This window comes from Kitasatospora sp. NPDC043950, from assembly GCF_056435345.1.
In genome coordinates, this window is sequence record NZ_JBWKER010000060.1 from 1 (window position 1) to 41,997 (window position 41,997).

34 protein-coding genes and 2 tRNA genes are annotated in these 41,997 nt (G+C 72.8%); 9 read left to right on the forward strand and 27 right to left on the reverse strand.

Annotated features, from left to right (window positions below; genetic code table 11):
- Positions 1-102: 102 nt before the first annotated feature.
- The 3 genes from AC07BF_RS31385 to AC07BF_RS31395 form a co-directional block, all read right to left on the reverse strand.
- Positions 103-1,080, reverse strand: coding sequence for a ribose-phosphate diphosphokinase (locus AC07BF_RS31385; protein WP_350877737.1), 978 nt, complete (start codon positions 1,078-1,080; stop codon positions 103-105).
- 200 nt (positions 1,081-1,280) lie between these two features.
- Positions 1,281-2,735: a bifunctional UDP-N-acetylglucosamine diphosphorylase/glucosamine-1-phosphate N-acetyltransferase GlmU gene (gene glmU / locus AC07BF_RS31390; protein WP_363585320.1), complete on the reverse strand. Its 1,455-nt coding sequence runs from the start codon at positions 2,733-2,735 to the stop codon at positions 1,281-1,283.
- Positions 2,736-2,879: 144 nt separating this feature from the next.
- A tRNA-Gln gene (locus AC07BF_RS31395) sits at positions 2,880-2,950 on the reverse strand.
- Between the two features lie 249 nt (positions 2,951-3,199).
- Between AC07BF_RS31395 and AC07BF_RS31400 the strand changes: the two genes are divergently transcribed.
- On the forward strand, positions 3,200-4,189 hold the full coding sequence (locus tag AC07BF_RS31400; RefSeq protein WP_363585321.1) for an acyl-CoA desaturase: 990 nt from the start codon (positions 3,200-3,202) through the stop codon (positions 4,187-4,189).
- 26 nt (positions 4,190-4,215) lie between these two features.
- A complete protein-coding gene (locus AC07BF_RS31405) occupies positions 4,216-4,983 on the forward strand; it encodes a TetR family transcriptional regulator (protein WP_079135661.1) in 768 nt (255 codons plus the stop codon).
- 91 nt (positions 4,984-5,074) lie between these two features.
- On the opposite strand, the gene AC07BF_RS31410 is transcribed toward AC07BF_RS31405, so the two are convergent.
- The gene (locus tag AC07BF_RS31410; protein WP_363585322.1) at positions 5,075-5,866 is read right to left on the reverse strand and encodes a methyltransferase domain-containing protein; all 792 of its coding nucleotides are present in this window, start codon (positions 5,864-5,866) and stop codon (positions 5,075-5,077) included.
- A gap of 110 nt (positions 5,867-5,976) precedes the next feature.
- Between AC07BF_RS31410 and AC07BF_RS31415 the strand changes: the two genes are divergently transcribed.
- Positions 5,977-6,474, forward strand: coding sequence for a MarR family winged helix-turn-helix transcriptional regulator (locus AC07BF_RS31415; RefSeq protein WP_363585323.1), 498 nt, complete (start codon positions 5,977-5,979; stop codon positions 6,472-6,474).
- Between the two features lie 15 nt (positions 6,475-6,489).
- Here AC07BF_RS31415 and AC07BF_RS31420 read toward each other — a convergent pair whose 3' ends face one another.
- From AC07BF_RS31420 to AC07BF_RS31440, 5 genes are all read right to left on the reverse strand, one after another.
- Positions 6,490-7,437: a response regulator transcription factor gene (locus AC07BF_RS31420; protein WP_363585324.1), complete on the reverse strand. Its 948-nt coding sequence runs from the start codon at positions 7,435-7,437 to the stop codon at positions 6,490-6,492.
- A gap of 298 nt (positions 7,438-7,735) precedes the next feature.
- On the reverse strand, positions 7,736-8,698 hold the full coding sequence (gene galE, locus AC07BF_RS31425; RefSeq protein WP_350877731.1) for a UDP-glucose 4-epimerase GalE: 963 nt from the start codon (positions 8,696-8,698) through the stop codon (positions 7,736-7,738).
- Positions 8,699-8,848: 150 nt separating this feature from the next.
- Positions 8,849-9,517 (reverse strand): helix-turn-helix transcriptional regulator, encoded by a 669-nt coding sequence (locus AC07BF_RS31430; protein WP_363585325.1) that lies wholly within the window; start codon positions 9,515-9,517, stop codon positions 8,849-8,851.
- A 182-nt stretch (positions 9,518-9,699) separates the two neighbouring features.
- Positions 9,700-9,775, reverse strand: a tRNA-Thr gene (locus tag AC07BF_RS31435).
- A gap of 182 nt (positions 9,776-9,957) precedes the next feature.
- Positions 9,958-10,407: a winged helix-turn-helix transcriptional regulator gene (locus tag AC07BF_RS31440; RefSeq protein WP_363585326.1), complete on the reverse strand. Its 450-nt coding sequence runs from the start codon at positions 10,405-10,407 to the stop codon at positions 9,958-9,960.
- 186 nt (positions 10,408-10,593) lie between these two features.
- Between AC07BF_RS31440 and AC07BF_RS31445 the strand changes: the two genes are divergently transcribed.
- Positions 10,594-11,190 carry a flavodoxin family protein gene (locus tag AC07BF_RS31445; RefSeq protein ID WP_400988685.1) on the forward strand — a complete coding sequence of 199 codons (597 nt, stop codon included), beginning with the start codon at positions 10,594-10,596 and terminating at the stop codon, positions 11,188-11,190.
- A 20-nt stretch (positions 11,191-11,210) separates the two neighbouring features.
- Here AC07BF_RS31445 and AC07BF_RS31450 read toward each other — a convergent pair whose 3' ends face one another.
- The 4 genes from AC07BF_RS31450 to AC07BF_RS31465 form a co-directional block, all read right to left on the reverse strand.
- Complete coding sequence (locus AC07BF_RS31450) at positions 11,211-12,545, reverse strand: MFS transporter (RefSeq protein WP_478334235.1); 1,335 nt, start codon at positions 12,543-12,545, stop codon at positions 11,211-11,213.
- Between the two features lie 123 nt (positions 12,546-12,668).
- A complete protein-coding gene (locus AC07BF_RS31455; RefSeq protein WP_478334236.1) occupies positions 12,669-13,943 on the reverse strand; it encodes a S8 family serine peptidase in 1,275 nt (424 codons plus the stop codon).
- Between the two features lie 132 nt (positions 13,944-14,075).
- Positions 14,076-15,725, reverse strand: coding sequence for a WXG100 family type VII secretion target (locus AC07BF_RS31460; protein WP_478334237.1), 1,650 nt, complete (start codon positions 15,723-15,725; stop codon positions 14,076-14,078).
- A 43-nt stretch (positions 15,726-15,768) separates the two neighbouring features.
- Positions 15,769-16,215 (reverse strand): hypothetical protein, encoded by a 447-nt coding sequence (locus AC07BF_RS31465; protein WP_478334238.1) that lies wholly within the window; start codon positions 16,213-16,215, stop codon positions 15,769-15,771.
- 417 nt (positions 16,216-16,632) lie between these two features.
- On the opposite strand from AC07BF_RS31465, the gene AC07BF_RS31470 reads away from it, so the two are divergent.
- On the forward strand, positions 16,633-18,531 hold the full coding sequence (locus tag AC07BF_RS31470) for an FUSC family protein (protein ID WP_478334239.1): 1,899 nt from the start codon (positions 16,633-16,635) through the stop codon (positions 18,529-18,531).
- A 108-nt stretch (positions 18,532-18,639) separates the two neighbouring features.
- On the opposite strand, the gene AC07BF_RS31475 is transcribed toward AC07BF_RS31470, so the two are convergent.
- The 8 genes from AC07BF_RS31475 to rsmI form a co-directional block, all read right to left on the reverse strand.
- Positions 18,640-20,499 carry an ABC-F family ATP-binding cassette domain-containing protein gene (locus tag AC07BF_RS31475; RefSeq protein WP_363619218.1) on the reverse strand — a complete coding sequence of 620 codons (1,860 nt, stop codon included), beginning with the start codon at positions 20,497-20,499 and terminating at the stop codon, positions 18,640-18,642.
- A gap of 246 nt (positions 20,500-20,745) precedes the next feature.
- A complete protein-coding gene (locus tag AC07BF_RS31480; protein ID WP_478334240.1) occupies positions 20,746-21,663 on the reverse strand; it encodes a 4-(cytidine 5'-diphospho)-2-C-methyl-D-erythritol kinase in 918 nt (305 codons plus the stop codon).
- Positions 21,660-22,583, reverse strand: coding sequence for a 16S rRNA (adenine(1518)-N(6)/adenine(1519)-N(6))-dimethyltransferase RsmA (gene rsmA, locus AC07BF_RS31485; protein WP_478334241.1), 924 nt, complete (start codon positions 22,581-22,583; stop codon positions 21,660-21,662). Before rsmA ends, AC07BF_RS31480 begins: the two co-directional genes overlap by 4 nt.
- A 28-nt stretch (positions 22,584-22,611) precedes the next feature.
- Positions 22,612-23,211: a Uma2 family endonuclease gene (locus tag AC07BF_RS31490; protein WP_478334242.1), complete on the reverse strand. Its 600-nt coding sequence runs from the start codon at positions 23,209-23,211 to the stop codon at positions 22,612-22,614.
- 70 nt (positions 23,212-23,281) lie between these two features.
- The gene (locus AC07BF_RS31495) at positions 23,282-24,160 is read right to left on the reverse strand and encodes a TatD family hydrolase (protein WP_363619214.1); all 879 of its coding nucleotides are present in this window, start codon (positions 24,158-24,160) and stop codon (positions 23,282-23,284) included.
- Positions 24,160-25,779, reverse strand: a complete 1,620-nt coding sequence (gene metG, locus AC07BF_RS31500; RefSeq protein WP_363619213.1) for a methionine--tRNA ligase — start codon at positions 25,777-25,779, stop codon at positions 24,160-24,162. Before metG ends, AC07BF_RS31495 begins: the two co-directional genes overlap by 1 nt.
- A 175-nt stretch (positions 25,780-25,954) precedes the next feature.
- Positions 25,955-26,380 carry a hypothetical protein gene (locus AC07BF_RS31505; protein ID WP_363585339.1) on the reverse strand — a complete coding sequence of 142 codons (426 nt, stop codon included), beginning with the start codon at positions 26,378-26,380 and terminating at the stop codon, positions 25,955-25,957.
- Between the two features lie 247 nt (positions 26,381-26,627).
- Positions 26,628-27,509 carry a 16S rRNA (cytidine(1402)-2'-O)-methyltransferase gene (gene rsmI / locus AC07BF_RS31510; protein ID WP_400809503.1) on the reverse strand — a complete coding sequence of 294 codons (882 nt, stop codon included), beginning with the start codon at positions 27,507-27,509 and terminating at the stop codon, positions 26,628-26,630.
- Between the two features lie 106 nt (positions 27,510-27,615).
- Here rsmI and AC07BF_RS31515 point away from each other — a divergent pair, with 106 nt between their 5' ends.
- Together AC07BF_RS31515 and AC07BF_RS31520 are read left to right on the forward strand one after the other, a co-directional pair.
- Complete coding sequence (locus tag AC07BF_RS31515; RefSeq protein ID WP_478334243.1) at positions 27,616-29,511, forward strand: dolichyl-phosphate-mannose--protein mannosyltransferase; 1,896 nt, start codon at positions 27,616-27,618, stop codon at positions 29,509-29,511.
- 174 nt (positions 29,512-29,685) lie between these two features.
- Positions 29,686-31,452, forward strand: a complete 1,767-nt coding sequence (locus AC07BF_RS31520) for a penicillin-binding transpeptidase domain-containing protein (protein ID WP_478334244.1) — start codon at positions 29,686-29,688, stop codon at positions 31,450-31,452.
- Positions 31,453-31,477: 25 nt separating this feature from the next.
- Here AC07BF_RS31520 and AC07BF_RS31525 read toward each other — a convergent pair whose 3' ends face one another.
- From AC07BF_RS31525 to AC07BF_RS31550, 6 genes are all read right to left on the reverse strand, one after another.
- Entirely contained in the window at positions 31,478-32,887 is a 1,410-nt protein-coding gene (locus tag AC07BF_RS31525; RefSeq protein ID WP_478334245.1) for a glycosyltransferase 87 family protein, read from the reverse strand.
- Positions 32,888-33,011: 124 nt separating this feature from the next.
- Positions 33,012-34,580 carry an amino acid permease gene (locus AC07BF_RS31530; RefSeq protein ID WP_400988697.1) on the reverse strand — a complete coding sequence of 523 codons (1,569 nt, stop codon included), beginning with the start codon at positions 34,578-34,580 and terminating at the stop codon, positions 33,012-33,014.
- 160 nt (positions 34,581-34,740) lie between these two features.
- Positions 34,741-36,261: a penicillin-binding transpeptidase domain-containing protein gene (locus tag AC07BF_RS31535; protein WP_363630149.1), complete on the reverse strand. Its 1,521-nt coding sequence runs from the start codon at positions 36,259-36,261 to the stop codon at positions 34,741-34,743.
- Positions 36,261-37,643, reverse strand: a complete 1,383-nt coding sequence (locus tag AC07BF_RS31540; protein ID WP_478334246.1) for an FtsW/RodA/SpoVE family cell cycle protein — start codon at positions 37,641-37,643, stop codon at positions 36,261-36,263. Before AC07BF_RS31540 ends, AC07BF_RS31535 begins: the two co-directional genes overlap by 1 nt.
- Positions 37,644-37,829: 186 nt before the next feature.
- Positions 37,830-38,513 carry an ABC transporter gene (locus tag AC07BF_RS31545; RefSeq protein WP_478334247.1) on the reverse strand — a complete coding sequence of 228 codons (684 nt, stop codon included), beginning with the start codon at positions 38,511-38,513 and terminating at the stop codon, positions 37,830-37,832.
- On the reverse strand, positions 38,510-39,355 hold the full coding sequence (locus tag AC07BF_RS31550) for an ATP-binding cassette domain-containing protein (RefSeq protein ID WP_363585348.1): 846 nt from the start codon (positions 39,353-39,355) through the stop codon (positions 38,510-38,512). The genes AC07BF_RS31545 and AC07BF_RS31550 overlap by 4 nt, the downstream gene beginning before the upstream one ends.
- Positions 39,356-39,541: 186 nt before the next feature.
- On the opposite strand from AC07BF_RS31550, the gene AC07BF_RS31555 reads away from it, so the two are divergent.
- The gene (locus AC07BF_RS31555; protein WP_371517392.1) at positions 39,542-40,861 is read left to right on the forward strand and encodes a VWA domain-containing protein; all 1,320 of its coding nucleotides are present in this window, start codon (positions 39,542-39,544) and stop codon (positions 40,859-40,861) included.
- 2 nt (positions 40,862-40,863) lie between these two features.
- Complete coding sequence (locus AC07BF_RS31560) at positions 40,864-41,751, forward strand: peptidase (RefSeq protein ID WP_363619204.1); 888 nt, start codon at positions 40,864-40,866, stop codon at positions 41,749-41,751.
- Positions 41,752-41,997 lie beyond the last annotated feature (246 nt).

Genomic DNA, 41,997 nt, shown 5'->3' on the forward strand with positions numbered 1-41,997 from the left:
CCCCCCCCCCCCCCCCCCCCCCCCCCCCCCCCCCCCCCCCCCCCCCCCCCCCCCCCCCCCCCCCCCCCCCCCCCCCCCCCCCCCCCCCGCCGTCGGGCTTCGTCAGTGCACGCCCTCGAAGAGGCTCGTGACCGAACCCTCCTCGAACACCTCGCGGATCGCGGCCGCGATCGAGGGGGCGATGGACAGCGTGGTGATCTTGTCCAGCTGGATCTGCGCCGGGGTCGGCAGCGTGTTGGTGAACACGAACTCGCTCACCCGCGAGTTCTTCAGCCGGTCCGCGGCCGGGCCGGAGAGCACGCCGTGGGTGGCCGCCACCAGGACGTCCGCCGCACCGTTGTCGAACAGCGCGTCGGCCGCGGCGCAGATCGTGCCGGCGGTGTCGATCATGTCGTCGACCAGGACGCAGACCCGGTCCTTGACGTCACCGACGACCTCGGCCGACAGGATGGTGTTGGCCTGGGTCATGTCGCGGCGCTTGTGGATGATCGCCAGCGGCGCGTCCAGCCGGTCGCACCACTGGTCGGCCACCTTCACCCGGCCGGCGTCCGGCGACACGATGGTCAGCTTGGAGCGGTCCACCCTCCCGCCCACGTAGTCCGCCAGCATCGGCAGCGCGAACAGGTGGTCCACCGGGCCGTCGAAGAAGCCCTGGATCTGCGCGGTGTGCAGGTCCACGGCCATCAGCCGGTCGGCGCCCGCCTGGCGCAGCAGGTCGGCGACCAGGCGCGCCGAGATGGGCTCGCGGCCCAGGTGCTTCTTGTCCTGGCGGGCGTACCCGTAGAACGGCAGGATCGCGGTGATGCTCTTGGCGGAGGCCCGCTTCAGCGCATCGATCATGATCAGCTGTTCCATGATCCACTGGTTGATGGGAGCCGTGTGGCTCTGCATCACGAAGCAGTCCGCGCCGCGGGCCGAGTCCAGGAAGCGGACGTAGATCTCGCCGTTGGCGAAGTCCAGGGCCTTGGTCGGGACGAGCTCGGTCCCGAGCGCCTCGGCCACCTCCCTCGCCAGTTCCGGGTGGGCACGGCCGGAGAAGAGCTTGAGTTTCTTCTCACCCGACGTCGTGATCCCGCTCACTGCACCGTCTCCTCGCGTTGCTGACGCTGAACCCCGTCGTCCCGTGCGGGCAGGCGCAGCCGGCTCGCACGGGGTCGGGGGAATTGTCGGTACGCCTGGACACGGGCCGTAAGCCCAGTGGCGCACGTATGACCCCAAGGTTACGCGCCCACGCAGAAACCGTCCGCCCCGGGACCGCCCTCGGGCTCCCGCCCGTCCCGTCAGGCGTCCGCGGCCCCGTCCGTCGCGGCCTTCGCGGCCTGCGCGGAGGTGGTCCCCGGGCGCTTGCGCTCCACCCAGCCCTCGATGTTGCGCTGGTGCGCCCGGCTCACTCCGAGCGCGCCGGGCGGGACGTCGGTGGTGATCACCGAACCGGCCGCGGTGTAGGCGCCGTCCCCGATCGCCACCGGGGCGATGAACATGTTGTCGGAACCGGTGCGGCAGTGCGCACCGATCACCGTGCGGTGCTTGTTGACGCCGTCGTAGTTCACGGTGACCGAGGCCGCGCCGACGTTGGCGCCCTCGCCGATCGTGGCGTCCCCGATGTAGGAGAGGTGCGGCACCTTGGCCCCCTCGCCCAGCTCGGAGTTCTTCACCTCGACGTAGGTGCCGACCTTCGCCTTGCGGGCCAGCTTGGCCCCCGGCCGCAGGTAGGCGTACGGGCCGGCGGTGGCCAGCTCGCCCACCTCGGCGCGGTCCGCCGTGGTGTTGCTCACACGGGCGCCGGCGCCGATCAGGGTGTCGGTCAGGGTCGAGTTCGGGCCGACCTCGCAGCCCTCGCCCAGGTGGGTGGCACCGTGCAGCTGGGTGTTCGGCAGCACGAGGGCGTCCGGCTCGTACGTCACCTGCACGTCGATCCAGGTGGTCGCCGGGTCCACCACGGTGACGCCGGCCCGCATCGCCCGCTCCAGCAGGCGGTCGTTCAGCAGCCGGCGGGCCTGCGCGAGCTGCACCCGGTCGTTGATGCCCAGGATGTCCCGGTGGTCCTCCGCGACCACGGCGCCCACCCGGTGCCCGGCGGTGCGCAGGATCTCCAGGGTGTCGGTGAGGTACTCCTCGCCCTGCGAGTTGTCCGTGGTGAGCTCGGCCAGCGCCTCGACCAGCAGCTTGGCGTCGAAGGCGAAGACGCCCGAGTTGATCTCGGCGATCGAGCGCTGGACGGCGGTGGCGTCCCGCTCCTCGACGATCGCGGCGACGGTGCCGTCTTCGTCCCGCAGGATCCGGCCGTAGCCGAAGGGCTCGGGGACGACGGCGGTCAGGACGGTGACCCCGTTGTCCTGGCCGGCGTGGGCCTTCGCCAGGCGGCGCAGCGTGTCCCCGGTCAGCAGCGGGGAGTCCCCGGCGGTGACGATCACCGTGCCGTCCAGCACCACGCCGTCGGCGGCCAGCGCCTCCAGCGCCGTGCGCACCGCGTGCCCGGTGCCCTTCTGGTCCTCCTGCACCACCGGACGGGCCGCCGGGTAGTGCGCCGCGAGGTGCTCCTGGACCTGCTCCCGCTGGTGTCCGACCACCACGACGAGCTGTTCCGGCGTCAGTTCGCGGGCCGCCGAGACGGCATGACCCACCAGCGACCGGCCGCAGACCTCGTGCAGCACCTTGGGCAGCTTGTTCGACTTCATCCGGGTCCCGCCACCGGCGGCGAGCACGACAACGGCGGCAAGCGAATTGGCACCCATGCGGGGAGGCTCCTCGGTCGGTTCACAGGGCGGGCAGAACGGGCCCGGACCGGACCGAGGCCGGTCGCCATTCGCACAGTCCGCCGAGCAGCACCGACAATACCGGCGGTTCGGCGGTACGCCCGAACCTGAGGCGTGCAGAGGCTCCGCCGCTAGGATTCGAACCCAGACAAAGGCCTCCAAAGGGCCCTGTGCTGCCATTACACCACGGCGGATGGTTGCTCAGACCCTACCCGAGTCGACCCTGCCATGGGTATCAACTGCCGCGATCCGCAGGCCCCGATCCGCCGGGAGCGGTCGAACAAGCCGGGCCGCCGGTTCATCCATCCAGTCGGGTGAATTCACTCAAGCGCCGTGCGGCGGCGTGTTCCCTTCGCCACGGAGCGCAACCTACGATGCCGTAGGTTACGCCAACGTAGCCTCCGCTCCTCCCTCCCGCACAGGGATGTCGCAAAGGGACGCCCATGACCACCAAGGCCGGCGAGCCGAGCGCGGGGAACGCCGCGCTTCCCACCGAATCCCCCGATCCCACCGACACCGCCACCCGACTGTCCGCCACCCGCGGCGGGGAGAAGCAGGGCCTCGCCGAACGGCTCGCGCTCGGGCTGTTCATCCTCCTGCCGTTCACCGCGCTGCTGGCCGCCGTGCCGGTGGCCTGGGGGTGGGGACTGGGGTGGACGGACGCGGCGATCACCGTCGCCATGTACTTCCTCACCTGCCACGGCATCACCGTCGGCTACCACCGCTACTTCACCCACAGCGCGTTCAAGGCCAACCGCCCGATGCGGCTCGCCCTCGCGGTCGCCGGCAGCCTGGCGGTCGAGGGCCCGCTGGTGCGCTGGGTGGCCGACCACCGCAAGCACCACCGGTTCAGCGACAAGGACGGCGACCCGCACTCGCCGTGGCGCTACGGGGAGAACCTCCCGGCCCTGCTCAAGGGCCTGTGGTGGGCGCACATGGGCTGGATGTTCGACGAGGAGCAGACCCCGCAGCTCACGTACGCGCCGGACCTCGTCCGCGATCCGGCCATACGGCGGATCTCCCGGCTGTTCTGGCTCTGGACCATGATCTCGCTGCTGCTCCCCCCGCTGGTCGGCGGGCTGGTGACGCTGTCCTGGTCGGGCGCGCTGTCCGCCTTCTTCTGGGGATCGCTGGTCCGGGTGGCCCTGCTGCACCACGTCACCTGGTCGATCAACTCGATCTGCCACGCCGTCGGCCGCCGCCCGTTCCGCTCCCGGGACCGCTCGGGCAACGTCTGGTGGCTGGCGGTGCTCTCCTGCGGCGAGTCCTGGCACAACCTGCACCACGCGGACCCGACGGCCGCCCGGCACGGGGTGCTGCGCGGGCAGATCGACTCCTCGGCCCGGCTGATCCGCTGGTTCGAGCTGGCCGGCTGGGTCCGGGACGTCCGTTGGCCGGACGCGCAGCGGATCGCCGCCCGCCGCGCCGCATGAGTCGTCGCTTCCAGCATGATGTAGGGGTGAACGGGAGCAGCGCAGACAGCACAGGCGGCCACCAGAGCACGCGGACGGACGCGGCGCCCGACGCGGCGCCGGCCCGTCCGCGAACCGCTGCACCGGCGGGCGGGGGCGCCTCGGGGGGTGCGCCCGCCCCGGCGCCGCGCCGCCGGGGCGGGCGGGTCCGGATGACCGGCAAGCAGCGGCGGGAGCAGCTGCTGGAGATCGGCCGGACGGTGTTCGCGGAGCGCGGCTACGACGGCACCTCGGTGGAGGAGATCGCCGAGCGGGCCGGGGTCTCGAAGCCGGTGGTGTACGAGCACTTCGGCGGCAAGGAGGGGCTGTACGCGGTGGTGGTGGACCGCGAGATGCAACTGCTGCTGGACATGGTCACGGGGGCGCTGACCGGCGGGCACTCGCGGGAGCTGCTGGAGCAGGCCGCGTTCGCGCTGATGGACTACATCGACACCTCGACGGACGGCTTCCGGATCCTGGTCCGGGACTCCCCGGTAGCCCAGTCGACCGGCACCTTCGCGTCACTGATCAGCGACATCGCGACGCAGGTGGAGGACATCCTCGGCCTGGAGTTCAAGTCCCGGGGCTTCGACGCGCGACTGGCCCCGATGTACTCGCAGATGCTGGTCGGCATGGTGGCGCTGACCGGGCAGTGGTGGCTGGAGGTCCGCAAGCCGGACAAGGCGCAGGTCGCGGCGCACCTGGTGAACCTGGCCTGGCACGGGCTGGAGGGCCTGGAGCGGCACCCGAGGCTGGTCGGCGGGCGCAAGGACTGACTAGCGGGCGAACCGGCGGCGGGGTAGGGCCGACCGGCGGGCGGAAGGAGCGACCGACGGGCGGAAGGGCCGGCGGCCCTCCCGCCCCGCATCAGGCCCTGGTCCCGACGGCGAAGATCCGCCGGAACGGGAAGACGGTGCCGTGCGACCCGGCCGGGTAGGCCTCGCGCAGGAGCGCCCCGTACTCGGCGAGGAAGGCGGCTCGGCGGGCGGGGTCGGTCAGCCGGGTGAGGACGGGGCGCAGGGCAGTGCCCTTGACCCAGGCGAGGACCGGGTCCGGGCCCGGGAGCAGGGTGCGGTAGGTGGTCTCCCAGACGTCGGGCGCGCAGCCGGCGGCGGTGAGGGCGTCCAGATAGCGCTCGGGCGGGTGGACGCCGGCCCTGGCGGCGTCGTCGCCGAGGAGGCCGCGCCAGCGGGGGCTTCGCCGGAGTTCGGCGAGCAGGGTGTGGCTGGGGGCGTCGAAGTTGCCGGGGACCTGGAAGGCGACGGTGCCGCCGGGCGGCAGGGCGCCGGCCCAGCGCGGGACGAGGTCGAGGTGGCCGTCGATCCACTGCAGCGTGGCGTTGGAGACGATCAGGTCGGGTCCGGCCGGGGCCGGGTCGTAGTCGCGGGCGTCGGCGAGCAGGTAGTCGGCGGTGGGCTCACCGTCGGTGCGGGCGGTGGCGAGCATCGGGGCGGAGTTGTCGATGCCGGTGAGGCGGGCGTGCGGCCAGCGTGCGCGCAGCACGGCGGTGGAGTTGCCGGGGCCGCAGCCGATGTCGAGGATCACGGGATCGCTCGGGTTCGGGAGGGCGGGGACGCGGGCGAGCAGGTCGCGCAGCGGACGGGTGCGTTCGTCCGCGAAGCGCAGGTACTGCGCCGGGTCCCAGACGGGACTGGTCATGGTCCACCTCACAAGTATCTCGACATCAAGATATCCCAGGTAGCCTTGCTGGCACATTTCTCGACGTCAAGAGACTTCACATCGACACATCCACCGATACACTGATCGTCATGGAGGACGAGGTCGACAGGCTGGTCGCAGCGTGGCGCCGAGAGCGCCCCGACCTCGACGTGGAGCCGCTGGAGGTACTCAGCCGGGTCAGCAGACTCGCCCGGCACCTCGACCGCGCCCGCCGCACCGCCTTCGCCGAGCACGGGCTGGAGCCCTGGGAGTTCGACGTCCTGACCGCCCTGCGCCGGGCCGGCTCCCCCTACCAGCTCTCCCCCGGCCAGCTGCTCACCCAGACCCTGGTCACCTCCGGCACCATGACCAACCGCATCGACCGCCTCACCGGCAAGGGCCTGGTCAAGCGCCTGCCCGACCCGGACGACCGGCGCGGCGTGCTCGTCCGGCTCACCGACGACGGCCGCGACCGCGCCGACCAGGCACTCGCCGGACTGCTCACGCACGAACGCGAACTGCTCGCCCAGCTCAGCTCCGGCCAGCAGGGCGAACTCGCCGCGCTCCTGCGGCAGCTGGTCGCCCCGTTCGACAACATCCCGGGCTGATCCGCGCCCCGGAGTTCACGTCCGGTCCACCGCGGTCACGACGGACGGCGGCGCCGGCAGGGCCGGCTCGGCCGGGCTGACCCCGGCCCGGCGGGCCACCGCCACCGCGGCCAGCGTGGAGTGCACCCCGAGCTTGCCGAGCACGTTCTGCATGTGCGTCCGGACGGTGTGCGGCGACAGGTAGAGCCGCTCCGCGACCGCCTGCCGACCCAGGCCCGCGACCATGCAGCGCAGGATCTGCTTCTCCCGCGGAGTGAGGGTGTCGACCAGCCGCTCGCTCTCGGTGCGGTCCCGCCGGGCGGTGGTCAGCTCGCGGATCACCCCGGTCAGCAGCGCGGGCGGCAGGTGCGTCTCGTCCCGCAGCACCCCCCGGACCACGGAGAGCAGCCGGGCCAGCGAACTCTCCTTGGCCACCCAGCCGGTGGCGCCCGCGTGCAGGGCCCGGGCGGCGCGGTGCGGGTCGTCGGCGACGGCCAGCACGACCGCCCGCAGCCCCGGATGGGCGCGGCGGACCCGGGCGAGCAGGGTGATGCCGTCCGGTGCCGGAGGCGTGGTTCTGAGCTGGTCGGCCCGGTACGCGTCGGAGCGGACCGGTTCCGTGCCGCGCCCGCCCGGGCGCAACAGGTCCACCGGGCGGCCGCCGGACTGCGCCACCGGCGGGCCGACCGGGTGGCGGGGCGGCGGCACCGCCGGGGCCGGCCGCCGCCGGGCCGCGTCGGCCGCGTCCGGGCCGAGCCGGCTCCGGACACCCGCCGAAGCAGTGCCCTCGGCCCCCAGGTCGGCGTCGATCAGGACCACGTCGAAGGCCCGCCCCTCGACGGCGGCACGCTCCAGCGCCCGCTCGGCGGCGGCCCCGCTGCCGGCCGCCCCCACCTCCACGTCGGGCTCGGCGGCGAGCGCCGCGGCCAGGGCCTCGGCGAAGATCCGGTGGTCGTCGACCACCAGGACGCGGATCCGCCCCATCGTCACTACCCCCCTGCTCAGACCGGCCCGAGCCCGGGGGCGGGGACCGGCCCCGGCACCCGCGGTCTGGGCCCGTCACTCCGCCCGCCCACCGGTGGCCGGTGAGGCCGAAAAGGGCGCCGGCCCCCACCGGTACCGCACTCAGCGTACGGGCCGGGAAACCCCCTCGTGGCGGTTTGGTGAAGTTTCGTCAGGAGGTGCGCGAGTGGCGGGATTTCACGCCATCACCGGTCGAAGCGGGCAACGCCGAGGCGCCGCCCCCGAACCTCCGGGAGCGGCGCCTGCGGGGTCCTGCGGCCTACTTGCCGTGCTTCTCCAGGGCGAACTTCCAGGCGTCGGCGACGATGTCGTCCAGGTTCGGGCGGCGCGGCGTCCAGCCCAGCGCCTCGTGGGCGCGGGCCGCCGAGGCCACCAGCACGGCCGGGTCGCCGGCCCGGCGGCCGGCCGCCTGCACCGGGATCTCCCGGCCGGTGACGCGCCGGACCGACTCGATCACCTCGCGCACCGAGAAGCCGCTGCCGTTGCCCAGGTTGCAGATCAGGTGCTCGCCCGGCTTGGCCGCGTCCAGCGCCAGCAGGTGCGCGTCGGCCAGGTCCGCGACGTGGATGTAGTCGCGGATGCAGGTGCCGTCCGGGGTCGGGTAGTCCTCGCCGTACACCGCGATGTGCGGGCGCTGACCCAGCGCCGCCTGGAACACCAGCGGGATCAGGTGCGACTCGGGGTCGTGGCGCTCCCCGTACGCGCCGTACGCACCGGCCACGTTGAAGTAGCGCAGCGAGACGGCGGCCAGGCCGTGCGCGACGGCCTCGCTGGTGATCAGGTGGTCCACGGCGAGCTTGGTGGCGCCGTAGGCGTTGGTCGGCGAGGTGCGGGCGGTCTCCGCGATCGGCACGACCTCCGGCTCGCCGTAGACGGCGGCGGTGGACGAGAACACCAGCTTGCGCACACCCGCCGCGCGCATCGCCGCGACCAGCTCCAGCGAACCCGCCACGTTGTTGCGCCAGTACTTCTCCGGGTCCACGACCGACTCGCCGACCTGCGAGGAGGCGGCGAAGTGCAGCACGCCGTCGAAGGAACCGTCCAGCACCCGGCCGGCCTCCTGGACCCGACCCTCGACGAACTCGGCACCGACCGGGACGCCCTCGCGGAAACCGGTGGAGAGATCGTCCAGGACGGTCACCTGGTGCCCCGCCTCCAGCAGGTGGGCGGCCACCACGCTGCCGACGTAGCCGGCGCCACCCGTGACCAGGTACTTACTCATGATGAGACCTCCAGCGGGCGACGGTCCGCCGGTCAGCGGCGGCCGTCGATGACGTGTGTACGACTGAGGCTATTCTCCCTGCCCGCCGGAGTGCCCAGGACCATGTGAACGGGCCGCCCGGGAGCCGGTTTCACGGACCCCGAGCCCCCCTCAGCCGCCGGCCATCCGCTCCAGCAGCCCGGTACGGGCCGCCACCGCGGCCGCCTCCAGCCGGGTCCGCGCACCGAGCTTCATCAGCACCCGCTGGACGTGCGTCCGGGCGGTGCTCGCGGCGATCCGCATCCCGGCGGCGATCGCCGCCGTGTCCTCCCCGTCCGCGATCCGGGCCAGCACCTGCACCTCACGGCGGGTCAGCAGCCGCAGCAGCCGCACCGCCTCGTCGTCCGGCTCGGCGACCGGCCGCAGCAACTGGTCGAAGGCCCCGCGCAGCACGTCCACGGCCACCGCCGCCTCGCCCGCCCGGGCCCGCCCGATCGCCCGCTCGACCACCCCGATCCGCTCGTCGCTCGGCACGTACCCCGCCGCCCCGGCCGCGAACGCCCCCGCCACACCGCGCAGTTCACCCACCGGCCCGAGCACGATCACGGCCACCTCGGGACGCTCCCGGCGGATCCGGCGCAGCCCGTCGAAAGCCGCCGGCTCACTCGGCGCGGACACCCCCAGCAGACACACCTCCGGCCGCCGGCCGACCACCAGATCGGCCGCGACCCCGGCCGGGCAGCCGACCGCGAGCACCCGGTGGCCGCGCAGCTGCAACGCCGTGGCCAGCGCCTCGGCCAACAGCCGGTGATCGTCGACCACCACGAGTCGAACGCCCATGACGCCCTCCCGGTCGGGGTTCGGCTCGCGCCCGCACCCCATGGGCGGGCGGCCGATGACGCACCATCACAGCGCATTCCGTACCCGACCCGCTAGGCCGCCGCGCTCGGCCTCCGCACCGGGCCCGACGGTCTGATCGGGGAACAGCAAAAGGCCCTCGCCATGAAGCGAGGGCCTTCGAATGGAGCCCCCATGCGGAATCGAACCGCAGACCTTCTCCTTACCATGGAGACGCTCTACCGACTGAGCTATAGGGGCTTGCCGGGCTTTCGCCGGGCCGGTCGAACAAGGAAGACATTACACGGCTGGCGGCCAGGAAGGGAAATCGGGTCCGCGGCCCCGGCGCACGCCGGACCGACCCCCGACGGGCGGGCATCCGCCCCTCGGCGCGGGCCCGGCCAGCCCTCGGCGCGCGCGGTCAGCCTTCGGCGTGCGCGCGGTCAGCCTTCGGCGTGCGTCTCGTCGAACTCCTCGCGGGCGGCCAGCATCTGCCCGGTCCGCTGCTCCGTCCACCGGCCGAGCGGCGCCAGCAGTACAGCCAGCTCCCGGCCGAGCGGCAGCAGGTCGTAGACCACCCGCGGCGGCGTCTCCGGGAACACGGTGCGGCGCACCAGTCCGCTGCGCTCCAGACTGCGCAGCGACTGGGTGAGCATCTTGCGGCTGACCCCGCCGACGCCGCGCTGCAGTTCGGAGAACCGCTGCTGCCCGCAGGCGGCGAGGCTCATCAGGATCAACATCGACCACTTGTCGGCCAGTTCGGCGAACATCGCGCGGCTGGGACAGAGCTGGGCGAAGACGTCGAGCTCCTGCTCCCGGTCCTGCCCGCCCTCCCGTTCCTGCCCCTGCCGCCCGGTGCCGCTCTCCGCCCGGGCCGCTTCCTCCGTCGTCATGCTGTCCAGGGTAGCCCCGCGGTCTCCAATCCACCCTTGGTAACCAATGGAGACTTGGTCTATATTAGAGACCAGTCGACGGGCCGGGGTGCGGCAGCAGGCCCTCGCCGCCCCTTGCCTTCCCCCTGCCTTGCCTGCGTTGCCCTGCCCCTGCCCCTGCCCGTACCCGTATAGGAGTGCCCCCGCATGACCGCCATCCGCCCGACCGTCGCCCTCGCCTACCACTCCGGCTACGGCCACACCGCCGTCATCGCCGAGGCCGTCGCCCGCGGCGCCGCCGCCGCCGGCGCCGAGGTCGTCTCGATCGCCGTCGACACCATCACCGACGAGCAGTGGGCCCAGCTCGACGCCGCGGACGCGATCGTCTTCGGCTCCCCCACCTACATGGGCACCGCCTCCGGCGCCTTCCACGTCTTCGCCGAGGCCACCAGCAAGCGCTGGTTCTCCGACGCCTGGCGGGACAAGGTCGCCGCCGGCTTCACCAACTCCGCCTCCAAGAGCGGCGACAAGGCCGGCACCCTCGGCTTCTTCCAGACCCTCGCCGCCCAGCACGGCATGAGCTGGGTCAACCTCGGCCTCAAGCCCGGCTGGAACGCCACCACCGCCACCGAGAACGACCTCAACCGCCTCGGCTTCTTCAACGGCGCCGCCGCCTCCAGCCCGTCCGACGCCGGCCCCGAGGCCGTGCACAAGGCCGACATCGCGACCGCCGAGCACCTCGGCGAGCGGGTCGCCCAGCACACCGCCGTCGTGCTGGCCGGCCGCGCCGCCCTCGCCGGCTGACCGCACCGCACGGTCGGCACCTACGCCGCCGGGTCCGCCCCCAGGAGGGGCGCCCGGCGGCGTCCGCCGTCCACCGCCCCCAACTCCGCACCACCGGTCTCCGGCAGCAGCCACAGGCACCCCAGCGCCACCACACCCAGCCCCACCAGGTACCAGCCGACCGGCTCCGCCGTCCCGTACGCCTCCGTCAGCCGCGTCGCCACCAGCGGCGTCGTCGCCCCGCCCACCACGCCGCCCAGGTTGTACGTCAACGCGGCACCCGTGTACCGCACCCGGGTCGGGAACAACTCCGGCAGGAACGCCGCCACCGGCCCCATCAGGCACCCCAGCACCACCAGCGCACCCGCCAGCGCCACGAACATCAACGGCCGGCGCACCGTCTCCAGCAGCGGGAACAGCACCAGCGACCACCCCGCCGCCAGGCCCGTCGCCCAGCTCAGCGTCCGCCGCCGCCCCCACCCGTCACTGCGCGACGCGCTCACCCATACCGTCACGCCCATGCCCAGCGCGCCCACCAGCAGCATCACCAACACCAGCGAACTCGCCACCCCGAGCCCGGACGTCGCGTACGCCAACGCGTACGTCGTGGTCAGGTAGAACAGCGCGTACCCCACGGTGATCGCCCCACAGCCCAGCAACACCGTGCGCCAGTGCCCGCGCAACACCTCCACCACCGGCGCCCGGTCCCTCGGCTCGTCCGGCCGGAACAGCGGCGTCTCCTCCAACCGCAGCCGCACGAACAGCCCCACCGCCACCAGCCCCAACGACGCCAGGAACGGCACCCGCCAGCCCCACTCCCGGAACGCCCGCTCGTCCAGTCCGAGTTGGACCGCCAGGAACACCCCGTTCGCCAACACGAACCCGCTCGTCGGCCCCAACTGCAGGAACGCCCCGTACCGCCCCCGCCGCCCAGCCGGCGCGTTCTCCGCGATCAGCAGCGCCGCCCCGCCCCACTCCCCGCCCAACCCCACGCCCTGGCACACCCGCAACGCCACCAGGGCCACCGGCGCCCACCACCCCCACGACCCGAACCCCGGCAACACCCCCACCGCCGCCGTCGACAGCCCCATCAACAACAGCGACACCACCAGCGTCGCCTTCCGCCCCACCCGGTCCCCGAAATGCCCGAACACCACCGCCCCCAGCGGCCGGGCCAGGAACGCCACCGCGTACACCGAGAACGCCGCCAACAGCGCCCCCACCGTGCCCAGTTCAGGAAAGAACACCGACCCGAACACCAAGGCCGCCGCCGTCCCGTACAAAAAGAAGTCGTAGAACTCGATCGCCGTACCGATCAGCGCCGCAGCCGCCGCACGCCTCAACTGCCCCGCCCGCCGGGCTTCCTCCGCATCCATACCACCACCCTGGACACCAGCCCGCCCCGCCACCAGCCCCCACCCGAGTGACCCCCGCGCACACCCCCACCCCACGCGCCCCCGGCTCAACACCGCAGGCGCACACCAGCGCAGGCCCCCGGATCACCGCACGTACGGGTCCTCCCCCGGCGGCACCGCAGGCTGTCCACTGGCCTTCCGCCGCCGCAGCACGACGAACACCACACCGGCGACCAGCACCAACCCACCCACCACACCGGCCACGACCGGCAACACACCACCCGAGCCAGAGGACTTCTCCACCGCCGACTCCACCGGAGGCGCCCCCACGGCCACATCACTCGGGCTCGGGGCGGCCGAACTCGGCGCCGCCGACGGGCCCGCCGACGCGGACGGGCTGGCCGAAGGCGCAGTCTCCGCCGCCGGAACCGGAGACACGTCCGCCGGGCCGGGATCACCAGGGTCCGCCAGAGCGACCCGAGGCCGCACTACGCCATAACCGACATCGTTGTTGCGGACGGATCCATCAGTCGGCTTCCCGGCCGTATTGATCAACACCCGCAGAACCTGATTCGCCGACCAATCCTTGTGAATAGACCAGATCAATGCAGCCGAGGCGGACACCAATGCAGCAGAATCCGAGGTGCCATGACTCTTGCAGTATCCAGTTTTCCCCGTGCAAGCCTCGATCATATCGACACCAGGAGCTGCGAGGACTACCTGCGGACCCTGCTGTGACTCCGATGTCGCAATAACATCGCGGCCGACCGCCCCCACTCCAACAACATTGGGGAGCGCGCCCGGATATTCCACAAGATTTCCCGACTGGGCTGAATTCCCGACACTGGAAACTACCAGCGACCCCTTCGCTCGCGCCCAAGCCAGGATAGTATTCAGCTTCGCAACATCTTCAGGGTGAGTCGCGACAGCAGAAGTTCCCTGAGAAATGTTGATGACCTTGACACCTTGCTCGACTGCATAGGTGACGGCCTGGCCAATCTGCCCAAGGAAATCGGACGAAATCACCGCCCCATCGGATCCGTTGGAAATCTTCAACGGAAGGATTTTAGCGCCAGGAGCAAGGCCGTAAGCGCCTTTTCCACCGTCGGATTTTCCGGACCCTGCAATGAGGCTGGCCATCTGCGTACCATGCCCCTCCGCATAGGATCCGACGCCACCAGGGCTTCCACTGAAGTCCTTACCCGGAATAAACTGCCCCATCAAATCCGGGTGATCCAACTTGAATCCGCCGTCGATCACTGCGACGGTAACGCTCTCCCCCTTGGAGATCTTCCACATCTCCGATGCATGCATGGCATCCAGATGCCATTGATCCTCGCGGATCGAATCGCCTGCGATCGCCAGTGGTGCCGCCGGACCGGCCATGACGCCCGTCACCAGAAGCGCCGCAGCGAACATCCGCCAACGTGCGCGCGCGCTCGTCCGCCCCATCGCAACTCCTCGTCAATCTCTCCGTCGACCGGGGAGCGTGCCCCGAACAGGTCTGCCCGGCCACCGGGAGAGCCCAGTGGCCGGGCAGTCGTTGCCGTCCTACTCAATCACGTCCGGGTTGCTGTGCGGCGTACCGCTGGTCCAGGTCTCCTCGTCCTCGTGGAGGTAGTCGGCCCGCTTGCGGCGATCGCGCTCGTTCCGCCCGGAGTGACCCGCCGTTCCAGGGGCCATCATGCCGTTCTGCCCCGAACGGGCTTCACCCTCGGCGACTCCCGCAGCAGCCGCCCGGTTACGCAGGCCCGTACCACCCGGCGTGAACTCCCCGCCAGCAGCCGGTCCCTTGCGGCCGCCGACCGCTCCCCCTCCGGTCGAGGTCAGGCCCCGGCCCCGCGAGCTGCCACCCGAACCAACGACTCCGGAACCACCACCCATCCCTGGGTGCATGCCGCCCACCCCGCCCGTGCTGCCGGCTGCTCCCGCCCGACCTGCCTGGGCCTCGCGCGCGCCGAAGACCGTCCCGCTGGGCAGACCCGGGCTGCCACCGGACTTCCCCGGCACCGAGCCACCGCCGAACGGAGCCGTACGGGCGGGGATCGAGCCCCCGCCCCTGCCGGAGACGGATCCGCCACCACCCTTGGCCGGGATCGAGCCACCGCCGACCCCGGCCGGGAAACCGGTCACCGGGCCGCCACCCGGACCACCCGGGTATACGGGAATCCCACTCGGACCGTCAGGCGAGAGACTTCCACCACCACTGGGGCCGAGCGGGCCGGTCTGACCTGGCAGGGTCGGCACGGTCGGCAGGCTGTCGAGGCCGGTACCGGGACGGTGGACGGGTTCCGACGACACAGAGGGAGGCGTCGAGGAACCCGGGCCCACCGGCGTCGGCGGCACCTGGCCACCGCTTCGCGGCGGAATCGGGTCGGCGTGGCCTGGCACGAGCGGGCCTTGCGAGCTCGACCCCAGGTTGCGGGGTGCAGCCGAGCCGCCACCATAGGTTCCACCTGGCAGGCTGTAACTCCCTCTGGTGGTGACGCCACTGCCCGTACGAGGGCTGCGGACGGAACCGCCGTAGCCGCCGTAGCTGCCACCCTTTGGATAATCCGACACATCGTCTCGGCTCTTACTCGCATCCGGCGTGCCCGGCAGAGCCACGTCCCCGAGCCCGGCCAGCTTCGTCGTCGCGGCTTCGTACGCCTGCCCCAGCTTCTCCATCTGATGGATGGCTTCCTGGTGAGCCTTGTAGACCCGCTGGGAGGCGGCCAGAGCCTCCGTCTCGGTGACCCAGGAGCAGTTCTGCTTCTTCATCATGGCGTCGACGGTGGCGGTGGTCGGCCCGGCCGGGGTGAAGTTGGCGCTCGTGAGCGCCAACTGGTTGGGCGCCCCCTGGGTCGAGCGCGTCTTGACGATGTCGACATCGTCGTGTGGCACGTCCGGCACGGCCACCTTGGCGGTGCTGAGTGCCTCACCGGCCTGGTGCATGGCGTCGCCGGCGGTTGTGGAGTAGTCACCGAGCAACGCGGCAGACTGCTGCAGGTTGCCGGCCCAGGTCTTGAAGCTCTCGGCGGCCGGCCCTTCCCAGCTGACGTTGCCGATGTGCGATTTGAGTGCCGCGCCGAGTTCCTTCAGGACACGGCCGGCCGACTGCAGCTGGGTGCCGCGGCTCAGCACCGTCGTGGGGTCGGTGCTCTGGACCATTTTCTTGAGCTGGGCGTGTCCGACGCCCTCGAAGTTCGTTCCGTCTGCCACTACTTACTCCCCGTTTCCCCGTGGGCGCCCTCGCCGACCACCATCAGAAGCCCTCGCCGCCGGCCCGCGGCGGTGTGGGGCCGCCCGTGTTCTTCGCGACGGCGTTCTGTGCGGCCGCCGTGTCGTCCTCGTTGGCCGAGTAGTTGCCCGCCGTTGCCGCGACCGCGGTCTTCATCGCCTCGATCTGCGACACGAAGTCCTTGTGCAGCTTGACGAGCTGGGTGTGCACCTTGTCGTAGGCCGCGGTCAGGGCCGTCGCTTCGGCGAACTCCGCGCTGGCGAAGCTTCCGCCGGTCAGCTTCTGTTCCTGGAGTTTGTACGGGGCCGCCGGGGAGCCCTCCATGGCCTGGAGCAGGGCTTCGATCTTCTTGGCGAACGCGGTGAGCGTGTCGAGCTCGACCTTGACGTCCTTCTTGCCGAAGGCGGACACCAGGTCGGCGGCGCTGACGTTCGTCTGCACGGTGCTGACGAGGGGGCCGAACCCCAGCATGTGGCTGAGCATAAATGGCGTGACGTCACCGGACGTGTCCGGACTGGCCCCCGTGTTCGGTGGAACCTCTCCTGCCACAGCAGTTCACCTCTCCCCCGTACGGGCGGCGGTTCGGGGTAACCCCGGGGCCGCCGCTCCGCAACATACCGTCAACTTCTCGGTCGTACAGTGCTGGTCGGTGCACCGCCCGCCCTGGGGGCGGTCTCCGCCTCCGTAATCGTAGCCACCGCCCCTGTCGGGTCGGCAGGGCCCTTGGCCCGCCTGTGCGGGATCGGTACGAACTTGACACGTGCGGCCCTCGGGGGTGTCGCGCCGGGCCCCGGTAGACTGGTCTCGCCCGGTTGGACCGGGTACGCCCCCATCTGCCGCGCAATGTCGCACAGCAGCGACCCCTGGCCGCAGAACGGACGTGACCTGATGCCCGCAGACGAGTCCGCCCCCTCCTGGTGGGCCCGTGCCGCCCGTCCTTCCCGGCCGCCGTTGCCGCTGGCGCTGATGGCCCGCGCGGCGGTGGGCATGGCGGTGCCGCTGGCCGCAGGGCTGCTGGCGCACCGGCTGGATCTGGGGGTGTTCGCCGGTCTGGGCGCGATGCACGCGACGATGAACGACCGCGCGGAGCCGAGCGGCCTGCGGGTGCCCCGGATCGCGTCGGCGGTGCTGGCTTCGGCGCTCGGCATGCTGATCGGCACTTCCCTCCAGCACGCGCACGTTTCGGCGGTGGTGCTCGGTGCGGCGCTCACGTTCACGGCGTTCGCGTCCGGCGCGCTGAGTGCGACGGGCCCGCGGGGTTCGGCGGCGGGGATGCTGCTGCTGGTGTCGGCGGCGTTGGGCAGCGGGATGCCGTTGCCGGATCCGTGGTGGGCGGCGGCGCCGATGATGCTGGCGGGTGCCGCGTTCGTGGTGGTACTGGGTCTGCCGGGGGGCGCGCACCGCCGTCCCGCCTCGGATCCGCGCAACCGTGCGCTGGCGGCCGCGTACGAGGCGTTCGGCCGGACGCTGGCCGATTTGGGCACGCCGCAGGGCGCGGCTTCGCGCCAGGTGTTGACGGCCCGGTTGAACCAGTTGCAGGACCTCCTCCCGCGACCGCACCGCCCGGGGTCGGAGTCCGCCCGTACGGTTCGGCTGCGCCGGATGTACGAGGCGGCGTTGGCCGCCACCGAGGCGGCGACGGGCCTGTTGTGGGCGTGGCGGCCGGTGCCGCCCGAGGTCGCGGAGGTACCGCTCCGGTTGGCGGACGCGGTCCGGCGGGGCGGCGGCGAGGTCGCCGTTCCGCAGTGGCAGCCGGACACGCCGTCCCGGCAGGCCCTGGACGTGGCGTTGCGCGCGGCGGCCGACACCGTGGCCGGCCGGGAGGCGGAGGTCGGTACCGCCCCGGCACCGCCGCCCGATCCGTGGCGGCTGCGGGTGCGGCTGCTGTCGCGCGGTTCGGTCCGGTACGGGCTGCGGGTGGCGTTGTGCATCGCGGTCGGTTCGGCGGTGACGGCCAGCTACCCGCTCAGCAAGAGCTACTGGGTGCCGATGACGATCGCCTTCGTGTTGAAGCCGGATCTCGGTTCGGTGTTCCTGCGGGCGGTGAGCCGCTCGGTCGGCACGGTGCTCGGGGTGGCGGTCACGGCGGCCGTGGTGTCGCTCACGACCGACGCGTGGGTACTGACGGCGATCGCCGCGTTCTGCGTGGCCCTGCTGCCGTACGCGACGGCGGCGCACTACGGGCTGAACACGGTGGCGATGACGCCGATGGCGTTGATCCTGCTCCAGTTGGGCGGGCAGAGCAGCGCGGCCGAGTTCTGGCCGCGGGTGCTGGACACGGTGCTCGCGAGCGCGATCGTGCTGCTCTTCGGCTATCTGCTGTGGCCGGAGCGTCCGCGGCACCGGATCGAGCCCCGACTGGTGGACGCGGCCACCGCGCTGCGGGCCTATCTGGACGCGGTCACCGGGGACGCGGGCCGGGCCGAGGTGTGGCTGCGCCGTACGGCGTACCGGGCGTTGGAGGACGCCCGCCAGGAGGTGCGGCAGGGGCTGGCCGAGCCGCCGCCGACGGGACGGCTGGCGGAGCAGTGGCTGCCGGCGACGGCGGCGTTGGAGCGGCTGGGCGGCGCGGTGGCGGCGTTCGCGGCGCAGCTGCGGTACGGCGGCCGGGTGCCGGATCCGGCGGAGGTGGGGCGGGTGCGCCGGGCGCTGGACGAGCTGACGGCGGCGGCCCGCGAGCACCGCCCGCCGACCGGGGCGGCGGCCCGCCCGACGGCACCGCACGACCCGGCGCGCAGTGCGCTGGGCCGTGCGGCGGACGAGCTGGAGGCCCTGCTGGCCCGGTAGGGCCCGACCGGAGTCCCGGTCCCCGCCAGAGGACTCCGACCAGAAGACTCCGACCAGGACTCCAGCCAGAACCCCGATCAGGACTCCGGCCAGAACCCCGACCGGGGCTCAGACCTGCTCGGCCAGCTCCAGCCAGCTCAGCTCCAGCTCCTCCTTCTCCTCCCGGACGGCGCGCAGTTGCGCGTCCAGCTCCGCGACCTTGGAGAAGTCGGCGGCGTGCTCGGCGAGTTGGGCGTGCAGCTTGGACTCCTTCTGGTCCAGCTTGGCGATCTGCCGCTCCATCTTCTGCATCTCCTTCTTCGCCGCCCGCAGGTCGCCGCCCGACAGGGCCGACGCGGCGGTCCCGGCGTCCGAGCCGCCGGACGCCGCGGCCGAAGCGGTCGAGGCGGTCGAAGCACCCGACGCGGCCGAAGCGGCGGCGGCGATCGAGGCGGCCATCCGCGCCCGCCGCTCCAGGTACTCGTCGACGCCGCCCGGCAGCATCCGCATCTTCTGGTCGCCGAGCAGCGCGTGGACGACGTCGGTGGTCCGCTCGATGAAGAACCGGTCGTGGCTGATGACGATCATCGAGCCGGGCCAGCCGTCGAGCAGGTCCTCCAGCTGGTTGAGGGTCTCGATGTCGAGGTCGTTGGTGGGCTCGTCGAGGAACAGCACGTTGGGCTCGTCCATCAGCAGGCGCAGCAGCTGGAGCCGCCGCCGCTCGCCGCCGGACAGGTCGCCGACGGGCGTCCACTGCTTGTCCTTGCCGAAGCCGAACTGCTCGCACAGCTGGCCGGCGCTCATCTCCCGGCCCTTGCCGAGGTCGACGCGCGAGCGGACCTGCTCGACGGCCTGGAGCACCCGGATGGCCGGGTCCAGTTCGACGACCTCCTGCGACAGGTAGGCGAGCCGCACCGTCTTGCCGACCTTGATCAGACCCGACGCGGGCTGCACGTCGCCCTCGGAGGCGTACGCGTCGCGCAGGGCGCGCAGCAGCGAGGTCTTGCCGGCGCCGTTGACGCCGAGCAGGCCGATCCGCTCGCCGGGGCCGAGCTGCCAGGTGAGGTTCTCCAGCAGCAGCTTGGGGCCGGCCTTGACGGTGACGCCTTCCAGGTCGAAGACGGTCCTGCCCAGTCGCGCGTTGGCGAACTTCATCAGCTCGGACCGGTCCCGGGGCTCCGGCACGTCGGCGATCAGGGCGTTGGCGGCCTCGATCCGGTAGCGCGGCTTGGAGGTGCGGGCGGGGGCGCCGCGGCGCAGCCAGGCGAGTTCCTTGCGGGCGAGGTTCTGGCGCTTCTGCTCCTCGACGGCCTCGATCCGGGAGCGCTCGGCGCGGGCGAAGACGTAGTCGGAGTAGCCGCCCTCGTACTCGTGCACGGCGCCGCCCTGGACGTCCCACATCCGGGTGCAGACCTGGTCGAGGAACCAGCGGTCGTGGGTGACGCAGACCAGCGCGGAGCGGCGCTTCTGCAGGTGCTGGGCGAGCCAGTTGATGCCCTCGACGTCGAGGTGGTTGGTGGGCTCGTCGAGGACGATCAGGTCGGGCGAGCCGAGGAGCAGCTTGGCGAGGGCGATCCGGCGGCGCTCGCCGCCGGAGAGCGGGCCGATGACGGTGTCCAGGCCGTCGGCGAAGCCGGGCAGGTCGAGACCGCCGAAGAGGCCTTCGACGATGTCGCGGATGCGGGCGTCGCCGAGCCACTCGTGGTCGGCCCGGTCGGCGATCACCTCGTGCCGGATGGTGGCCGTCGGGTCGAGCGAGTCGTGCTGCGTGAGGACGGCCAGCTGGAGGCCGCCGTTCCAGGTGATCCGGCCGCTGTCGGCCTCCTCCAGCTTGGCGAGCATCCGGATCAGGGTGGTCTTGCCGTCGCCGTTGCGTCCGACGACGCCGATCCGGTCGCCTTCGCTGACGCCGAGGCTGACTCCGTCCAGGAGGGCGCGGGTGCCGTAGACCTTCGTGACGGACTCGATGGTGGCGAGGTTGACGGCCACGTCTGCTGCGCTCCTGGGATTGGCGGTCTCGGGGCGGCCCGCCGGTCGCGGCCGGGCACCCCTGTCGGGGACGCCCCGATCTCCCCAGCCTAATGGGCCCGCCGAAGCGCCCTCACCGCCTGCGGCGGCGGGGGCCCCGAAACCGGCGGGCCCCGAACCGGCGAAGCCTCTACGGTACGGGCGGGGTCCCTACCACACGAGCGGGGTCCCTACGACACGAGCGCCGCCCCCGGCACCGGCGGGCCCCTACGGCACGAGCGCCGCCCCCGGCACCGGCCCGTACGTGGCGTGCGCGGTCCGGCAGGTGCCGGAGGCCCGCAGCGCCTCGGCGACGGCGGCGGCCGCGTCGGCGTCCTTGGCGAGGAACGCGCAGGTCGGCCCCGAGCCGGAGACGAGGGCGCCGAGCGCGCCGGCCTCGGTGCCGGCCCGCAGGGTGGCGGCGAGCGCGGGCCGCAGCGAGAGGGCGGCGGGCTGGAGGTCGTTGGCGAGGGCGGCGGCCAGGGCGACGGCATCGCCCTGGGCGAGGGCGGCGAGCAGCGCGGGGTCGGCGTCGGGGGTGCGGACGTCGGTGTCGCTGGAGCCGGTGCCGGCCTCCTCGCGCAGACGGTCGCACTCGCGGAAGACGGCGGGGGTGGAGAGGCCGCCGTCGGCGACCGCGAACACCCAGTGGAAGGTGCCGTCGACGGTGAGCGGCTGCAGGATCTCGCCCCGGCCGAGGCCGAGCGCGACGCCGCCGAGCAGGGCGAACGGCACGTCGGAGCCGAGTTCGGCGGCCAGCTCCAGGAGGGTGTCGAGGGGGGTGTCGAGCTGCCAGAGCGTGTCGCAGGCGACCAGTGCGGCGGCCCCGTCGGCGCTGCCGCCGGCCATGCCGCCGGCGACCGGGACGGCCTTGGCGATGTGCAGGTGCACGCCGGGGTCGGCGATGCCGTGGTGGGCGGCGAGCAGGCGGGCGGCGCGGGCGGCGAGGTTGCTGTCGTCGAGGGGGACGACGTGGGCGTCCGGCCCGGTGCAGGAGAGCGTGACGCCCTCCCCCGCCGTGGCGGTGACCTCGTCGCCGAGGGCGACGGCGAAGAACACGTTGGCCAGGTCGTGGAACCCGTCAGCGCGCAGTCCGCCCACCCCGAGCTGGACGTTGACCTTGGCCGGAACCCGCACGGTGATCACTGGGAGTCCGCCTCCGGCTCGTGCTCGGAGATCACCGGCTCGTGCTCGGCGATCTTCGGCTTGTGCTCGGCGATCGCGGCGAACTGCTCCACCGTGAGCATCTCGCCGCGCAGCTTGTGGTCGATCCCGGCCGCCGCGAGCGCCTGCTCGGCTCCGGCGGCGGAGCCGGCCCAGCCGGCCAGCGCGGCGCGCAGGGTCTTGCGCCGCTGGGCGAACGCGGCGTCGACGACGGCGAACACCTCCCTGCGGCTGGCGGTGGTCTTCGGCGGCTCGCGGCGGATCAGCGAGACCAGCCCGGAGTCGACGTTGGGGGCGGGCCAGAACACGTTCCGGCCGATGGCGCCGGACCGCTTCACGTCGGCGTACCAGTTGGCCTTGACGGACGGGACGCCGTAGACCTTGTTGCCCGGCTTGGCGGCGAGCCGGTCGGCGACCTCGGCCTGCACCATCACCAGGGTGCGCTCGATGCTGGGGAAGGTCGCCAGCATGTGCAGCAGGACGGGCACGGCCACGTTGTACGGCAGGTTGGCGACCAGCGCGGTGGGCGCCGGCCCGGGCAGCTCGGTGACCTCCATGGCGTCGCTGAACACCAGGTCGAAGCTGTCGACCTTGCCGGGCATCCGGGCCGCGACGGTCGCCGGCAGGTGCTGTGCCAGCACCGGGTCGATCTCCACCGCCGTGACGTGCGCGGCCACCTCCAGCAGCGCCAGCGTCAGCGACCCGAGCCCGGGCCCGACCTCGACCACCGCGTCCTCGGCCGTCACCCCGCCTGCCCGGACGATCCGCCGCACGGTGTTGCCGTCGATGACGAAGTTCTGCCCGCGCTGCTTGGTCGGCTTCACGCCGAACGCGGCCGCCAGCTCCCGAATGTCGGCGGCGCCCAGCAGGTGGCTGTCAGGGGTGGGGTCGGTGGTGCTCACGCGCCAAGGATACGGGCGCGCGGGGCCCTCAGAGTTCGACGACCTGGGCGAGGTCGATCTCGACGGGGTACGGCACCGAGGTGCGGAGCACGCCCTCGTGCTGGGCGACGGGCAGGTAGACGCCTTTCTCCTCGTCCCGGTGGAACTCGTGCACGATCGGCAGGTTGTCGAGGCCGCGCTCGACCCGCCAGTAGTACGGGATCTTCTTCTCGGCGTACTGGCCGGGCTTGCGGAAACGGTCGGCGACCCTGGAGCCGGGTGATACGACCTCGACCGCCAGGACCACCGACTCGGGCGGGGTGCACTCCAGCTCGAAGAAGTCGAGGCCGGTCTTGTCGATGACGACGACGTCGGGCTTGGAGGTGTTGTACTCGTCGAGCAGGACGCAGCGCTCGGCGTTCACGACGTAAGGCGTGGTCCGCGCGCCGGACAACCTGATGAGCAGCTGATCGCGCACCTGGTCGTGCCACCACTTCGCCATCCCTCGGACAACGACGGCTCCGTCCACCAGTTCCCAATCGAACGGCAGGTCGAGGTCCTTGACCTGCTCGTACGTCCAGCCCTGGGACGGCGGATGCATCCAGTCGATCGGCTCGGCGGTCATCGCCACCTCCCCCACTGCACTCATGCTAGCCAGCCTGAGAAGCAGCCGGGAGTGCCGAATCGTTCCGCCGGAATCAGACTTTCGTTCGACCGGCTCAGTACCCGAAGGCCCGGGCCGTGTTCTCCGCGATCGCCGTGGACAGCTCGTCCTCGTGCAGCCCCAGCGTGCCGGCCATCGAGCGGACGGTGACCGGGATGAGGTACGGGGCGTTGGGCCGGCCGCGGTAGGGGTGGGGGGTGAGGAAGGGCGCGTCGGTCTCGACCAGGATCCGGTCGAGGGGGGTGGCGGCGAGGGCGTCGCGCAGCGGCTGGTTGGCCTTGAAGGTGACCGGGCCGGCGAAGGACAGGTACCAGCCGTGTTCGGCGCAGACCTTGGCCATCTCGGCGTCGCCGGAGTAGCAGTGGAAGACCGTCCGCTCGGGGGCGCCTTCCGCCAGCAGGACGGCGATGACGTCCTCGTGGGCGTCGCGGTCGTGGATGACCAGGGCCTTGTCGTGCCGCTTGGCCATCTCGATGTGGCGGCGGAACGACTCCTTCTGGATCTCGACGCCCTCGGGGCCGGTGCGGAAGTAGTCGAGGCCGGTCTCGCCGACGGCGCGGACCTGCGGGAGGGCGGCGAGCCGGTCGATCTCGGCGAGCGCCTCCTCCAGCGCGGCCTCGCCGCCCGCCTTCCGCTGCTGGCCGGACCAGCCGTCCGCGTCGCCGAGGAAGATCCGCGGCGCCTCGTTGGGGTGCAGGGCGACGGCCGCGTGCACCTGCTCGTACTGGGCCGCCAGTTCGGCGGCCCAGCGCGAGCCGGGCACGTCGCAGCCCACCTGGACGACCGTGGTGACCCCGACCGAGGCGGCCCGGGCCAGTCCCTCGGCCGGGGTGCCGGCCTGCATGTCGAGGTGGGTGTGCGAGTCGGCCACCGCCACGGCCAGGGGTTCCGGCAGTGGCGGCGGGGTCGACCGGGCGTCGTCCTTGGCAGACATCAGGAGGCGGGCTTCTCTTCGAGGCGCGGGAACAGGATCTCGCCCTTGGTGACGGTGCTGCCGGCGGGCAGCCGGCCCCAGTCGGCGGTGGTGGCGATGGTCTGCGCGGCGAGCGCGCCGAGGCCGGCCTCGGCGCCGAGCGAGGTCCACAGCTTCTCGGCGGTGGACGGCATCACCGGGTTGAGCATGACGGCGGTGCCGCGCAGCGCCTCGGCGGCGGTGTAGAGGATGGTGGCGAGGCGGGCCCGGCCCTGCTCCGAGTCGTCCTTGGCCACCTTCCACGGCTCCTGCTCAGTGAGGTAGCCGTTGACCTGCTTGACGAACTCGAAGATCGCCGCGAGGCCGCCGGCGAAGTCCAGCTCCTCGCCGATCTTCCGGTCGGCGGTGGCGAGGGCCGTGGCGAGGCCGTCCGCGATGGCCTGCTCGGCGTCACCGGGGGCGGCGGCGGCCGGCAGCGCGCCGTCGAAGTACTTGCCGACCATGGCGGCGACCCGGGAGGCCAGGTTGCCGAAGTCGTTGGCGAGTTCGGAGGTGTACCGGGCGGTGAAGTCCTCCCAGGAGAACGAGCCGTCGGTGCCGAAGGGGATCGCCCGCAGGAAGTAGTAGCGGTAGGCGTCCACGCCGAAGTGCGAGGTGAGGTCGGTGGGCGAGATGCCGGTCAGGTTGGACTTGGACATCTTCTCGCCGCCGACCATCAGCCAGCCGTTGGCGACGACCCGCTTGGGCAGCGGCAGGCCCGCGGCCATCAGCATGGCGGGCCAGATCACCGCGTGGAAGCGCAGGATGTCCTTGCCCACCAGGTGGACGGAGGCCGGCCACAGTTCGGCGAAGCGCTCCGGGTCGCTGCCGTAGCCGGCCGCGGTGATGTAGTTCTGCAGCGCGTCCACCCACACGTACAGGACGTGCTTCTCGTCCCAGGGCAGCGGGACGCCCCAGTTGAAGGTGGAGCGGGAGATCGAGAGGTCCTTCAGGTCCTGCTCGACGAAGCGCAGCACCTCGTTGCGGGCCGAGGCCGGCTGGATGAAGTCCGGGTTGGCGGCGTAGAACTCCAGCAGCTTCGGGCCGTAGGCGGAGAGGCGGAAGAAGTAGTTCTCCTCCTCCAGCCATTCGACCGGCCGCTTGTGCACGGCGCAGAGCTTCTCGTCCTCGGTGGCGCCGTCGAGCAGTTCGGCCGGGAGCTTGAACTCCTCGCAGCCGACGCAGTACGGGCCGGAGTAGCCGCCCTTGTAGATCTCGTCCTTGTCGTACAGGTCCTGGACGAACTCCTGCACGCGGTCGGTGTGGCGCTGCTGGGTGGTGCGGATGAAGTCGTCGTTGGCGATCTCCAGGTGCTCCCAGAGCGGCTTCCAGGCCTCTTCGACCAGCTTGTCGCACCACTCCTGCGGGCTGACGCCGTTGGCCTCGGCGGTCCGCATGATCTTCTGACCGTGCTCGTCGGTGCCGGTCAGGTACCACACCTTCTCGCCGCGCTGGCGGTGCCAGCGGGTGAGGACGTCGCCCGCCACGGTGGTGTACGCGTGGCCCAGGTGCGGGCGATCGTTGACGTAGTAGATCGGGGTGGAAACGTAGTACGCCGGGGCGGTCGCCCCGGTGGTGCTGTGGTCTGCAGTGGCCGCCATGGTCGGAAAGCTTAGTCGGGCCCGCCCGCAGCCCTCGACCGGATTGCCGCCCGCCGCCCTCGACGGATTGCTGCCCGCTGCCCTCGACGGATTGCCGCCCGGCCAGCGACGGCGGGGGCCGCCCGCCGCGCTGCTCGCGGCGGGCGGCCCCCGGGTGCGCTCCCGGTGCCGGCGGTCAGCCCAGCAGCCGCGACCAGAACCGGGCCCAGCGTCCGCGCGGCTTCGCGGGGTCGGTCACCGGGGCCGCCCCGGCAGGCTCGGCGTGCGCCGGGTAGCCGGGGGCGTGGTGCCAGGACTGGTCGGCGGTGGCGACCCGGCCCTCGCGCATGATCCGGACGGTGTGTCCGCCACACCCCGGGCAGGTCGGCTTGAGCAGCGGGGACGGTACCCGGACACCGTTGGCGTGGTATTCGAACACGACGTGCCCGTCCTTGCCGGCGTGGTGCTCGATGTCGTACGCCTGCTCCCAGCCGTACCCGCATCGCAGGCAGGCGAAGGAGTAGGCCTCCCGCACGGTCTCGACGGGAGTGTGCGGCCGTCCGGCCAGGCCGGGGGCGCTCAGCGCGTTGCCACCGAGGGGGCTACCGATCATCTCGCTCATAGCCGTCTCCCAGCGCCCGCCGGGCGCTCGCCCGGCTGGGTCTTTCCATTCCAGGAAATGCCCTGACGGCCTCGGCCGATGCCCTGCTTGTGAAGAGTTGGACGCGGGTTGGGAACTCCTATACGAAAGGCCTGGATCGTTCCGGAAACCGCGACCGAACTTTCAGCTCCGTGGGCGTTTACCGGGGCCTTCCCTCAAAGGTACGACTCCCCCAGGGTCACGCAACCCCCCGGAATTCACCCCTCTTTCACGGCCCCGTCCCCGCCCCCTTCGAGGCCTCGCTCTTCGCCTCGTTCTTGGCCGCCACCACCGCGTCGAACACCTCCCGCTTCGGCAGCGCGAGCTCCGCCGCGACGGCCGCGATGGCCTCCTTGCGGCGCTCCCCGGCCTCCTCCCGGACGGCCACCAGCCGGGCCAGTTCGGCGGGGGTGAGCTCCTGCGGCGCCGCCGGCGGGGCGCCCGCGACGACGACGGTGATCTCGCCCCTGACGCCTTCGGCGGCCCAGGCCGCCAGGTCGCCGAGGGGTCCGCGTTTCACCTCCTCGTACGTCTTGGTGAGCTCGCGGCAGACGGCGGCGGGCCGATCGGCGCCGAACGCCTCGGCCATCGCGGCGAGCGCCTCGGCGATCCGGTGCGGCGCCTCGAAGAAGACCATGGTGCGCGGCTCGGCCGCGATCGAGGCGAGCTGCCGGGCCCGGTCGCCGGTCTTGCGCGGCAGGAAACCCTCGAAGGTGAAGCGGTCGACGGGCAGGCCGGACAGCGCGAGCGCGGTGAGCACGGCGGACGGCCCGGGCACCGCGGTGACCTTGACGTCGGCCTCGACGGCGGCGGCGACCAGCCGGTAGCCGGGGTCGGAGACGGACGGCATGCCGGCGTCGGTGACCAGCAGCACCCGGGCGCCGCCGAGCAGTGCCTCGACCAGTTCGGGGGTGCGGCCGACCTCGTTGCCCTCGAAGTAGGAGACCACCCGCCCGGCCGGGGTCACCCCGAGCGCCTGGGTGAGCCGGCGCAGCCGCCGGGTGTCCTCGGCCGCGATCACGTCCGCCGTGGCCAGTTCGGTGAGCAGCCGGGGCGGGGCGTCCGAGACGTCGCCGATGGGGGTGCCTGCGAGAACGAGTACTCCTGTCACGGGCCCCATCCTTGCAGCTACCGCGGCCCGGGGGCTTTTGGTGACGATTCGGGCAGCTTCCGAGGGAGCGGTCACACGTGCGAGAAGCGCCCCTACGATGTGGCGGATGAACGGCGACACGGCGGCGCGCACGCCCACTGGTACAGACCACACCGCGCAGGATGGCGGCGACGTGGCCGGCCTGCCGTCCTCCGCCGTCCCGGCTCCGCGGCCCGCCGACCAGGCCGGGAGCCCCGCGCGGCCCGACCAACCCGACCAGTTCGACCAGTTCGACCGCCCGGACCAGCCCGGCCAACCCGACCAGCCCGGCAGCGCCGCGCGCAGCTGGCGCGAGCGGCTGGCCGGGTTCGGCTACGTCGGCCGCCCGGTGGCCCCGCTGGCCGAGCGTCTGGTCCCGCCGATGCCGGACGGCCCCGGGGTGACCCCGGCGGTGGTGCCTCCGTCGCCGCTGCTGCTGCGGCTGGGCGTGTCCGTGCCGCCGGCCGTGTGGTCGTGGCTGTGCCGCTGGTCCGGCTGGCTGGGCCCGATCGCGGTGGCGGTGTTCGCCGGGATCCTGCGCTTCACCAACCTCGGCCAGCCGCACGCGATCATCTTCGACGAGACGTACTACGCCAAGGACGCCTACGCGCTCTGGCACGGCGGCTACGAGATCAACTGGCCGGACGGCGCCAACGAGCAGATCATGACGCCCGGCGCGGCCGTCCCGTACCGCTCGGCGGCCTCCTACGTGGTCCATCCGCCGGTGGGCAAGTGGATCATCGGCGCCGGCGAGATGCTGTTCGGCATGAACCCCTTCGGCTGGCGGTTCGCGGTGGCCCTGCTCGGCACGCTGTCGGTGCTGATGGTGGCCAGGATCGCCCGCCGGCTGTTCCGCTCGACCCTGCTGGGCTGCGTGGCCGGCCTGCTGCTCTCGGTGGACGGCCTGCACCTGGTGCTCAGCCGCGCCGCGCTGCTGGACCTGGTGGTGATGTTCTGGATCCTCGCCGCCTTCGGTTTCCTGCTGCTGGACCGCGACCGCACCCGGGCCCGGCTGGCCGACCGGCTCGGCGGGGTGCCGGACGCGGTGCTGGCGCAGCGGGCGAACCTGGGCTGGCGCCCGTACCGGATCGCGGCCGGCGTCTGCGTCGGCCTGACCTGCGCCACCAAGTGGAGCGGCCTGTACGTGGCGGCGGCCTTCGGCGTGATGACGGTGCTGTGGGACGTCGGCGCCCGCCGCCTGGCCGGGGCCCCGCGCCCGTACCTGGCGACGCTCGCCCGGGACGTGGTGCTGGCCTTCGTGTCGGTCGTGGTGGTGTCGCTGGTCGTCTACGTCACGTCCTGGTGGGGCTGGTTCGCCAGCAGCAACGTGCCGGGCAAGGGCGGCTGGGGCCGGGACTGGGCGGTGGGCCGCTCGACCGACTACCCGTGGATACCCGAGGGGCTGCGCGCCCTGTGGCACTACCACTCGACGGTCTACGACTTCCACACCCACCTGAGCGACCCGCACACCTACCAGTCGAACCCGTGGTCCTGGCTGGTGCTGGGCCGGCCGGTCTCGTTCTTCTACGAGTCCCCCAAGCAGGGCCAGAGCGGCTGCACGGCCGCCGAGTGCGCCCGCGAGGTGCTGGGCATCGGCACCCCGCTGCTGTGGTGGGCGGCCGTGGTGGCGCTGGTGTACTGCCTGTGGCGCTGGGTGGCGCGGCGGGACTGGCGGGCGGGCGCGGTGCTGTGCGGCCTGGCCGCCGGCTACCTGCCGTGGTTCGCCTACCAGCAGCGGACGATCTTCCTCTTCTACGCGGTGGTGTTCGTCCCGTTCCTGGTGCTCGCGGTGACCATGCTGGTCGGTGCGCTGATCGGGCCTCCGGGGGCCTCCCGGGACCGCCGGATCATCGGTTCGGCGGCGGCCGGGCTGCTGGTGCTGCTGATCGTGTGGAACTTCCTCTTCTTCTTCCCGCTGTTCACCGGGCAGACGATTCCGATGGACGACTGGCGCCAGCGGATGTGGTTCAACAGCTGGATCTGATCGACACCGCTGTTCCCCGAATCGTCCGTATGCGGTGCACGACACGTACCAGATCCGTCACAACTCGCGGGCATTTCGTCGGCGCACCGATCGGCGCTGCCTAGGGTGGGGGGAACAGCGTGTCCGGCCCCGGTCGGTCGCGCCCGTCCGGCAGACCCTTGGGGGAACAGCACCATGCGCAGAGGCGCGAAGATCGGCATCATCACCGGCGTCTCCGTCGCCGTGCTCGCGGGCGGTGGCTACGGGGCGTACAGCCTGATGGGCGGCTCGGACTCCGGATCGTCCTCGGCGAAGAAGCCCCGCACGGTGGTCGCCGAGCCGCCCTCGGCCGAGCAGGCGACCAACGGTGCGAAGGACTTCCTGGCGGCCTGGGCGGCCGGCGACCTGGACAAGGCCGCCGCGCTGACGGACGACCCGGCCGCGGCCACCACCGCGCTGACGGCGTTCCGCGACCAGGTCAAGCCGAGCGCGCTGACCCTGGCCCCGGCCGGCCCGGCCACCCCGCAGGCCTTCGCGTCGGCCACCGGCACCCCCGCGCCGGCCAAGCCCTCCGCCGGAGCCTCGGCCACGCCGTCGGCGGGAGCGACCCCCGGTGCCACCGACTCGCCGTCGGCCTCCGCCTCGGCCGGCCCCGCCGGTGTGCTGATGGGCTTCAAGGCGCGCGCCGAGTTCGCCGGCACCAACCGGGTCTGGGACTACAACGGCTTCCTGAACGTCGTGAAGATGAGCGACAACACCCCGGCCGTGCACTGGGCGCCGACGGTGATCCACCCGCACCTGTCCGGCAACGAGACGATCGCCACCCAGCAGGTCTTCGCCCCGCCGTCCACCGTGGTGGACCGCAACGGCAAGCCGCTGCAGGGCGCCTCGCTCACCCCGGCGCTGCTGTCCACCCTCCAGGACAACGCCCACAAGCTGCTGCCGCCGGACCCGAACAAGGACCAGGACGCGGGCAGCGCGGTGGTGATCAGCGACCCGGCCGGAAAGGGTGCCTCGGACAAGCTGTTCACCATCGTCGAGCCCAAGCCCGGCAAGCCGTTCAAGGTGACCATCGACAACACCATCCAGGCGGCGGCCGAGAAGGCGATGACGGACCTGGGCGGCAAGTCCGGGTCGATCGCCGCGATCGAGCCGAGCACCGGCCAGGTGCTGGCCTTCGCCAACGCGCCGGCCAGCGGTCAGAACCGGGCCTTCACCGGCCTGCTCGCGCCCGGCTCGACGATGAAGATCGTCACCTCGACGGCGCTGCTGGAGGCCGGGGTCAACCCGGACACCGTGGTGGCCTGCCCGGAGAAGAGCAGCAACCCGGTCGCGATCCCGAACGACTTCCCGGGCGCCTTCCCCAACAACACGCTCCAGCAGGACTTCATGGTGTCCTGCAACACGGCCTTCATCAACCAGGGCCTGACCAGCCTCAAGCCCGAGACGCTGTCCAGCACGGCCAAGGACGTGTTCGGCATCGGCCTGGAGTGGAAGACCGGTCTGCCGAACACCGACGGCAAGGTGCCGCCGACGCCGGGCAGCAAGGACGAGCAGGCCATGAACTACATCGGCCAGGGCAAGGTCCAGATGAACCCGCTGGCCATCGCCTCGATCACCGCGACCGTCCAGAGCGGCGCGTTCAAGCAGCCGATCCTGGTCGCCGGCCTGCCGCAGCAGGCGGCGGCCCGCCAGATCGCGCCGGACGTCGCGGGCAAGCTGCGCGCGATGATGAACGCCACCGCCACCGGCGGCACGGCCAAGGACGTGATGGCCGGGATCACCGACAACGCGGGTGCCAAGACCGGCTCCGCCGAGGTCGCCGGCGCGACCACCACCAACAGCTGGTTCACCGCCTTCCGCGGCAACATCGCGGTCGCCGCCGAGGTGCAGGGCGGCGGCCACGGCGTGGACGCGGCCGGCCCGGCCGTCGCCTCGCTGCTCAAGGCCGCGGGCCGCTAGAACAACCCGTCCGGACGGAGCCCGCTCAGCCCCGTGGCAGGGCGGGCTCCGGTCTGCCCGGCAGCCGGTGCGGCGGGATCGGGCGCCGGCTGCTCCAGCGCCGGGCCGCCAGCCGCGGCCAGATCACCAGGACCACCGGCAGGGCGAGGTAGCCGAACCGCCCGGCCGGGGCGAGCATGAACGCGATCGCCAGCCCGGCGGCCAGCAGGTCGGCGGCCGCGATCGCGGACACCGGCGGCCGGGCGAGCAGCCAGATGGCCACCCCGATCCCGCCCATGGTCATCAGCGCCAGCGAGACGGAGTGCCCGGTCGGCCCGAAGCCGGCCAGCACCTTGCCGGGCAGCGGGCTGCCGGCCGGCGTGCGGATGGCGGTGAGCCCGAGCGGGAAGCGCACCACCTGCTCGCGCAGTGCGTCCGCCCGGGTCAGCGCGGAGGGCAGGAGCACGGCCAGGCCGGTACCGAGCGCGATCAGCGTGGTCCGGGCGGCGGGTCGGCGGCCGTACAGCCGCCACAGCAGCAGGGCGGCGACCGGCAGCGCCGGCCAGGCCGTCCACTTGAGGGTGCAGGCGAGGGCGAGCACCAGGCCGGCGCCGACGGTGCGGTCCCGCTCGGCGAGCGCCATGGCGAGGCAGCAGAGGCCGATCAGCGGCAGGTCCACCCCGCCGACGACGAGGGCCAGCGAGATCAGCGGCGAGGCGGTGAGCACGGCGAGCGGCAGCAGCGGCGCGCGCTCGCGGGTGGGCCGCAGCAGCCGCCAGCTGGCCAGCAGGCAGACCACGAAGGCCAGCGCGAACCAGATCCGGGCGTCCCCGGCGACCTGGGCGAGGTCGGAGCCGTCGCCCAGCAGTTGGCGCGGCATCCCGAACAGGGTCATCGCCGGCAGGTACGGGTTGTAGTCGGTGACCACCACCGGGTGCGGCAGGTACGGGCTGCCGGTGGTGAGCAGCAGGTGGGCCGAGCGTTCGACCACCATCACCTCGGACTGGTGGCGGCCCTGCACGGCGAGCAGGGCGAGCGGCGCGAGGACGGCCCCGGCGAGCGCGACCACGGCGGCGGCGCGGGCCGCGTAGCGGCGCGGCAGGGTGACGCAGAGCAGCCCGGCCAGGACGTAGGCGGGGGCCGCGATGAAACCCCACATCCGCTGGTTGGGCAGGTCGGAGACGAGCGGGAAGGCGGCCGCCCAGCCGGCCGCGATCAGGCAGCCGAGCAGTTGGACGGTGCGCATCGAGGCGAGTCGGACGGGATTCAGCCGATCGGGCGTGGGCGGGAACGTGCTCTCGCCACGCTGGCGGGGGAACGGCCGACTGGAGAAGCCGAGGGGCGGTCGTCCTGGTCCGGACGGCGCTCCGGCGGGGGTCGGCGGGGCCGGCGTTCTGCTGCGGCCGGTGAAGCGGCCGCGCGGGCGGGAGAAGCCGGGCGTGCGGGTGCTCACCATGGTGGAAGGTTATGGGTGGTGGCCGGGCCCTGTCGCCATGGCGTGGGGCACGTAGCGGGAGGTGGCATGAGGGGGGCCGCCGGGTGTCGTGGCCGGCGGCCCCCCATGTCCGGATTCGTCCGGCTCAGCTGTTGCGGTGGCCGGTGGAGCTGTCCGCCGTGGCGGCCTGCGCCTGCTGTTCCAGCTTGGAGTGCTTGATGCTGTAGCCGAAGTAGACGACCACGGCGACGGCGAGGGCGATCGCGCCGGCCCGGAAGGTGTCGGCGTGCAGGCCGGTGATCAGGTAGGCGCAGAAGGCGACGCTGAGCAGCGGGACGACCGGGTAGCCGGGGACCTTGAAGCCGCGCGGCAGGTCGGGCTGGGTGCGGCGCAGGATGATCACGCCGATCGAGACGACCGAGAAGGCGATGAGCGTCCCGAGGCTGGTGATGTCGGCCAGTTCCTTCAGCGGGACGAAGGCGGCCAGCGCGCCGACGCCGAGGCCCACCACGAGGGTGTTCCAGACCGGGGTGCCGGTGCGCGGGGAGAGTTCGGCGAAGCGCTTGGGCAGCATGCCGTCGCGGCCCATGGAGTACAGGATGCGGGTCTGGCCGTAGATCACCACGAGGGTGATGCTGAAGATCGAGAGGATCGCGCCGATCGCGAAGACGATCGAGGGCCAGGTCTGGCCGGTGATGTCCTGGAGGATCTGGGCGAGGCCGGCCTCCTGGCCCTGGAACTTCTGCCACGGCTGGGCGCCGATGCCGGCGAGGGCGACCAGGATGTAGAGCAGGGTCACCACGACCAGCGAGATGATGATCGCCAGCGGCAGGGTGCGGCGCGGGTTCTTGACCTCCTCACCGGCGGTGGACACGGCGTCCAGGCCGATGAAGGAGAAGAAGATGCTGGAGGCGGCGACCTGCACGCCGCCGATGCCGAGCGGCATGAACGGGGTCAGGTTGCCGGAGTGGAAGCCGGTGAGCGCGACGCCGACGAACAGCAGCAGGATCAGGATCTTGATCCCGACCATGGCCGCGTTGACCTTCACCGACTCGCTGACGCCGCGGATGAGCAGCACGCAGACCATCGCGACCAGCAGCAGCGCCGGCAGGTTGAACCAGTGGGTGTCGTTCGGCGCGCCGGACAACTGCTCCGGGATGGTGAAGCCGAAGGTCAGGTCGAAGAACTTGTTCAGGTACTCGGCCCAGCTCACCGCGATCGCGGAGGCGGAGACGCCGTACTCCATCAGCAGGCAGATGCCGACGCCGAACGCGACGCCCTCGCCGAGGGTGGCGTAGGCGTAGGAGTACGAGGATCCGGAGACCGGGATCGCGGAGGCCATCTCGGCGTAGCAGAGCGCGGTGAGTCCGGCGGTGACCGCGGCGAGCACGAAGGACAGGATGACGGCCGGGCCGGCCGAGGGCACCGCGCTGCTGAGCACGAAGAAGATGCCGGTGCCGATGGTGGCGCCGATGCCGATCGAGGACAGCTGCCAGAGGCCGATCGTGCGACGCAGGTGGATGCCGGAGCGTCCGCCCTCCTCGGGCGCACCGGCCGGGAGGCCGTCCCGGCCCTCGCTCTCGGCGATGAGGGACGAGACGGGCTTGCGTCGCAGCAGACGCGCACCGAGAGAGTTGCTGGTCACAGCTGCGGTCCTTCTGGGCGGGGGAGGGTGTCCTGGCGGCCGGTCACTCGACGCGTCATGGGGTGTCATCGGGGACCAACCGAACAAAGATGGGACAGTACCCCGCGAAAGCACCAGTGTCGCAAACGAACAGTCCGGATCGGCGCATTGTACGAATTGGCGCATGAGTCTATACAAACCGGACACTTCGCAGACGGCGGATTCGCCGTCCAGCAGCTAAGGCAGCAGTTCAGCGGCCCAGCACCGCCCGCATCACCGAGCGGGCGATCGGCGCGGCCAGCCCGCCGCCGGTGACGTCCGTGGCGTCACTGTCCGCGATCACCACGGCCACCGCCACCGGCGGCACCGCGTCCGAGCCGGCGGGCTTGGCCCAGGAGATGAACCAGGCGTACGGCGTCCCGCTGTTGTCCACCCCGTGCTGCGCGGTGCCGGTCTTGCCGCCGACCACCGCGCCGCCGATCCGGGCGTTGCCGCCGGTGCCGTTCTCCACCACGTCGGTCATCAGCTTCTGCACCTGCCCGGCCACCGCCGGGGTCATCGCCCGCCGGTACACGGCGGGTTTCATCAGCTGCACCGCGGTGCCGTCGCCCTTCGTCAGTCTGTCCACGAGCTGTGGACGCATCACCGTCCCGTCGTTGGCGATCCCGGCCGCGACCATCGCCATCACCAGCGGGGTCGCCGCGGTGTCGAACTGCCCGATCGAGGAGAGCGCCACCTGCGACTGGTTCATCGTGGTGTCGAAGTTGGACCGGGCCGGGCGCACCGGCATGTCCAGCCTGGCGTCGTTGAAGCCGAAGTTCTCGGCCATCGCCACCATCGGGTCCAGCCCGGTCCGCACCCCGAGGTAGCCCAGCACGCTGTTGCAGCTGTAGACCATCGCGGTGTCCAGCGACTGGCCGGGCCGGTCGCACGCCGAGGTGTCGTTGACCAGCGGCGTGGTCGTCCCGGGCAGCACGTACGGGTACGGCGCGTCGGTCGGCGCGTCGGGGTCGGTGACCACCCCGGCCGCGAGCGCGGCCGCCGCCGTGACCACCTTGAAGGTCGAGCCCGGCGGGTAGGTCTGGCGCAGCGCCCGGTTGAGCATCGGCTGGTCGGTGTCGGCCTGCAGCCGGTTCCAGGCGGCCTGGTCGGCCGCGGCGGAGCCGGCGAAGCTGCCCGGGTCGTAGGACGGCGTGCTGGCCAGGGCGAGGATCCGGCCGGTGGCCGGCTCGATCGCGGCCACCGCGCCCTTCTGGCTGCCGAGCCCGCGCACCGCGGCCTCCTGGGCGGCCCGGTTCAGGGTGGTGTAGACGTCCCCGCCGGGGTTCTGCCTGCGGGCGACGGCGTCCCAGACCGCCCAGCCGGCCAGTCTGCTGTCCGTCCCGGACAGCAGGTCGTCCTCGACCCCCTCCAGCTGGGTGTTGCCGTACGCCTGCGAGGCGAAGCCGGTGACGGCCGCGTACGTCGGGCCGTCGGTGTAGGTGCGCTTGTAGTCGTACCGGCCGCCGGTGGGCTCGGAGCCGGTCACGGTGTCCGCGCCGACCCGGATGTCGCCGCGCGGCTGCGAGTACCGCTCGATGGTGAGCCGCTGGTTGGCGGCGTTGTGGTTGAGGTCCTTGGCCTGGAACACCTGCACCCGGGTGGCCTGGACGCACAGCGCCGCGACCAGCAGCAGGCAGAAGACGCCCGCGCGGCGCCCGGTGACGGAGATGCCCGGCAGGCCCTGCGGCCCGTTGCCCCGGGCGCGCGGACGGGAGCGGGTGCGCACCATCAGTCCTCCTCCGACACGGGCGCGGACACGGACACGGGCAGGACCGGGGCCGGGGCCGGGGCCGGGGCCGGCCGACGCGCGATGTCGCTCATCCGCACCAGCAACGCCACGATGATCCAGTTGGTGACCACCGAGGAGCCGCCCTGCGCGACGAACGGCAGCGTCATCCCGGTCAGCGGGATGAGGTCGAGCACCCCGCCGGCCACCACGAACACCTGGAGGCCGACGATCGCGGCCAGGCCGATCGCCAGCAGCCGCCCGAACGGGTCGCGCAGCGCGATGCCCGTGCGGAACCCCCGGGAGATCAGCAGCGCGTACAGCAGGAACACCGCGACGAGCCCGGTCAGGCCGAGTTCCTCGCCGATGGTGGCGAGGATGAAGTCCGACTTGGCGGCGAAGCCGATCAGCACCGAGTGCCCGTTGCCGAACCCGGTGCCCAGTTCCCCGCCCCACGCGAAGGCGAACAGCGACTGGGCGATCTGGTTGGCGCCCTTGCCCGCCGCGATCGAGCCCAGCGGGTCCAGCCAGTCCGTCACCCGGCTGTGCACGTGCGGCGAGAGCCAGCCCACCGTGACCGCCCCGACCGCCGCCAGGGCCAGCCCGATCACGATCCACCCGGTGCGCGCGGTGGCCACGTACAGCATCACCACGAACAGGCCGAAGAACAGCAGCGAGGTGCCGAGGTCCGTCTCCAGCACCAGGACGCCGACGAACGCCGCCCAGATCAGCAGCACCGGCCCGAGCACCCGGCCGCGAGGCAGCTGCCAGCGCCAGACCCGGCGGCCGGTGAGCGCCAGCGCGTCCCGGTGCACCGCCAGGTAGGCGGCGAAGAAGACGGCCAGCAGGATCTTGGCGAACTCCCCCGGCTGGAAGGACAGCGGCCCGAGGACGATCCAGATCCGCGAGCCGTACACCGGCGGGAAGAAGATCGGCAGCACCAGCAGGACCAGCGCCACCAACGCCCCGAGGTAGGCGTACCGCTGCAGCCGCCGGTGGTCGCGCACCAGCAGCACGACCGCGATGAACAGCGCCACCCCCAGGCTCGACCAGAGCAACTGGGTGGAGGCCGCGCCGACGCCCGAGGTGGCGCGGTCGAGCCGGTAGATCACCACCAGGCCGATCCCGTTGAGCAGCACCGCGATCGGCAGCAGCAGCGGGTCCGCGTACCGGGCCCGCCGGCGGACCACGGCGTGCGCCAGCAGGGCGAGCACGCCGAGCGCGGCGCCGTACTCGGCCGCGTCGGCCGGCACCCTGCCGTCCAGGTTGACGCCGACCTCGACGTAGCCGAACACGGCGATCAGCACGGCGGCCAGGACCAGCAGCAGCTCGGTGGTGCGCCTGGTCGGCACCGGCCGGCTCGGCCGGGCTGCGGTTCTCGTCACGGCGGGGGGTGTCGCCACGGACCGTCCTGGGGGTCGCGGGGAGCCGGAGCGCTGTTCCGGGGGATGCCAATCGGAATGGACCGGCGGCACGAAGCCGGTTCACCCAGGTTCGTCACCCTAACGAGCACTATCCATATTTATCGGCTTTTTGCTGCGGTGTGTCCGCCCTTGGCATGAATCCTCCGCTCACTCGGGCCGCCGTCCGGCCAGCGCCGCCGCCCCGGCCGCCGCCGCGGCCAGCAGGACGGCGGCGGGCGGCAGTTCCGCCCACGGCACGGCGACCCGACCGGTGCGGGCCGCCGAGACCAGACCGCGGACCGCCGCGTTGGCCGGCGAGAGCGGCGCCACCAACGCCAGCGCGGCCAACGCCAGCGCCAGCGCGATGCCGTACTGCGGCCGCGCCAGCACCGGCCGGTTCGCCAGTGCCCCGGCCGCCACCCCCAGCAGCACGCACACCACCGCGGCCGACGCCCCGGCCGCCAGCGCAGGTCCGACCGGCGGCTGCCGCTCCACCCCCGGGTTGGCCACCGTCCCGCTCAGCCACCACAGCGCCGCCACCTCGGCCGCCGCCAGCACCAGCCCGGCCGTCAGTGCCGCCAGCAGCGCGCCCAGGTGCACCCGCGGCGGCCCCGCCGCCGCGACCAGGCAGGCCCGCGAGGCCGGCGGCTCCGCCCCGAGCGCGCTGCGCACGTACCAGGCGCTCACCGGCAGCAGCACGGCCGCGCCGTAGCCGAGGTCGCCCAGCAGCGGGTTGCCCGCCGACACGCCCACCACCAGCAGCAGCGCGTACGCCAGGAACGGCGGCAGCCAGGCGTGCGAGCGCACCAGCAGTTCCAGGTGGTACCGGGTCAGCGCCCCGAGCTGCCTCACCGCCGCCCCTCCCGCTGCCGCACCGCCAGCACCCGGACGGCCGGTCGGCCGAGCAGCAGCCGGCGCAGCAGCGCTTCCGTGTGCGCGGCCGGCACGGTCAGCCGCACGGCCGTGCCGGCCAGCGGGGTGAGCCGCGGCGCCCCGGGCAGCCGGGGCGGCAGCGGGGTGCCGTCCGGGACGTCCACCTCGACCTCCGTCTCCGGGCCGCCGTCCGGCACGGGCCCCGCCTCCTCGGCGGGCCGCAGACCGCCGTCCGCGCCGACCTGGTAGGCGGCGCTGGTCAGCCCGGCCAGCCGGGCCGGGTCGTGGTCGACGAACAGCACCGCCCCGCCGTCCGCCGCCCGCTCCGCGGCCGCCTCGTCCAGCACCGCCCTGGCGTCGGGGTCGAGCCCGGTCCAGGCCTCGTCCAGCAGCAGGACCGGGGCCTGCGCGAGCAGCGCCTGCGCGACCGCGACCTTCTGGCAGGTGCCCTTCGACAGCCGGCTCAGCGGGGTGCCCGCCCGGTCCGCGATGCCGAAGCGGTCCAGCCAGTCCCCCGCCCGCCGCCGCGCCCGCTCCGCCGACAGCCCGTGCACCCGGCCCACCCGCAGCAGGTACGAGGCGGCGTCGAACGGCAGCGCGGGCGGGAAGCGTTCGGGCACGTACGCGGCACCACCCGCGCGGGCCACCCGCCCGGCGGTCGGCCGCTCGATCCCGGCCGCCAGCCGGAGCAGCGTCGACTTGCCGCTCCCGTTCGCCCCGGCGATCCGCACCAACTCCCCCGGCCCGACGGCGAGATCGACCCCGCGCAGGACCCATCGCCCGCGCCGCCCGTACCGTTTTCCGACCCCCGTCAGCTCCACCGCGCCCCCATTCCCGCCCGGACTCGCACGAAACCCGCACGGAAGGCTATCCAGCCCGGGTAGGGCGGACGTAAGTCCGCGCAGCCCCGACCGCCTTTCCACGCGCCGGAGTTCACGCCGTGGCGGGGTGGCGCACGATCCGCTCTCGTTTGGCCATCGCGAACTGATGATCCCTAGGATCACCGGGTGACTACCGGACGACGACCAAAGACCAGGCTCGGCAGCCTGCTGGGCGCCCTGGCGATAACGGGCGCCTCGCTGCTCATCGGCCTGCCCGCCCACGCCGACGAACCATCAGCCGGAGCCGCCGCGCCCAAGGAGGCCCCCAGGGTCGACCTCGTCCTGGACGTCAGCGGCTCCATGAACGAGCGGGACATCCAGGGCAAGAGCCGGATCTCGGTGGCCCAGCAGTCCCTGAACGACGTGATCGACGCGCTGCCCGCGGAGACCGAGTTCGGCATCCGCACCCTGGGCGCGAACTACCCCGGCAACGACAAGACCCAGGGCTGCCAGGACACCAAGCAGCTGTACCCGGTCGGCAAGACCAACAAGGTCGAGGCCAAGACGGCCGTCGCCACCCTGCGGCCCACCGGCTGGACCCCGATCGGCCTGGCCCTGCGCGGCGCGGCCCAGGACCTCGGCAAGGGCGAGACCACCCGCCGGGTGGTGCTGATCACCGACGGCGAGGACACCTGCACCCCGCCGGACCCCTGCGACGTCGCCCGTGAACTCGCCTCCCAGGGCATCCACCTGGTCGTCGACACCCTCGGCCTGGCCCACGACGACAAGACCCGCCAGCAGCTGCTCTGCATCGCCAACGCGACCGGCGGCACCTACACCGACGTCCGCACCCAGGAGCAGCTCACCGACAAGGTGAAGCAGCTGGTCGACCGCTCCAACGACACCTACGCGGTGACCCCGGTGAAGACCTCCGGCGCCGACAAGTGCGAGAGCGCCCCGGTGCTCGCCCCGGGCGTGTACAGCGACCGCGAGAAGTTCTCCGAGCACCGCGTCTACAAGGTCCCGGTCAAGTCCGGCCAGGAGCTGCGCGCCTCGGTCAGCGTCGGTCTGGACCGCGCGGTGGCCCGGGACTACGGCGTCCTGCTGCAGGCCACCAGCGCGACCGGCCAGGAGCTGGTCCGCGGCACCGACGCCGGCAGCAGCCGCACCGACGTGATCTCCACCGGCCTGCGCTGGTCCACCAGCGACTCCAAGGGCTACATCACCACCGGCCCGACCTCCTCGTCGAGCGCCAAGCCGGAGACCACCGTCTGCCTGGTCGTCAGCAACTCGCTGGCCCCGCAGGCCGGCGTCCAGGCCGACCCCGGCCTGCCGCTGGAGCTGACCGTCGACCTGGCCACCGCCTCGTCCGCCCCCGAGGGCGCGGCGATGGGCCTGGGCCGCGGCTGGATCCTGCTGCTCACCCTCACCCTCGCCGGACTGCTGTTCGGCCTGGTGTTCGGCTGGATCGCCCGCTGGCGGATCTCTGTCTGGCGGGAGAACTGACCATGCGACCGACCACGCGCACGACCCTTCGCGGCGCCCTCGCCGCCCTCGCCCTGCTGCCCGCCCTCGCGCTGGCCGCCCCGACCGCCTCCGCCGCCTCCCCCTCGCCCTCGGCGAGCGCGAGCGGCGCCCCGGCCCCGGCCACCAAGGCCGGCACCTCCTTCCTGACCGCGACCAACCTCTCCCCCGGCCAGGACGCCAACGTCGCCGCCTCCACCGGTGACTACCTGTACTGGGCGTTCGGCGCCTCCGAGGGCCAGACCCCGACGATCGGCCTGACCGTCAACCTGGCCCCCGCGACCGACCGGCACGGCCCGCAGACCTGGTCCGCCGAGGTCTTCGACGGGCTCCGCCGCCGCCAGTCCTGCACCGCCGGCACCCAGAACGCCACCGGCGACCAGAACACCGGCACGCTCACGCTGAGCTGCACCCTGCGCGAGATCCGGTCCTGGGCCGAGCCGTGGTCCGGCGACCCGCTGCCCGGCACCTACTACGTGCGGCTCTCGGTCAGCGACGTCCCGCAGACCGACCTGGGCCTGGCCACCTCCGTCCAGCTGCACGTCAGTGCCAAGGGCAACGCGGACAACGCCCAGCCGGAGGGCGGCGAGCTCAAGGCCCCGCTGGTCCCGCCGGCCGGCGGCGGCGCCAGCACCGCCAAGGCGGCCGCCCCGGTGGCGGCCGAGGAGCACTGGTACACCGGCTGGTTCTCCGGCTGGAACAGCCGCTGGTACTGGACCATCGGCGGCGGCGCCCTGGCCGCCCTGGCGGGCGTCCTGGGCTACAACCTGACCCGGCACCCACGCGGCTACCGCCCGCCCCGCTACGGCGCCGTCCCGCCGCAGTCCGGCGCCCCCCAGCCCGGCCCCTACGCCGGTTCCCAGCGCCCCTGACCCACCCCGCCCAACCCTGAGGGCCGGCCGGACTCCCCCGGCCGGCCCTCGGCCGTTCCCGCTCCGGTTGCCGCTCTTGTTCCCACTCCCGCCCCCGTACGCGACCGACCGGCGACCGGGACCGTCCGAGGGCCTCGGGGGGGGGGCGGGGGGGGGGGGGGGGGGGGGGGGGGGGGGGGGGGGGGGGGGGGGAGGGGGGTGGGGGGGGGGGGGAGGGGGGGGTTGTCCCGCAGAACGCCAGACTGC

What these genes read in the sequence shown, in the direction of transcription:
- glmU (WP_363585320.1), bottom strand. Translation starts at nt 2,735, where the DNA reads ATGGGTGCCAATTCGCTTGCCGCCGTTGTCGTGCTCGCCGCCGGTGGC.
- AC07BF_RS31400 (WP_363585321.1), top strand. Translation starts at nt 3,200, where the DNA reads ATGACCACCAAGGCCGGCGAGCCGAGCGCGGGGAACGCCGCGCTTCCC.
- AC07BF_RS31410 (WP_363585322.1), bottom strand. Translation starts at nt 5,866, where the DNA reads ATGACCAGTCCCGTCTGGGACCCGGCGCAGTACCTGCGCTTCGCGGAC.
- AC07BF_RS31415 (WP_363585323.1), top strand. Translation starts at nt 5,977, where the DNA reads ATGGAGGACGAGGTCGACAGGCTGGTCGCAGCGTGGCGCCGAGAGCGC.
- AC07BF_RS31420 (WP_363585324.1), bottom strand. Translation starts at nt 7,437, where the DNA reads ATGGGGCGGATCCGCGTCCTGGTGGTCGACGACCACCGGATCTTCGCC.
- galE (WP_350877731.1), bottom strand. Translation starts at nt 8,698, where the DNA reads ATGAGTAAGTACCTGGTCACGGGTGGCGCCGGCTACGTCGGCAGCGTG.
- AC07BF_RS31430 (WP_363585325.1), bottom strand. Translation starts at nt 9,517, where the DNA reads ATGGGCGTTCGACTCGTGGTGGTCGACGATCACCGGCTGTTGGCCGAG.
- AC07BF_RS31440 (WP_363585326.1), bottom strand. Translation starts at nt 10,407, where the DNA reads ATGACGACGGAGGAAGCGGCCCGGGCGGAGAGCGGCACCGGGCGGCAG.
- AC07BF_RS31445 (WP_400988685.1), top strand. Translation starts at nt 10,594, where the DNA reads ATGACCGCCATCCGCCCGACCGTCGCCCTCGCCTACCACTCCGGCTAC.
- AC07BF_RS31450 (WP_478334235.1), bottom strand. Translation starts at nt 12,545, where the DNA reads ATGGATGCGGAGGAAGCCCGGCGGGCGGGGCAGTTGAGGCGTGCGGCG.
- AC07BF_RS31455 (WP_478334236.1), bottom strand. Translation starts at nt 13,943, where the DNA reads ATGTTCGCTGCGGCGCTTCTGGTGACGGGCGTCATGGCCGGTCCGGCG.
- AC07BF_RS31465 (WP_478334238.1), bottom strand. Translation starts at nt 16,215, where the DNA reads ATGCTGGGGTTCGGCCCCCTCGTCAGCACCGTGCAGACGAACGTCAGC.
- AC07BF_RS31470 (WP_478334239.1), top strand. Translation starts at nt 16,633, where the DNA reads ATGCCCGCAGACGAGTCCGCCCCCTCCTGGTGGGCCCGTGCCGCCCGT.
- AC07BF_RS31490 (WP_478334242.1), bottom strand. Translation starts at nt 23,211, where the DNA reads ATGAGTGCAGTGGGGGAGGTGGCGATGACCGCCGAGCCGATCGACTGG.
- AC07BF_RS31495 (WP_363619214.1), bottom strand. Translation starts at nt 24,160, where the DNA reads ATGTCTGCCAAGGACGACGCCCGGTCGACCCCGCCGCCACTGCCGGAA.
- metG (WP_363619213.1), bottom strand. Translation starts at nt 25,779, where the DNA reads ATGGCGGCCACTGCAGACCACAGCACCACCGGGGCGACCGCCCCGGCG.
- AC07BF_RS31505 (WP_363585339.1), bottom strand. Translation starts at nt 26,380, where the DNA reads ATGAGCGAGATGATCGGTAGCCCCCTCGGTGGCAACGCGCTGAGCGCC.
- AC07BF_RS31515 (WP_478334243.1), top strand. Translation starts at nt 27,616, where the DNA reads ATGAACGGCGACACGGCGGCGCGCACGCCCACTGGTACAGACCACACC.
- AC07BF_RS31520 (WP_478334244.1), top strand. Translation starts at nt 29,686, where the DNA reads ATGCGCAGAGGCGCGAAGATCGGCATCATCACCGGCGTCTCCGTCGCC.
- AC07BF_RS31525 (WP_478334245.1), bottom strand. Translation starts at nt 32,887, where the DNA reads ATGGTGAGCACCCGCACGCCCGGCTTCTCCCGCCCGCGCGGCCGCTTC.
- AC07BF_RS31530 (WP_400988697.1), bottom strand. Translation starts at nt 34,580, where the DNA reads ATGACACCCCATGACGCGTCGAGTGACCGGCCGCCAGGACACCCTCCC.
- AC07BF_RS31535 (WP_363630149.1), bottom strand. Translation starts at nt 36,261, where the DNA reads ATGGTGCGCACCCGCTCCCGTCCGCGCGCCCGGGGCAACGGGCCGCAG.
- AC07BF_RS31560 (WP_363619204.1), top strand. Translation starts at nt 40,864, where the DNA reads ATGCGACCGACCACGCGCACGACCCTTCGCGGCGCCCTCGCCGCCCTC.